Below are 55858 nucleotides of genomic sequence, written 5' to 3' on the forward strand. Positions count from 1 at the left end.
GACGCTCGCCGAGGTCGGGCTCTTTTTCAGCGCATAACGGTCCTGCACCGCGCTGACGAATACCAGCGCCTGGTCGTCGCGCGGCGCACAGGAAATGCGCAGCACCAGCTGCTCGTGTTCGTCTTCGCGCGGCTGGAAGTTCTTGTTGCCTTCCACGGCATCGCTGCCGGCGCGGGCAATGGCATAGCCCTGGCTCAGCAGCGTGCGCCGCGCCGCCTCACAGGCATGCGCCGCATCACCGGGTACGCTGCGCGAATAGGTATCCCCGGAATCGAAGGATTCGCGGAGCAGCGTGCTGTCGGCGGCGCGACCACCGCAGGCGGTCAGGACGGACGCGGCCAGCAGGCCGGCCGGAAGTGCGTGGTACAGCCGCATGGACGCTCCTGCAGGATAAGACCCGCCCAGCATAGTCCTGCCCGCGTAAGCGCCAGGTTTACACGGCACGCATCCCGTTCCCCGCGTTGCGCCCCCATTCACCGGCGCAGCCCGCAGTGGAGCCGACCGTTGGTCGGCTCGCGCGCGGTGTGTCTGTGACGGGACGGAGAGCAGCCGGCCACCGCCGGGCGCTCCCCTTCGTCGTCAATCGGCCCAGCGGCCCACGGCCGTGGACTGCGGCAGCACCTGCGCCGACAGCGGGCGGTCGGCTTCCAGCAGGTTCACCGCGTCGGCGAGGATCGAGGCCGATTCGCGCAGCAGCGGGTCCGGACGCTTCTCGGCAGCCTTCTCGCGCGCGGCATCCTTGACGATGTCGCGCTCGTTGCCGGTCAGACCGTCATCGTTGCTGTCGTCGGCCAGCGGGTCCAGATCCAGGCCCAGTTCCTTGCGGATGGCCTGGCGCTGCTTGCGCTGGGCGTCCTGCTTCTCGCGTTCGGCACGGCGCTCGCCTTCATTGAGCGACACGTACTTCTTGGCCGCCTCGGCGCGGAACTGTGCCACGTCTTCATTCCACCACTGGAATTCCTTGTCGGCGGCGATGCGCGCGGCATGGCGGGTTTCCAGTTTGGGCAGCAGCGGGCCGAAATTGCCGTATTGGGTGTGCGGCACGGCGGCGATGCGGGTCCACGGCAGGGCGTTGTCGTAGGTGCTCTCGCCGTACTCGCTGGCATCCACGCTGGCCGGGAAGGCCAGATCCGGGACCACGCCCTTGTGCTGGGTGCTGCTGCCGCTGACGCGGAAGAACTGCGCGATGGTCAGCTTGACCTGGCCGAAGCGCTGGGTTTCTCCGCTCGGCCAGCGGTCCAGGTCCACGATGTTCTGCACCGTGCCCTTGCCGAAGGTGGTTTCACCGATCACCAGGCCACGCCCATAGTCCTGGATGGCGCCGGCGAAGATCTCCGAGGCCGAGGCCGACCCGCGGTTGATCAGCACCGCCATCGGACCGTCCCAGGCCACCGCTGCGCTGCGGTCGCTGTTGACGGTGACGCGGCCGCCGGATTCGCGCACCTGCACCACCGGGCCCTGTTCGATGAACAGGCCGGTCAGTTCGATCGCCTCGTCCAGCGAACCGCCACCGTTGTTGCGCAGGTCCAGCACCACGCCGTCGAGCTTGTCGGCCTTGAAGCCGGCCAGCAGCTTGGCCACGTCGCGGGTCGCCGAGGCATAGTCGGCCGCGTTGCGGCGACGGCCTTCGAAGTCCTGGTAGAAGGTCGGCAGTTTGATCACGCCGACCTTGCGCGCGGGCTCGCCGTCCTTGCCGGGAATGGTCAGGGTCTCGCCCTTGGCGGCCTGTTCGGCCAGGCGCACCTTCTGGCGGGTCAGGACCAGCGTGTGATGCTTGCCGTCCACACCCTCTTCGGCCGGGATGAATTCCAGGCGTACCTGTGTGTCCTTCTTGCCACGGATCTTGGCCACCACGTCATCGATGCGCCAGCCGATCACATCTTCCAGCGGACCGGACTTGCCCTGGCCGACACCGACGATGCGGTCACCCGGCTTGAGCGTGCCGTTCACCGCAGCCGGACCGCCGGCAATGATCTCGCGGATCACCACCATGTCGTCCTGGCGCTGCAGCTGCGCGCCGATGCCTTCCAGCGACAGCGACATGGCCTGGTTGAAGTTCTCGGCCGTGCGCGGGGTGAAGTAATCGGTGTGCGGATCGACGGCACTGGTGTAGGAATTGAGGAAGAACTGGAACACGTCCTCGCCCTTCAACTCATTGACCGACTTTTCCAGCGTGGCGTAGCGCTTGTCCAGCGTCTTGCGGATCTCGGCGGCGGGCTTGCCGGCCAGCTTCAGGCGCAGCCAGTCGTTCTTGACCGACTTGCGCCACAGCTCGTCCAGTTCGGCATCGCTGGCCGCCCACGGCACGTCCTTGCGGTCGTACTCGAAGCGGTCCTGGGTGCTGAAGTCGAACTCCTGCTTGAGCAGCTTGCGCGCATACGCCACGCGTTCGCCGACGCGCTGCTTGTACACGGCAAACACCTGGAACGCCGGCTCCAGCTCGCCGCCGCGGATCGCCGTGGCGATGTTCGCTTCGAACGGCGCGAAGCGGGTGACGTCGGCCTGGGTGAAGAACTGCTTGCTGCCATCCAGCGCTTCCAGATAGCGCTTGAACACGTCCTTGGAGGTGGCCGTATCCAGTGCCCGCGGCCGATAGGCGTAACGGCTGTCCGACAACAGGCCATAGACCAGCTTGGAGGTGGTCGCCTGGTCGGCGGTGGCCGCCGACGGCAGCGCCGGCGAGTCGGCGTATGCGGCCAGCGCCAGCGGCGCGGTGAGCGCCAGGGCCAACAGGAATGCGGGGGCTTTGAATTTCATGGACGAGCTCGTGGCACCTTGCCAGGGAGAAGACTGCGTGCGGATCAGACCACACGACAGTGCCGAAAGTTGCGAGGTTTGTCATCCACCCGGCGCAACAGGGATTTCCAGCCTAAACCGGGCCCTGTAGCAAATTGTGAATGGCGCGGAGAAGACACATCGGGGCAGGACGCTGACGCGGTCGCGGCCGGTTCGGCCTGCAACGGCGCGCTCTGGACGCCGGGGGCGGCTGCCCCGGATCAGCACCGCTGGCGGCAGCGATGCCGCGATCGAGCCCCCGGGGATGGGGGTCACGGCGTGTCCTGGCCCGGGCCAGCCGTGCCCGGCCGGCCGATGGCCGCGAGGTGCCGTGGCGTCGGCGGTCAGGCGACGCCGGCGCCCTTGGCCTGCACGTCGGCGTGGTAGGACGAACGTACCATCGGGCCGGACGCCACATGGCTGAAGCCCAGCTCGTAGCCGTAGACCTCCAGCGCCTTGTAGTCCTCCGGCGTCCAGTAGCGCAGCACCGGGTGGTGGTGCGCGGTCGGCTGCAGGTACTGGCCGATCGTGATCATGTCCACGTCGTGGGCACGCAGATCGCGCATCGTCGCGCGCACCTGGTCCAGGTCCTCGCCCAGGCCCAGCATGATGCCGGACTTGGTGGCGATCGACGGATGCTGCGCCTTGAAGTTCTTCAGCAGCGTCAGCGACCACTGGTAATCCGCACCCGGGCGCACGTTGCGATACAGGTCCGGCACCGTTTCGATGTTGTGGTTGAACACATCCGGCGGATTGGTGGCCAGGATATCCAGCGCCCGCTCCATGCGGCCCTTGCCGCGGAAGTCCGGGGTCAGCACCTCGATGCGCGTGTTCGGCGACGTCGCCCGGATCGCCCCGATGCAGTCGGCGAAGTGCTGGGCACCGCCGTCGCGCAGGTCGTCGCGGTCCACGCTGGTCACCACCACGTACTTCAGGCCCATGTCGGCCACGGTCTGCGCCAGGCTGGCCGGCTCGTTGGCATCCGGCGGCTTGGGCCGGCCGTGGGCCACGTCGCAGAACGAGCAGCGGCGTGTGCAGACTTCGCCCAGGATCATGAACGTTGCCGTGCCGTGACTGAAGCACTCGTGGATGTTCGGGCAGCTGGCCTCCTCGCAGACCGTCACCAGACGGTTCTCGCGCAGCTTGGCCTTCAGCGTCTGCACGGCGTTGCCCGACGGAATCCGTACACGGATCCACGACGGCTTGCGCAGCACCGGCGCGTCGGCGAACTGCACCGGCGAGCGGCCGATCTTGTCACCGCCCAGCTGTTTGACCCCGGCCTGCAACGGCGCGGCGGACGGCGTGTCGCCCTGCACGACCTGCAGGGGAATGATGCGAGCGGTGGTTTCAGTCATGGCCTTGGTCGGCGGCGTTCAGGCCGCGTCTGTCAGATCGGGCAATTCGGTGGCGGGCTGGAGGTCCAGGCCGAACTGGCGGGCCAGATGGCCCAGCAGTACCGGCGTGACGGCCGCCATGCCGGACGGTCCCCCCAAGTCTAGCACCGAGGTCACCTGCAGCCCTTGATAGCCGCAGGGGTTGATGCGGCGGAACGGCTCCAGGTCCATCGCCACGTTGAAGGACAGCCCGTGGAAGGTGCAGCCACGGCGGACCCGGATGCCCAGCGCGGCCACCTTGGCCCCGCCCACATAGACGCCCGGCGCACCGTCCAGCCGTTCAGCGCCGATATTCCATTCGTCCAGCGTGTCGATGATCGCCTGCTCGATCCGGCAGACGTAGTCACGCACACCGATGCCCAGCCGCCGCAGCTGCAGCAGCGGGTACACCACCAGCTGCCCGGGACCGTGATAGGTCACCTGGCCGCCGCGGTCCACATGCAGCACCGGGATATCGCCGGGGGCCAGCACGTGCTCGTCCTTGCCGGCCTGGCCCAGGGTGAACACCGGGTCGTGCTCGACCACCCAGAGCTCGTCGGGCGTGTCGTCGGTACGGGCATCGGTGAAACGCTGCATTGCATGCCAGACCGGCGCGTAGGGCTGGCGGCCGAGGTCGCGCACCCATGCCGGCTGCGCCGCCCGGGTGCCCGGGGCAGATGCGGTGGAGCAGGCGCCTACAGCGTCCACTTCACTTCCGGGTGATCGCGCAGGGCGGTGTGGGCAGCGTCGTACTGTTCGCGGTTGTCGGCCTTGAACACCAGCCGCACCGACACATACTTGCCGTTGGACGAGTGTTTCCAGCTGACCCGCTCGGTCAGTACTTCAAGACCGGCCAGCTCAAGCAGGCGCGGCAGTTCGCGTTCCAGCTCCTTGCCAGCCGCGCCCATGGCGCTGAGTTCAAACTGGCCGGGGAACTGGAAGCCGTGGTCGGGGTTGTCAGACTTGATCTCCATGCGCCCATTATCGGGTCGCCGGGCACCAAACCCAAGAGGCTGCGTGAAGGTGACGGCCGGTCAGCCGCCACCTCCCTGCCGGATCAACGGGCCAGTTCCATCAGGGTGGAGTTGACCCAGCCCTTGTTGCCCATTTCGTCTTCCACTTCCCACATCGCGCCTTCCTTGACGCCGGTGGGATACAGCAGCATGCCCGGCTCCAGCGAGCGCACGGCCGCACCGGTGCCCTTGGCATTGGCCAGCAGGCGGCCCGGCTTGAGCATGGTCACGGCCTGGCTGACATTGGACGCGGCCCGGTTGCCGGACAGGCCGCCGAGCTCGGCCACCAGATTGGTGTAGGCCTGCAGATAGGCCAGCGTGATCACCTGGCCGATTTCGGTGTTGGCATAGCCGCCCACGCCCATGCCGCCCAAGCCGCCACCGCCGAACAGGCTGCCGCGAGCCCCCCAGGACAGGTCGGTCTTCTTGGAATTGCCCTCCACCACGGCCACCTGTTCGGAGGACCGCACATCGGTCAGGCTCAAGGTCACATCGGCGGTCTTGCTGCGCAGGTTGAGGCCACTGGCCACCGAACCCGCCTTGCTCCCCACCAGGCCACTGATCAGGCCGCCGATGGCACTGCCGCCGGCATCGCTGTTCTGCGAGATCAGGTCCGGAATCAGCACGTAGTCGGCGGCACGCATCTGACCCTTGCCGACATTGGAGCGGCCGCGCAGCTCACCGTCGGCGGCCAGGGCACGCTCGGCCTGGGAGGCAGCCAGACCCACGCCCCGGTCCACCAGCGTGAAGCACTTGGATTTGCTGACGAACACCTTGATCAGGCGCGACGGTGCCGGCAACTGCTGGCCTGTCCACCAGTTCACCACATCCTCCGGCTCGATCACCGCGATGGTGCCCAGCGGCTTGCTGCATACGGGAATCTCGGCCTGGCCGGCCTTGCTCTGCTCCTGCGCGGAGGCGCGGCTGCCAAAGGCGTCGCGCAGGCCGGCCGACGCCGGCGTGCTGACGGTCATCAGGCCCGCGCCCAACGTGGCGCACGCCAGCAGGTGGGCGAACGAATGCGATTTGATCATGTGTGTCATCCAGCGCTGCCATTGAAGGCCAAGCGCGATCCGTGGGTTGAGAAGGGCCTGCCTGCGCAGACTCGAATCCTTTTGCGGCGTCCCCTGACGCCACGGCGGAGGATATGGCAAAGGCCCTCCAACCACAACGGGAGCTGACTCGCCGGCGTCGGCACGGGAGTCCGCGCCGATGGCGGCGGGCCGCAGAAGCGGCCACGGCCGGAAAACCCTGCGTTTCGCAACAGACCGGTGACGATCGCGTAGTCGATCCGGTCCACCGCTGGCTGTACCGTATGTCCGCAAAAGACGACAGAAAAAGCAGCTTGCCCATGCCCGCACACCCCAAGCGCACCGCCGCAGCACGTACCTTGTCCGGCCTTCTGGCCTCCACCCTCTGCGTTGCCGCCCATGCCGCCCCCACGTGCGGCCCCGACGCGATGCGCGAGCATCCGCCCCAGGTCAATTTCCGCGTCGACAACGATCTGTTCGGCGGCAAGGACCAGGACCAGGGCTATACCAACGGCGCCCAGCTGACCCTGGTCTCGCCGAACCTGGTCGACTACACCGACGACCCCTGCCTGCCGCGCATGGCGCGCTGGGTGAACCAGCACCTCGAATCGCTGCATCCCGGTGAGTTCGAGCAGCAGAACATGATCTTCAGCCTCGCCCAGGGCATCTTTACTCCGACCGATTTCACCCGGAAGGATCTGATCGAAGACGACCGTCCCTATGCCGGTGTGCTGATCGCCAGCTTCGGCTACAACGCCCGCCGCGGCGACCGCCTGCAGACCACCCAGCTCTCGCTGGGCGTGGTCGGGCCGTGGGCGCAGGGCGAACAGGTGCAGAACGCGGTTCACGAGCTGCTCGGCGACGAGAAGTTCCAGGGCTGGGACAACCAGCTGCACAACGAACCGGTCTTCATGCTGACCCACGAGCGCATGCGCCGCTGGCCCGGTGATGCGGGCATGAACGCCGGCGGCTGGGGTTGGGATGCCATCAGCCACTACGGCGGCGCGGTGGGCAACCTCGCCACGCACCTCAACGGCGGTGCCGAAGTGCGCTTCGGCTGGAAGCTCCCCGACGACTTCGGCAGCACCCCGCTGCGCCCGGCCGGCGAGAACACCGCCCCCACCCGCGGCGGCAAGCCCGGCGGCTGGTCCTGGCACCTGTTCGGCACCAGCGATGTGGCCTGGGTGATCCGCGACATCACTCTGGACGGCAATACGTTCCGCAACAGCCACAGCGTGGACAAGCGCCACGTCGTGGGCCAGCTCGGCTACGGTCTGGCGGTCATGCGCGGCCGCTGGAAATTCGCCCTCGCCCGCTATCACAGCACCCGCGAGTTCGACGGCCAGAAGGAAGCGCCGGTGTTTGGCAGCTTCACCATCAGCCGCTCGCTCTGAGGCACGCCGCACCAGCCGATGCCGACCGCTGGCCGGCACAAAAAAAAGACCGGCATCGGCCGGTCTTTTTTTGCCTGTCGCCGGCGTTCATGCCGCCGGCACACCGGGCAGCCGACCCACGGTCGGCTCTACCGCGTCATTCCGATTCCCACCACATCCAGAAGCTGTCCCACAGGCGCTTGAAGAAGCCGGCCTCTTCCACTGCCGCCACGGCGACCAGCGGGGCCTGCGCGACCACCTTGCCGTCCAGCATCACCTTCAGCGTGCCGATCTGCTGGCCCGCGGTGAACGGCGCCTCCAGCGTCTTGGGCACGTCAATGCTCGGCTTCAGGTCGTTGTAGCGGCCGCGCGGCACGCTCACCAGCAGCGGCTGCGCCACGCCCAGCTGCACGTTGTCGGCCTTGCCCTTCCACACCTTGTGCTCGGCCACGACCTTGCCGGGCTCGTACATGCGGTGCGTTTCGAAGAAGCGGAAGCCCCAGTTCAACAGCGCCAGGCTGTCGTCGGCGCGCTGCTTCTCCGAGCTGCCGCCCAGCACCACGGCGATCAGACGCTGGTCGCCACGCTGCGCCGAACTCATCAGGCAGTAACCCGCTTCGGAGGTGTGGCCGGTCTTGATCCCGTCCACGCTCTGGTCGCGCCACAGCAGCAGGTTGCGGTTGGGCTGAGTGATGTTGCCGACGGTGAATTCCTTCACCTTGTTGTAGGCGTAGGTCTCCGGGTAGTCGCGCACCATCGCGCGGCCCAGCAGGGCCAGGTCGTAGGCGGTGCTGTGGTGGCCCGGCGCGCTCAGGCCGTGCGCGTTGACGAAGTGCGAGTCCTTCATCCCGATCTTGGCGGCGTAGCTGTTCATCAGCGATGCGAAGGCTTCTTCGCTGCCTGCCACGTGCTCGGCCAGCGCGATCGCGGCATCGTTGCCGGACTGGATCGCCATGCCCTTTTCCATGTCTTCCAGACGCGCGGTCTGGTTGACCGGGAAGCCGCTGTAGCTGCCGTCGGTGCCGGCGCCACCTTCGCGCCAGGCGCGCTCGGTCATCATCACCTGGTCGTCGGGACGGACCTTGCCGTTCTTGACCTCTGCGGCAATGACGTACGAGGTCATCACCTTGGTGATGCTGGCCGGGGCCAACTGCACGTTCGCGTTCTCACCGGCCAGCACCTGCCCGGTGGCGTAATCCATCAGCACCCAGGCCTTGGAAACGCTCGGCACGGGAGCCGGCGGCGTGGCTACCGTCGCCGGGGCGGCCGCAGGTGCGGGCGTCGGCGCCGGGGTCGGCAGGGGAGTCTGGGCGGAAACCAGGCCCACGAACAGGGTCGTGGTCATGGCAACGGCGGCAAAGCGGAATTTCATCGGACAGCAAGCTCCTGGAGGGCGCCAAGGGGAGAGGGAAGGAGAACGGCCATTGTAGGCCCACGGAGCGTTGGCACGCGGTGCAGACCGCATGCCGGCGTGAAGGTCAGTCCTTGACGATCTGCGGCGCCCCGAAGCCCAGACCGGCAATGCGGCCGGCAAGTTCCGAGGCACTGGCATGGTCGGGCGCCGGCACCCGCAGGCGCCACAGCGTGCGACCGCCGCTGACGATGTCGCTGAGGCTGGCCCCGGCGATGCCTGCCGAGGACAGCTGGCCCAGCGCGCGCGTGGCGTTGTCGCGGCTGGCGAAGCTGGCCACCTGCAACAGCACGCTGCCCAGCACCTGCTGTGGCAGGCTGGCGCCGGCGGCCGGACGTGCCGGCGCGGCAGCCACCGGCATCGGTGCCCGGGGCGCGGCGGCGGGCAACGCGGCCACGCTCACCGGCGCACTGTCGGTCGGTGCAGCCTGGGTCGCCGCCGGCTTGCCGGTCGCCACGCGCACGCCGTTGTCGCGCATCCAGGCATCGAAGTTGTCCGCGTTGCCCGGCTTGGCGCTGTCGGCGACGCGGTACCGGTAGGCCTCGGCCCCGGCCTTGGGGGGCGTGCGGGCGGTGGCCGCTGCCGCGGCCGGCAGCTTGCCGACCAGCGCGTCCATCTCGCTCGCCCTGGCCGCCGTGGCGGCCTCGCGGCGCTCACGCCGCGACGGCTTGTCGGCCGACGCCAGCAGCTTGTCCTGGCCCGGACTCAGCGCGCGCACCTCCACATTGCCGGTGCCGCGCTGGGTGATGCCCAGGCGCACGGCGGCGGCATAACTGAGGTCGATCACCCGGCCGTCGTGGAACGGGCCACGGTCGTTGACCCGCACGATCACCGACTCGCCGTTGTCCAGGTTGGTGACCCGCGCGAAGCTCGGCAGCGGCAGCGTCTTGTGCGCGGCGGTGAACGCGTACATGTCGTACACCTCGCGGTTGGAGGTCAGGCGCCCGTGGAACTTGGCACCGTAGTACGACGCGGTCCCCTTCTCGGCATAGCCAGCGGTTCTGTCCATCACCTCGTACTGCTTGCCCAGCACCACGTACGGCGACTTGTTGCCCACCGGCGAGCGCGGCAGGTCGACCACCTCCGGCTCGGGAATGCAGGCCACATTGGGAATATAGGTAGGCGTGCTGTCATTGACGCCGGGCTTGTACAGGCCGCCGGCGCGGTAATCGCCGCGCGTGGACGGGTCCTCGGCGGCGGCCGCGTACGGCGAGCCGTCGGGGCAATGCGCCGGACGCCCGCCCTTGCCCTTGCCCTGCACCACCGTCCCGGCGGGCTTGCTGCCCCCGATGCCGGCGGCCGGTTTCTTCGGCGCACTGCTGCAGGCGGCCAGCGCCAGTATCAACATCCCCGGGATCAGCCATCTGAAGCGTGCGGTTGCGTTCATGCCGGCGGCAGCTCCTGTCCGGCGATGGCCTGGGAAAGCTGGTACACGGCCATCGCATACATTTTCGAGAGGTTGTAACGGGTGATCGCGTAGTAGTTCTGGAAGCCCAGCCAGTACTGCTTGCCAGTGCTGGCTTCCAGCGTGATCGGCGTTGCGGTCAGGCCGGCGGCGACCGGCATGCCGGGCTGGTAGCCACGCTGGGCCAGATCGGACAGGGTCCAGGTGGGGGTCCAGTCGGTGGGATCGAACGGCTCGCGACCGGCCTGCAGGGTGGCCGGTACCGCGACCGGACCGCCGCGCACCCAGCCGCCCTTCCTGACGAAGTAATTGGCGATCGAGGAGAACACGTCGTCGTAGCTGGTGAACAGGTCGCGGCGGCCATCGCCGTTGCCGTCCACCGCGTAGTCCAGGTAGCTGGACGGCATGAACTGGCCCATGCCCATCGCGCCGGCGTAGCTGCCCTTGATCGAGAGAATGTCCAGCTTTTCATCGCGGGTCAGCGCGAACAGACGCGCCAGCTCATCGCGGAAGAACAGCTCGCGGCGCACCTCGCGCTCCAGCTTGGCCGGGTCGCCGCTGCGCGGATACTTGAAGGCCAGCGTGTACAGCGCGTCGAGCACGCGGTAGCTGCCGGTGTTGCGGCCATAGCTGGTTTCCACGCCGATGATCGCCACGATCACCTCGGCCGGCACGCCGGTGCGTTCCTGCACCCGCATCAGTTCGCCGCGGTGTTCGGCAAGGAAGGCCCGGCCGCCGTCGATACGCGCCTGGCTGATGAACATCGGCCGGTACTCGTTCCACGGCTTGACCCGTTCGGCCGGGCGCGACATCGCGGCGATGATCGGATCGCGGATCTGCGCCTGCGCCAGGGTGGCCTCGATGTGCGCGGCAGGAATGCCGTAGCGCGCGGCGGTATCACGGACGAAACGGGCGCGTGCGACCTCGAACGGCACCGGGGTCAGGTCGACCGGTGGCGCCGTGGCAGCCGCCGCTTCCGGCGCGGCTTCGGCCGGTCCCTTGTGCCCGTGGGCGGGCTTGTTCGGGGCATCCGAGGCCTGCGGCGACGGAGCGGGAGAAGGCGGCTGGGTCGCGCAGGCGACCAAACCGAGCGTGAGCATGCAGGCCAGAGTGCGTCGAATCATCGAGGCAGGTTAGCAGGTCATGGATGAATTAAAACCCCTAACACCATGAATCACAACGAATTGCGGCGTCAACTGGATTGCCGGTTCGAGGGTGCCCCATTCATCTGGACCGATGGCGGCCGTAAGGTCTTGCCGGTTGCGTCCCCATCCCCGCAGACGCAACCGGCCAAACCGACCAGGTCGGCACCGGCGCGGCGCGCATCTCCCCAGCGCGCGCCTCGCCCCATGTGCCCATGAGGTCAACTGCTCCCCGCCAAACTCCCCTGCGCATCGCTTGGCTCGACGCGTCGTTGCTGGCGGGCCGCCATTGTGCAGGCCGATTGCGACAAGTCCATTGATCAGGATCAAGTAGCATCGTATCTGTGCGCCACTTCTCACTTTTTGTGGGATTCGTTGACGATGCGTCCACTGGCGTCCCTCGCCATGCGCTGGCCGGTCGCCCGGCATCGCCTGCGCCACGGGTGTCGTCGGCCCGACCAATGCCCAGGTACGCCCGAAAACCGGTGACCTGTCGACAGGCGTGGAACCGCAGGAGAGCGGCCCGGCCAGCGGTGCGGCCGCCAGCAATGCCAGCAGATCGGCGGCGGTGGCGTTGGGGCTGCCGGTTTCGTTGAACCACACTGCGGTGATCGCCTGGTCGCGCAGGCCGCGCGCCCAGGCAACATCGGCTTTCACCCAGCGCACCAGCACGGGCAGGTGGGTGATGCGCAGCGCCGAGACCGCGTACCGGTAGCTGGTGCCCACTTCGAGCTGCAGGTCGGCATCGCTGCGCCCGGCGGTCTCTGCAGGGAAATCGCGCCGGGTTTCTGCCGCCAGCGGCGCCGCGAAGCCGCCCGCGTCGGGCAGGCACAACGCCGCGCACTGCTCAGCGCTCAGCTGCAGCATCGACGGCTTCCTGTGTTCGCTCCAGGTCGGCGCGGCTGACGCGCCAGAACTGGCCCTGCACGGTCACCTGCCATTCCTGTACCGGACCAAGCAGGGTCAGCCGCTGCAGCGTGGTCAGGACATCGCAGTAGCGCAACCACGCGCGGGGATCATAGAAGCGCATCAGGGCCAGGCTGCCATCGGGCAGCGCGATATCCAGCTGCGCCTGCAGATGCTGGAACAGCACCCCGAACGGAACGCTCGCGGTCAGCGTGGTGACGCCGGCCGCACTCTGTCCCAGGCTGTTCATCCAGTGGTGGACAGGACGTTGGATACTCCCTGCCGGCAACACGATCAGCCACGGCGCGGCCGCACTATCCACCAGCGCGAACGCTGCCGGGCTGCTCATGCGCGCGCCAGCAATGGCGAACCGTTGAAGGCGGCCGCCAACAGGCACGGCAGACAGACCGCAGGCTTGTCGAACGGGGCTGCCACTGGCGGTACCGCTGGCGCAGCCGACCTGGACTCGCCCAGGTCGTCCTCCACATACACCAGCGTTTGCCGGGTGGACAGGAGCTGGCATCCGCACGCGATGCGGTGACCGTGCAGCGCCACTGGCTGCCCGTCAATGAGGAGGGTCGGATCGCCTTGAACGATCGGGAAAATCCCATCGTGCAGCGGGCAGGTGGCGCGGTCGCCCACACGTGCGACGGCCAGGCCCTCGATGTCGGTGAACGGGGAACCGGTAATCACCCGTCCGCTGCTGCTGGTCAGGTCACCCATCACCATCCATTGCCTGCGCATCGCCATCCTGGAGGACTTCGTGGTGGCGGAGCCTGCGACAGCCGTTCACCGCGCAGCAACCCGCCACAGGCGTCAGCGCCGGAAAGATTGATACGAGCCGTGGCAACCCGCTGCGTGTGTCCCGGCAACGGCTCATTGCAGGACAGGGCTCTCCAGCCGGATCAGGGCAACAGGGCGTTCGCCAGGCGGACGCGAAAGGTGAAAAACGTCACCACCGTCATTCGTCGTGAAACGTGCACATGACGACCCCCCTGGCCGTGGCGGGCACAGGAAGCGATGGCGCGGACGCCGTCACGCTCAGCCGTAGCCGCCGTGCACCGGGTTGTAGGTGCGCGCGGCCATCACCAGACCAAAGCCGGCCAGCAGCGATACCGCCGAGGTGCCGCCGTAGCTGATCAGCGGCATCGGTACGCCGACCACGGGCAGCAGGCCGGAGATCATCCCGCCGTTGACCAGCACGTAGACAAAGAACGCCAGGCCGGTGGCACCGGCCAGCAGCCGCGAATAGGAGTCGCGTGACTGGCTGGCGATCCACAGGCAGCGCCCGATCACCACCAGGTAGAGCGCCAGCACGACGGCCACGCCGATCCAGCCGAATTCTTCGCTGAGCACGGAGAAGGCGAAGTCGGTCGTCTGCTCGGGAATGAAGTTCAGGTGCGACTGCGACCCCTGCCCCCAGCCTTTGCCATCGAAGCCCCCCGAGCCGATCGCGATCTTGGACTGGATGATGTTCCAGCCCGCGCCGAGCGCGTCCATCTCCGGGTCCAGGAACATCATGATGCGGTCCTTCTGATACGGCCGCAGCAGCCAGATCCAGGCCACCGGCGCGGCAGCGGCAACGCCGCCGACGGCTACGCCCACCCACCACCACGGCAGCCCGGCCAGCAGCAGCACGAACGCGCCGCTGGCGGCGATCAGCACGCCGGTACCGAAGTCCGGCTGCAGCATCACCAGCCCGGTGGGCACGCCGATGATGACCGCGCTGACCATCACCGTGGAGAAACGCGGCGGCAGCGGCATCTTGTGCAGGTACCAGGCCACCATCATCGGCAGGCTGACCTTGAGCAGTTCGGCCGGCTGCAGGTAGAACAGTTTCAGGTCGAGCCACTGGCGACCGTACTTGCCGGTGCCGAGCACGAACACCGCCAGCAGCGGGATCATCGACACGGCATAGATCAGCGGCGTGGCCGAGCGGATGCGCAGGATCGGCACCCGCGAGATCGCCCACATCGCCGCCAGACCCACCACGAAGCGCGCGCCCTGCGCGAACACCAGCCCATCGCCGCCGGCACTCTTGAGCACCGCCAGGCCGATCAGCATCAGCGCGCCCAAGGCCAGGCACAGCACCCAGTCCAGGGTGCTGACAAAGCGCACCGCCATGTCGGTGGCCCAGCGCAGGAACACGTTCATCGGCTGCGCTCCGGCGCGGTGGGCGGGGCGGCCGCAGGCGGAAGCGGTGCACCCGGCAGCGGCGTGGGCAGCGGCGCAGGCTCGGGCGCGGCAGGCACCCCCACCTGCACCGGCAGCAGCGCCAGCGCGGCCGCCGCCGCGTCGCCGGCCTGGCGCACGTTGACATCGCCGCCGTCAACGGCGGTGATGCCGATCGCGGTGGTGCCGCGCTCGCTGTCCAGCGGCTCCAGGCCGTCGGGCATCTTGCCGAGCAGCCAGGCGTCAAACAGCTTGCGGGCGATCGGCGCGGCCGCCGAGCCGCCGTAGCCGCCGCCTTCGACCGCGATCGCCAGCGCGATCACCGGGTTTTCCGCCGGCGCGAAGCCGACGAACAGAGAGCGGTGGCGCAGGTGCAGCGGCAGGCTCTTGGGATTGACGGCGGCGGTACCGCGGCGGCTGATCACCTGCGCGGTACCGGTCTTGCCGGCGATAGTGTACGGCGCGCCGGCCGCCGCGCGCGCACCGCTGCCGCCTGGGCGCATGGTGCCCATCATGCCTTCGCGCACTGCCTGCAGGTTGCTGGCGTTGGGGCTGATCGGCTTGGTCGGACCGGCTTCCACGGCGGTCCACTCGGCGTCGAATCCGGCGCGCTCCTGCATCACCAGGTGCGGCGTGCGCAGCTGGCCGTTGCCGATGCCCCCCACCCCATGCACCAGCTGCAGCGGGGTGACCTTCCAGTCGCCCTGTCCGATGCTGACGTTGACCGTGTCGCCCGGGTACCAGCGCTCCTTGCGCGCCTTGTACTTGTTCTGCGGCGAGGGCAGGATGCCGCCGATCTCGCCGGTCAGGTCGATACCGGTGGGCGCACCGAAGCCGTAGTAGCCCATGTACTGGTCGAAGCGCTCGATGCCCATGTCCAGCGCCAGCCTGTAGTAGTACGTGTTGACCGACTGGGTGATCGACTTGCGCAGGTCGGTCCAGCCATGCCCGCCACGGTTGGCGTCGCCCCAGCCGCGCGAGGTGCCGGGCAGGTAGAACATGCCGGTGGAGAGGATCTTGTCCTCGGGCTTGCGCACGCCGCTGTCCAGGCCGGCCAAACCGATCAGCGGCTTGATGGTCGAACCCGGCGCCACGCCACCCAGCACCAGACGGTTGAACTGCGGCCGCGAGGGGTTGTCGTTGAGCGCTTTGAAGTCGGCATGGGAGATGCCGTTGACGAACAGGTTGGGGTCGTAGGACGGCAGGCTGACCATCGCCAGGACTTCACCGGTCCGCGGGTCCATTGCCACCGCTGCGCCTTCGAAGTCGCCGAAGGCGGCCACCATCGCGCGCTGCAGATCGGCGTCGATCGACAGTCGCAGGTCGCTGCCGGACTGGGCGGCGACCCGGCCGATGGTGCGGATCGCACGACCCTGCACGTTGGTTTCGACCTGCTCGTAGCCCACCTTGCCGCGCAGCTGCGCCTCGTAATAGCGCTCCAGCCCGGACTTGCCGATGTGGGTCAGCGCGGCGTTGCCCTCGCCCAGCATTTCCAGATCCTTGTCGTCCACGCGGCCGACGTAGCCGATGATGTGCGCGAACAGGTCACCGTAGGGATAGCGCCGGGTCAGGTACGGCTCCAGCTCCACCCCCGGGAACCGCCAGCGGTCCACCGCGAAGCGCGCCATCTCCTCGTCGGTGACACGCAGCTTCAGCGTCACCGGCAGGAAGCTGCGGCGCGCCTTGCGCGACTTGTTGAAGGTTTCGATGTCTTCCGGGCTCAGGTCCAGGATCGTCGCCAGCCCGGCCAGGGTGGCGTCCATGTCCTTGACCTTGTCCGGGGTGATGTCGAGCCGGAACGCAGGCACGTTCTCGGCCAGCAGCCGGCCGTTGCGGTCGTAGATCATTCCGCGCCCCGGCACCACCGGTCGTGGCTTGATCCGGTTGGCTTCCGAGCGCGTGGCGTAGATGTCGTGGTCGAGCACCTGCAGCTTGAAGTACCAGGCCCCCAGCCCGATCAGGCACACCAGCACGCCGAGGAAGCCCAGCGCGGCGCGGCGCCGGAACTGCTCGGCCTCGGCATGGGGGTTCTTGGCCTGGCGACGCATGTGCATGTCAGCGCCCGCGACGTCCGAAACGCACGGCGTCCAGCAGCACGAACACCAGCGGCCACAGCCCCATGCCCAGCAGCGGTGCCCACCAGTACGACCACGGCAGGGTCGGCTCGCCCACCACGATGTGCACGACCGCGCTGACGATGCGGTCGTTGAACAGCAGCCCGCCGATGGCCAGCATCTGCTGGGACATCGGGAAGAAACGGATCCGCGCGCGGAAGCGCTGCAGGATGAAGGTCAGCATGACCAGGCGCAGCGACTGCTCGCCCAGCACCCCGCCGTACAGCAGGTCGGCCACCACGCCGCTGGCGAACGCGATACCCAGGCCGACCCGGTCGGGCGCCTCGATCACCCAGTAGGCGAGCACCAGCGCCAGCCAGTAGGGCCGCAGCGGCTGCAGCAGCGCCGGCAGCGGCAGCAGGCCCAGCAGCAGGGCCAGCACCAGGCTGACCGGCAGCACCCAGGGTTTGTCGCGCAGGCGGCTCATCGCTGTTCCTCCGGCGGCGTTGCGTCCGTTTCGCGGGGCGCGACGGCCGGCGATGCCGGGGCCGGGGCCGGGGCTGGGACAGAGGGCTGCGGTTGCCGGCCAGCGGCCGGCACGGCCGGGGTGGCGGCCGGCGGGGCCGAGGCCGGGACGGTGGCCGGTGCGGCCGCCGGGCCGCCGGCGGCTTCGGAGAGCGGCAGGTTCGGCGGAACGTGGATGGCAGCACCGGGCCTGAGCAGCAGCACGTCGCGGCCACGGTCGAGCTGGGCGGCCGGTTTGAGTTCGCCGACCAGGAAGGCATGGGTGTCGTCCGGGCGCAGCGCGGTAATGCTGCCCACCGGGAAACCGGCCGGGAACCGACCGCCGAGGCCCGAGGTGACGATCTCGTCGCCTACTTCGACACCGGCGCTGAGCGGGATGTCGCGCAGTTCCAGCGTATCGCCACGCCCGTAGACGATCAGGCGCACGCCATTGCGCGCGACGGTGACCGGCACGGCGTGGTCAGGATCGGTCAGCAGCAGCACCGTGGCGCTGTTGCCGGTGGTGGCGATCACCTGTCCCATCAGGCCCCCCGCGTCGATCACCGCCTGGCCCACGTGCACCCCGTCGCGGGTGCCTGCGGCCAGCACCAGGCGCTGGCGCACCGGATCCAGGTCGATGTCCAGAATCGGCGCCAGCTGCACGTCCAGGCCGCTTCGCTCGGCCACGTTCAGCAGCTCGCGCAGCTGGGCGTTGTCCAGCGCGGCGGTCTGCAGGCGGGTCAGGCGCGCATTGGCGATCAGCAGCTGGTTGCGCAGTTCGCGGTTCTCGGCCACCAGTTGGCCGTGGCTGGCCGCGTTGTCCTTGACCTGGGTGCCAAGCCTGCCCGGCAATCCGGCCAGGGCCCACACCGGCTGCACCAGCACATTGGCCTGCGCGCGCAGGCGCGCCAGCCAGCCGGCCTGGTCGTCGAGCACGATCAGGACAATGGCCAGGGCCAGGTAGGCAAGCAGCCGCAGGGGGCTGCTGGCATCACCCTGGCGGGAGGCTACGGGAGGACCGGCATAGGGCGGCACGACAGGCTTCGACTGGAAAAGGTGTTGGGGATGCGACAACGCCCCAGCGCTGCGATGCCCGGCGTGGCGCGCACGCCACCGGCATCACGCCGCAGGGGCGCGTCCTTGGAACAGGGCCGGTACGGCTTACTCCGGCGCAAAGAACTCGTTGCCGTGCATGTCCACCAGCTCCAGCGCACGGCCGCCACCCCGGGCCACGCAGGTCAGCGGGTCGTCGGCCACCTGCACGTGCAGGCCAGTTTCCTCGGAGATCAGACGGTCCAGGTCGCGCAGCAGGGCGCCACCACCGGTCAGCACGATGCCGCGCTCGGCGACGTCGGCGCACAGTTCCGGCGGGGTCTGCTCCAGCGCCAGCTTGACCGCGCTGACGATGCCCGAGAGCGGCTCGTGCAGGGCTTCGAGCACCTCGTTGGAGCTGATCTTGATCATCTTCGGCACACCCTCGGCGAGGTTGCGCCCGGAGATCTCCATTTCGATCACTTCGGCCTGCGGGTAGGCGCAGCCCAGCTCGACCTTGATGCGCTCGGCGGTGGCTTCACCGATCAGCATGCCGTGGTTGCGGCGCACGTAGTTGGTGATCGACTCGTCGAAACGGTCGCCGCCGATGCGCACCGACGCCGAATAGACGATGCCGTTCAGCGAGATCACGGCCACCTCGGTGGTGCCGCCGCCGATGTCGATGACCATCGAACCGCGCGCCTCGGTCACCGGCATGCCGGCACCGATCGCGGCGGCCATCGGCTCCTCGATCAGGAACACGTCGCGCGCCCCGGCCTCTTCAGCCGATTCCTTGATCGCGCGGCGCTCGACCTGGGTCGAACCGGCCGGGACACAGACCAGCACGCGCGGGCTCGGGCGCAGGAAGCGCGACTTGTGCACTTTCTTGATGAAGTGCTTGAGCATCGCCTCGGTGTAGGTGAAGTCGGCGATGACGCCGTCCTTCATCGGGCGGATGGTGGTGATATGGCCCGGGGTACGGCCCAGCATCTGCTTGGCCTCGGCGCCGACCGCGGCAACCGAACGGGTGCCACCGATGGCGCGGTCCTGGCGCACGGCCACGACCGACGGCTCGTTCAGCACGATCCCCTGCCCACGTACGTAAATGAGGGTGTTGGCCGTGCCCAGGTCGATGGACAGGTCATTGGAGAACATGCCACGCAGTTTCTTGAACATCTGGGAGTTGATCCTGAGGGGTGTCGCGCCCAACGCGGGATGGCGAAAAAATGGGCAGAATTCGAGGCCGACAAGCCTAGCAATCCCCCTGTGCGCGAGCAAGGACAAATCTGGTGCAAAGCCAGCCTTCACGGCCATTCAGCCCAATCCGGACAGCCCGGGTTCTGGCCCTGTGGCGTCTCACCCGTTAACCTTTGCGCCGCAGGGCGCCCGAGGGCGCCGTTTCGTTGCCCGCCCGACGGGCCTCAACACCCTTTCCGCATAGGCCTTAATCGATGTCCGCTTTGATCTGTGGTTCTCTTGCCTTCGACACCATCATGGTGTTCCCGGACCAGTTCAAGAATCACATCCTGCCGGACAAGGTCCACATCCTGAACGTGTCGTTCCTGGTCCCGCGCATGCGCCGCGAGTTCGGCGGCTGCGCCGGCAACATCGCCTACAACCTGCACCTGCTGGGCGGCGAGCCGATCCCGATGGGCACCGTGGGCTCGGACTTCGGCCCCTACCGCGAATATTTCCAGGGCCTGGGCATCGACCTGAGCCGGGTCAAGGTGATCGACGAGCTGTTCACCCCGCAGGCGTTCATCACCACCGACCACGACAACAACCAGATCACCGCCTTCCACCCGGGCGCGATGATGCGGTCCTACGAGAACCACGTGAAGGACGTGCCGGGCGTGACCCTGGGCCTGGTCGGCCCGGACGGCCGCGAAGGCATGATCCAGAATTCGCAGGAATTCTTCGACGGTGGCGTTCCGTTCATCTTCGACCCGGGCCAGGCCATGCCGCTGTTCAACGGCCCTGAACTGCGCACGTTCATCGAGCAGGCCGACTACGTGGTGGTCAACGACTACGAGTCCAACCTGCTGCAGGAGCGCACCGGCTGGGATGAAAAGCAGATCGTGAGCCGGGTCAAGGCCTACATCACCACCCGCGGCCCGAAGGGTGCGGTCATCCACACCCCGGAGAAGACCTACGACATCCCGCCGGCGCACGAGCGCCGCGTGGTCGACCCGACCGGTTGTGGCGACGCCTTCCGCGCCGGCCTGATCTACGGCATCGAGAAGGGCTACGACTGGCTGACCATCGGCCGCATGGGCAACCTGATGGGCGCGCTGAAGGTCGAACACCCGGGCACGCAGAACCAGCGTTTCACCTTCGATGAGTTCAACGAGCAGTTCAAGCAGCAGTTCGGCTACGCGCTGAACGCGTAACGGCAGACGCCGCATCCGCCCGATGGCCGTGCGCTGCGCGGCACCGGGTGGAGCGGCCATCGCACCGACGGCAGCCGGGTAAACCCCGGCTCTACGGGCGTTGCCAGGTTTCCAGTACCTGGCGGCAATCGGCCAGGTGCCAGCAGGCCATGCCTGGCCACGGGTTGTCGGGGGCATTGACCAGCAGGGTGCGGGTGCCCGCCGCGCGACCGCATTCGAGGTCGAAGCGGTAGTCACCCACCATCACCACCTGCGCGGGGTCCACCTGCCACCGCCGCACGAAGTGCAGCAGTCCGGCCGGCGACGGCTTCGGCTCGGCCTCGTCGCGGCCGATGATGTCGTCCACACCGAACGCGTCGCCCAGCCCGATCGCCTGCAGCGTCACCTCGGCCAGCGCGCGCGCATTGCGGGTCAGGATGCCGAGCCGGCAGCCCTGTGACTGCAGCGCACGCACCAGTGCCACCGCGCCCGGGGCGGGCTGCGCGACCTCGGCCAGCGCCCGCTCGTGCTCCAGCAGCCAGGCATGCCGGGCGGTGGCCTGCTCGGCCGGCAGCCCGGCCAGGTGGACCAGGATGTCCTCCTCGATCGGAATGCCCAGCGCGCGCTTGATCCGGTCGAAGTCGTGCATCGCCACGGTCAGAGTGCCGTCCATATCGAACACCCAATGGCGGATCGCCGACAGGGGCGCCGCTACCGGCCGCGTGGCATCGCCCACGGTCACTCCCACCATTTGGGCATGCGGGCGGTATCCAGCCCGCCGGTTTCGAACACCGCCGTGCGGGTGCCGCCGGCCTTGACCGGGAACTCGATGCTGATCACCTTGGCCTTGCGCGCCAGCTTCCACAGCGCCTTCTGATCGGTGATGAACATCGCAATGGCCTCGTCGGTCCGCGGGCGCCAGGCCGCCATCGCGATCGGCTTGCCGCCGTCCACGCTGACCTGCACCTTGCATTGCGGGCAGCGGAAGTCGCCGGCCTGCAGCACCAGGTAGGCATGCCGTTCCCACTTGGGGTGGTCGCGGAACACCAGCTGCACCGTCTTGGCGCCGCTGCCGTCCACGTCCACGCGCTCCTTGCTGTAGATCTGCGCCGAGAACTGCGTGCCCTTGCCCACCGGAATCTGGTTGTACTGCCACAGGGCCTGCATGCGGCGCAGCTCGCGCGCGGCCTCGGCCTTGGCCTTCACCTCGGCATAGCCCGGTTCGATCCGTGCCGCCACGTCGGTGTCCTTGTACTGGTCCAGCAGCGATCCGCCGTGGATGCGTGCCCGCTCCCAGTCCTGCGCGGCCACCGCCATGTCGTACTGCTTGGCCACGCCTTCGGCCTTCGCTTCCTGCTGCGCCTTGGCAGCGGCAGCGGCGGCGGCCTGTGCCTTGCGCTCTTCTTCGGGATTGCTGCAGGCAGCCAGGGCCAGCGTGCAGGTCGCGATGAGGATCAGTCGTTTCATTGCAGACGTCCGGTTCGGGAGTTTTCCCCGAGTTTACCGAGGTTGCGCCCACCGCTGCCGAACAAACGAAAACGACGGGTTTCCCCGTCGTTTTCAGGCATTGCATCGCGTGACGCCGATGGGCCGACCTCGCCGGCCGGCCATCGGGATTACTTGCCTGCCTTGTCCAGCATGTCCTGCACCGAGGCGGTGGTGATCGGGTGGTAGCCCGGCTTGGCCTTCTCGAAGGCGGCCTTGGCCAGCACCAGGCCTTCGGGGGTCTTCACCAGTTCGGCGTAGATCGGCAGGATCAGCTTGCGACGGCCGACGCGCTCGATGAACGCTGCGGCGGCCTCATTGGCCTCGGCATACCCGCTGCGGATCGCCAGCGGGTACCAGCGCATGGCGATTTCGCCATTGGCCGTGCCGGTGAAGTGGTAGGCCTTGTCCAGCGCGGCCAGCTTTTCCACCGGCAGGGTCTTGCCCAGGCCGTCGATGAAGTGGACCCATTCCTGGGTACCCCACTCGCCGGTGATCTGCTGGGTCGGCAGCGTGCCACTGCCATCCCAGGCAATGCGCGCGGTGTCGACGATGGAGAAGTTGCGCGAGCGGGCCTTGGTCGCGAACGACGGGATGCCCGGCTCGTCCAGCCACGCCTTCAGTTCGGCGTCGGTGACGGCGCCCGGCTTCTTCGGCAGCAGGTTCTTCTTCAGGTACGCAACGAACTGGTCCGTGTTCGCACTCTGGAAGGCATGGTCATCGAACCAGCCACGCAGGAACGGATCGAAGGTTTCGCGGCCGAAGCGCTGCTCCAGGAACTGCAGGAACCACGAGCCCTTGACGTAGGCCACGTTGCTCAGCGCTTCGTCCGGATCGCGTTCGGTCAGCGGCGGCAGCGCCAGCGCCTGGTCGGCCGGACTCATGTCCTTGACCTCGGCGAGCAGGTCGTTCTGGTCGATCTCACGCTCCATTTCGGCCATTTCCTGGCCATACAGCGCTTCGGTGATGCGGCCCTGCACGTAGGTGGTGAAACCTTCATTGAGCCAGATGTCCTTCCAGCTCGCATTGGTCACCAGGTTGCCGGACCAGCTGTGCGCCAGCTCATGGGCCACCAGCGACACCAGCGACTTGTCGCCCACGATCACCGTCGGGGTGGCGAAGGTCAGACGCGGGTTCTCCATGCCGCCGAACGGGAACGACGGCGGCAGCACGAGCATGTCGTAGCGGCCCCAACGGTACTCGCCGTACAGCTTCTCGGCGGCACCGATCATCTTCTCGGTGTCCTCGAACTCCTTGACCGCCTTGCCGACCATCGTCGGTTCGGCCCAGACGCCGGAGCGGCCGGAAATCGGCTCGAACACCAGGTCACCGGCGGCGATGGCCAGCAGGTAGGACGGGATCGGCTGCGGCATCTTGAAGGTGTAGTCACCGTCACGCGCGGCCTTGGGATCGTTGTCGGCGCTCATCAGCACCATCACGTCCGGGCGCGACACCACGTGCGCGGTGTAGGTGAAACGCACGCTCGGGGTGTCCTGCAGCGGCACCCACGAACGCGCGTGGATGGCCTGCGACTGGCTGAACATGAAGGGCAGCTGCTTGCCCTCGGTCATCGACGGCTCCAACCACTGCAGGCCCGAGGCGGTCGGCGCGGTGTGGTAGGTGATCTGCACCTTGGCCGGCTGCTCCGGCGCCTCGATGCTCAGCTTGCTGCCGAACACCTTGTCTGCCGGCGCCAGCACGAAGGCCAGCGGCGACGCCTTGCCGTCGGCACCCAGCGCCTCGACCTTTTCCACGGTCAGCTCGCGGGTATCCAGCACCAGCTGCTTGGCCGCCTTGTCTTTCCACTCCAGGGTGTAGGTGGCGGTGCCGCCAATCTGCCTGCTGTCGAAATCCAGCGTCAGATCCAGCGCCAGGTCCTTGATGACGACCTTGTCCGGCTCGGCGTAGGAGCTTTCGTCGTGGCTGCGGTTGTCGGCTTTCACGGCGGTGGCGCTCGGCGTCTGGGCGGCGGGGTCGGCGGTGGGCGCGGCAGGCTCTTTGGAACAGCCGGCGGCGAGCGCGACGGCCAGGGGAATCAGCAGGAACGGAGATCGCATGTACGGGACCGATCGGGGTGAAACCACCAGTTTACCCCCCACCTCCCCTATTCAGTCGCCCTCGCAGAGCAGCCGTGCTCCGCCTGCGTACTTGGCCCGGTACATTGCTGCATCGGCGCGCCGGTACAGCTCGCGCAGATCCTCGCCCGGCCGGTAGGCCGCTCCGCCCGCGCTGGCCCGCAGCGGCATCGCCGCGCCCTCGGCCGCCAGCCCGGCCAGCCACTGCCGCAGCCGTCCGCATGCCGCCTCGTGCTGGCCCTGCACCGCCAGCAGGAACTCGTCGCCGCCCCAGCGGCCGATACCTCGCCGGGCTGCAACCAGGCCCGCGCCGAGTCCACCAGCCGCACCAGCACCTGGTCGCCGGCCAGGTGGCCGTGCGCATCGTTGATCGGCTTGAGGTTGTCCAGATCGACCACGAACAGCGTCAACGGCTGCCTCCGCGACTGCGCCAACCGCGCCGCATCGGCCAGCGCCTGCTCGCAGCCGCGGCGGTTGAAGGCAAGGGTCAGCGGGTCCAGCAGCACGTTGCGGCGAAGATCGCGCAGGCCGGCATCGACGCCGTGCAGGTTGCGGTTGATGCTGCGCAGGAGGCGACCGATCTCATCGTGGCCCAGGTCGGGCAGGTGCGGCAGGCGCTGCTCGTCGTAGTAGGCCTCCAGCGCGTCCGCTGCCTGGCGCAGCGGCGCCATCAGCCGGTACAGCGCCAGCATCGCCATCGCCGTACCGACCACGGTGGCGCCCAGCACCACCCCCACCACCGGCCACAGGGTGGCGTGCGCGTCGTGGCCGCTGACGGCCATCCACAGCAGCAGCACCAGCAATGGCACGTGTACGCCAACGAACACCACCGCCATCAGCTTGGCGCTGAACGAACGGCGGAACACGCGGGTCAGCCCGCGGTAAAGACGCATGGCAGGCCCTCTCCGACAGCCTGCCCGCAGTGTCGCCGAGCTCCCTCAGCGGGAACCGGAACTGGGTCTCAAACCTTGTAGCCGGAGTGGATCGAGACGATGCCGCCGGTCAGGTTCTTGTAGTGGCAGCGTGCGAAACCCGCCTCGCCCATCATGGTCTTGAGCTGTTCCTGCGGCGGGTGCTTGCGGATGCTCTCGGCCAGGTACTGGTAGCTGTCGCCGTCGCGCGCGAACAGCTGGCCCAGCTTGGGCAGGATCTTGAACGAGTGGAAGTCGTAGATCGGCTTGAACCAGTCGGCAGTGACCTCGGAGAACTCCAGCACCCGCGCCTGACCGCCGACCTTGAGCACGCGGTACATCTCGCGCAGGCCGGCGTCCTTGTCGGTCACGTTGCGCAGCCCGAAGGCGATGGTGACCAGATCGAAGCTGGCATCCGGGAACGGCAGCGCCTCGGCGTTGCACTGGACGTACTGCAGGCCCGACACCAGGCCCCGGTTGGTCAGCCGGTCGCGGCCCACCGAGAGCATGCCGGCGTTGATGTCGCCGAGCACCACTTCACCGTCCTCACCCACGCGCTCCTTGATCAGCGCGGCGATGTCGCCGGTGCCCCCGGCCAGGTCGAGCACCCGGTCGCCCGGTTTCACCTGCGCGGTGGCCACGTAGTAGCGCTTCCAGGCCCGGTGGATGCCCAGGCTCATCAGGTCGTTCATCAGGTCGTAGCTGCGCGCGACCGAGGTGAACACTTCGCCCACCAGCTTCTGCTTGTCCTTGGCGGCGACATCGCGGAAGCCGAAATGGGTGGTACCGGTCTTGTAGGGGGATTCGCTCATGGCCCCGATTATCGCACCGCTGGCCACGCTGCGGCACCCACCGCCTATCATGGCCACTCCTGTTTACCGGACCGACCATGATCACCACCCCCGACTACGCCGCCCTGCTCGAAACCGCCATCGCCGAAGCCCGCCAGGGCCTGGCCGAAGGCGGCATCCCGATCGGCGCGGCCCTGTACCACAACGACGGCCGCCTGCTCGGCTGCGGCCACAACCGACGGGTGCAGGAAGGCGACCCCTCGGTTCACGGCGAAACCGACGCGTTCCGCAAGGCCGGCCGCCAGCGCCGCTACCAGGACACCATCATGGTTACCACCCTGGCCCCCTGCTGGTACTGCAGCGGCCTGGTGCGCCAGTTCAACATCGGCACCGTGGTGGTGGGCGAATCGGTCACCTTCCAGGGCGGCATCGAGTGGCTGCGCGAGAATGGCGTGAAGGTGATCGACATGCAGAGCCAGACCTGCATCGACCTGCTCGGCGGATTCATCTCGGCCCATCCCGAGGTCTGGAACGAAGACATCGGCGAGTAACAGCGTCCGATCCACGGCGCGCTGCGGCATTCGGGCGCGCCCGTGCTCCGTCGGCGCCCCGCCGCGGAACGGCGTTATGAACGCTTCAGTTGCCGGCGGCGGGGCAAACGCGTTGTGCCAGCAGCGTCTGCGCGGCAGAACGCGACACGGTGCGCACATGTGCCGCACCCCCTGAACACGCGGCAGTAACAAATGGGCATCGTTGACCGCCTATGGTGGATGCACAGGGGGCTGCATCGTCGAGGAGACGCCATGAACGCCCGAGTATCCCGCACCGCCGCCGTCGAACCGGACATGACACTCGCCTGGGAACAACTGCAGGCGTCCTACACCCGCCACCGCAACTCCGCGCCCTTCTGGAGTGCCTACCAGGCCATCCAGAACGAGCTGATGCTTTCCCACCCCAAGCGCTGCATCGACGTATGCAACCAGCTCGCCACGCTGGCCGAGCGCCTTGGCGTCGTTGCCCACGCGCAACTGCTCGGCAGCGCGTGCCCTGAATCTTTCAGCGATGGCCGCCACACCGGCTCGACATCGCCATGACGTCGCATGCACCCGGTATTACGCACTCTTGACTCCCTCCTTCCATATCGACGCAACCATGTCATCCGCCTCGCTTTCCATCCCCGCCGTGATCGACGTCGACGCCGAAGTCGGCCATTGGCGTCAGCGCCACGCCGACGGCACGCTGGGCTCCGGTTCCTTCGGGCACTACGTACCGTGGATCAAATTCGCCTGCGATTCGTTGATCACCCAGCCCCGGGCCAGCGACGAACAGCGCGACGAATCCTTCCAGACCCACTACGCACTGCAGATCATGCCGCGCCTTAGCGAAGACCAGGCCCGCGACTTCGTCGAGCAGTGCTGGGAACACGTCTACCGTGCAGGTCGCCAGGACCTGGCCTCGCGACCGCGCCTGGGCGCGCGCGCCTGATCCACGTCGCGCGAACACGTCGCGTGCGCTGCACGCCGCCTGCACAGCGCGCCTGGCCATGATGGGGCACCGCAACCACCCTGCCGTGCCGCATGACACTCCGACGCGTGTTCAACCTGGTCGCCAAAAAGGCGGCCTATGCCGCAGGAACGCCGTGGACGTTCCTCGGCGCGCTGGCCATTGTGGTGATCTGGGGCGCCAGCGGCCCGATCTTCAAGTTCAACGACACCTGGCAGCTGGTGATCAACACCGGCACCACGATCATCACCTTCCTGATGGTGTTCCTGATCCAGCACAGCCAGAACGCGGACACCGCCGCGATCCAGATCAAGCTCGATGAGCTGATCCGCGCCAACGCCGAGGCGAACAACGAACTTCTCGATCTGGAAGAACTGGACGAGGAACGGCTGGAAGAGATCCGCCGCGAATACGAGCGCATGGCGCGCGAAGCCGGCGATGCGCTGGAGCGCGTGCGCGCATCCGGCCATCCGATGCGGCGGGACGACGAGGCGGTGTAACCGCCCCGTCGTACCGGCGTGCTCAGCCGCGCTCGTGCCAGCCGCCGCCCAGCACCTTGTACAGCGCCACCTGATTGGACTGCTGCGCCAGCTGCGTGGTGACCAGCGACTGGCGCGCACTGTAGGCGGTGCGGCGCGCATCGAGCAGGGTCAGGAAGCTGTCCAGGCCGGCATCGTAGCGGGCCTGCGACAGCTGCTGCGCCTGATCGGCCGCTGCCACCAGTGCCTGCTGGGACTGCAGCTGCTCGGCCAGGCTGCGGTTCAACGCCAGTCCGTCGGCTGCCTCGCGGAAGCCGGACTGGATGGCCTTTTCATACTGCGCCAACGCGATATCGCGATCGGCAGTGGCCATGCCCAGGTTCGCGCGCAGCTTGCCCCCCTGGAAGATCGGCAGGTTCAGCTTCGGAATGAAGCTCCACACACGCGTACCACTGTCGAACAGGCCGGACAGTTCCGACGAGGCCGAACCGACACTGCCGGTCAGGCTGATCGACGGGAAGAACGCCGCGCGCGCCGCGCCGATGTTGGCATTGGCCGACATCAACGTGTGCTCGGCGGCCATCACATCCGGGCGCCGCAGCAGCACATCACCCGGTACGCCGGCCGGCAGCGGCTGCACGGCCGCGACCTCGGTGATTTCACCCTGCGGCAGCAGTGCCTCGTCGATCGGACCGCCTGCGAGCAGCACCAGCGCATTGCGGTCCTGCGCGACCTGTCCTCCGAAGCGCGCGACATCGGTGCGGGCGGTTTCCACCAGCGTGCGGGTCTGGCTCAGCTCCAGCGCCGAGGCACCGCCCAGACGGTGCCGCGCTTCGGTCAGGCGCAGCGAGTCTTCATAGGTGGCCAGCGTGGCCTGGGCGATGCGCAGCTGCTCGGCATCGGCGCCGAGTGTCAGCCAGGCATTGGCAACCTCGGCCACCAGCGACAACTGCGCGCTGCGGCGGTTGGCCGCCTCGGCGAAATACTGCTGCAGCGCCGCTTGGCTGAGATTGCGCACGCGGCCGAACAGATCCAGCTCGAACTCGACCACGCCCAGATTGGCGCTGAACTGCTCGGTCACCGGCGCGTCGCCGCCGCTGCGGGTCATCTGGCCCTGGGCGGCGATCGCCGGCACGCGGTCGGCGCGCTGGATGCGGTACTGCGCACGGGCGCGCTCGACGTTGAGCACGGCCACGCGCAGGTCGCGGTTGTTGTCCAGCGACTGGCCGATCACCGCCTGCAGGCGCGGGTCGACGAAGAAGTCGCGCCAGCCGATATCGGCGACCGGGGTGGCCGACGCATCGGCCACCGTGCTGACGGGCCACTGCGCGGGAATCGCAGGGGCGACCTCGGTGCTCCGTGGTTCAAGGGTGGCACAGCCGGCAAGCGAGAGCGCAACTGCGACGGAGAGAATCAAAGAAGCGTGTTTCATAACGATTTCCCGGGTAGTGCCGGCCGACGGCCGGCGCCAAGCAGAGCATGGATCGAGCGCATCAGGCATCGCCGGTCCTGCGCGTTTTGCGGTTGAACACGCGCTGCACCACCACGAAGAACAGCGGGATGAAGAACACGCCCAGCAGCGTGCCTACCACCATGCCGCCGAGCACGCCGGTACCGATCGCACGCTGCGCGCCGGAACCGGCACCGGAGGCGATCGCCAGCGGCAGCACGCCCAGGCCGAAGGCCAGCGAGGTCATGATGATCGGGCGCAGACGGTCGCGCACGGCATGCATGGTGGCTTCGATCAACCCGGCGCCCTTCTCAAGGTTCTCCTTGGCGAACTCCACGATCAGGATCGCGTTCTTGCTGGTCAGGCCAACGGTGGTCAGCATCGCGACCTGGAAGTAGATGTCGCGTTCCATGCCGCGCATGGTATTGGCCAGCACGGCACCGAGAATGCCCAGCGGCGCCACCAGCAGCACCGAGGTCGGCACGCTCCAGCTCTCGTACAGCGCGGCCAGGCACAGGAACACGATCAGCAGCGACAGCGTGTACAGCAGCGGCGTCTGCGAACCGGCCTGGCGTTCCTGGTAGGACAACGCGGTCCACTCGATCTCGAAGCCCGGCGGCAGGTCCTTGGCGATGCGCTCGATCTCGGCCATTGCATCGCCCGAGGCCACGCCCGGGGCGGGTTCGCCCTGGATCTCCATCGCCGATACGCCGTTGTAGCGTTCCAGGCGCGGCGAACCGTAGTCCCAGCGCTTGGTTGCGAAGGCACTGAACGGCACCATCTCGCCCTTGGCGTTCTTCACCGACCAGACGTTGAAGTCGTCCGGATTCATGCGGAAGTCCGCATCGGACTGCACGTACACGCGCTTGACCCGGCCACGGTCGATGAAGTCGTCGATGTAGCTGCTGCCCCACGCGGTGGCCAGCGTGTTGTTGATCGAGGCCACCGACAGGCCCAGCGCGTTGGCCTTCTCCACATCCACGTCGATGCGCAGCTGCGGGGTGTCTTCCTGCCCGTTCGGGCGCACGTTGGCCAGCAGCTTGCTCTCACCGGCACCGCCCAGCAGCTGGTTGCGCGCGTTGAGCAGGGCCTCGTGGCCCTGGCCGCTGTTGTCCTTCAGGAAGAAGGTGTAGCCCGAGCCGATGCCCAGCTCCGGCATCGCCGGCGGCGGGAAGGCGAAGATGAAGGCGTCCTTGATCTGGCCCAGCGCGCCCATCGCGCGGCCGGTGATCGGGCCGACGCCCTGGTCGGCATTCCGGTCCTTCCAGTCCTTGAGCTTGATGAAGGCCATGCCCGCGTTCTGGCCCATGCCGGCGAAGCTGAAGCCCTGCACCATGAACACCGATTCGACCGCCTCGGACTCGTTCTTCAGGAAGTGGTCTTCCAGCTTGTACATCGCCTCCAGGGTGCGCTCCTGGGTGGCGCCGACCGGGGTCTGCACCAGCGCCATCAAGATGCCCTGGTCTTCGTTGGGCAGGAACGAGCTGGGCAGGCGCGCGAACAGCAGGCCCATCACCACCGCCAGCGCGGCGAAGATGGACATGAAGCGCCACGGCCGCGCCAGGATGCCCTTGACGCCACGCTGGTAGGTTTCGCTGGAACGGTCGAAGCCACGGTTGAAGCCGTTGAAGAACCGACCGGCCAGGCCACGGTGCGCCACGTGGTGCTCGCCCTTCTTCAGCGGCTTGAGCATGGTGGCGCACAGCGCCGGGGTCAGCACGATGGCGACCAGCACCGACAGCGCCATCGCCGAGACGATCGTCGCCGAGAACTGCCGGTAGATCACGCCCGTGGAGCCGCTCATGAAGGCCATCGGCACGAACACCGCCGACAGCACCAGGCCGATGCCGACCAGCGCGCCGGTGATCTGGCCCATCGACTTGCGGGTGGCCTCCAGCGGTGACAGGCCCTCTTCGGACATGATGCGCTCGACGTTCTCCACCACCACGATGGCGTCATCGACCAGCAGGCCGATCGCCAGCACCATCGCGAACATGGTGAGCATGTTGATCGAGAAGCCCAGCGCGGCCAGGATGCCGAACGTACCCAGCAGCACCACCGGCACGGCGATGGTGGGGATCAGGGTGGCACGGAAGTTCTGCAGGAACAGATACATCACCACGAATACCAGCACGATCGCTTCGATAAGGGTCTTGATCACGCCCTTGATCGAGACCTGTACGAACGGCGTGGTGTCGTAGGGCACCACCGATTCCAGGCCCGCCGGGAAGTTGGCCTTCATGTCCTCCAGCGCCGCGCGGACGCCGTTGGCGGTGTCCAGCGCGTTGGCGCCGGTGGCCAGGGTGATGGCGATACCGGTAGAGGGCTTTCCGTTGTAGCGGGTGACGAAGTCGTAGCTTTCCGCACCGAGTTCGACCCGGGCCACATCGCCCAGGCGCAGCTCGCTGCCGTCGGTGCCACCGCGGACCAGGATGTTGCGGAACTGCTCCGGGGTCTGCAGGCGGTCCTGCGCGTTGATGGTGGCGTTGAGCTGCTGGCCCTTCACCGAGGGCGCACCGCCAAGCTGGCCGATGGCCACCTGTGCGTTCTGCGCGGTGATCGCCGCAGTGACTTCATCCACCGACAGCTTGTAGGTGTGCAGCTTGTTGGGGTCCAGCCAGATGCGCATGGCGTACTTGCCGCCGAACACCTGGATGTTGCCCACGCCCGGCACGCGGCTGAGCGGATCGACGACATTGGAGCCGACGTAGTCGGAGATGTCGTTGGCATCCATGCTGCCGTCGTTGGACACAAAGCCGATCACCTGCAGGAAGCCGCTGCTCGACTTGGCCACGTTGATGCCCTGCCGCTGCACTTCCTGCGGCAGCAGCGGCATGGCCAGCTGCAGCTTGTTCTGCACCTGCACCTGCGCGATGTCCGGGTTGGTCCCGCTCTCGAAGGTCAGGGTGATGGTCGCCTGGCCGTTGGCCGAGCTGTTGGACGAGAAGTAGATCAGGCCATCGATGCCTTTCATGTTCTGTTCGATGATCTGGGTCACCGAGTCCTCGACCACCTTGGCCGATGCACCCGGGTAGGTGGCGCTGATCTCGACGGCCGGCGGTGCCACTTCCGGGTACATCGAGACCGGCAGCTTCACCACGGCCAGCGCACCGGCAAGCATGATGATGATCGCGATCACCCATGCAAAGATGGGGCGATCAATGAAATAACGTGCCATTGGATTCTCCGCTTACTGCTTGTCGGCCGGAGCCGCCGGCGCAGCGGCCGGCTTGGCCGGCGCAGCGCCCATCTCGGTGGCCTGCACGGGCATGCCCGGCTGGATCTTCTGCAGCCCTTCGACAATGACCTTGTCGCCGGCCTTCAGGCCGTCCTCGACCAGCCACTTGCTGCCGACCGCACGGCTGACCTTGACCGGCCGCACTTCGACCTTGTTGTCCTTGCCGACCACCATCGCGGTGGTATCGCCCTTGGGATCGCGCGCCACGCCCTGCATCGGCACCAGCAGGCCGTTCTCGCGCACGCCGCTGCCGACCTGCGCACGCACGTACATGCCCGGCATCAGGATCTGGTCGGGGTTGTCGACCTTGACCCGCATCGCGTAGCTGCCGGTGGTGGGATCGACGCTGACTTCGGAGAATTCCAGCGTGCCCTTGTGGGCGAACTCGGTGCCGTCATCGAGCAGGATGGTCACCGGCAGGCTCTGGTTGTCCTGCAGGCGGCCGGTGGCCAGTTCGCGACGCATCTGAAGCAGTTCGCTGGCCGACTGGGTCAGGTCGACGTAGATCGGGTCGAGCTGCTGCACGGTGGCCAGCGCCTCGGCCTGGCCGGCGCTGACCAGCGCGCCTTGGGTGACCGAGGACTTGCCGATGCGGCCGCTGATCGGCGCGGTGATGCGCGCATAGCCGAGGGTGACATTGGCCGCATCCAGCGCGGCGCGGGCGGCGCCGACGTCGGCCTCGGCCTGCTTCAGCGCCGCGATCGCATTTTCGTTGTCCTGGGTGCTGACCGCATCGACCTTGGCCAGCTCGGCAATGCGCCGCGCGCTCAGGCGGGCCGCATTGGCGGTGGCTTCGGCGCGGGCCAGCTGGGCGCGGGCGCTGTTGGCCTGGGCGCGGTAGCTGGCGTCGTCGATCTGGTACAGCGCCTGCCCGGCGTTGACCAGCCCACCTTCGGTGAACAGGCGCTTGGCCACGATGCCGCTGACCTGCGGGCGCACTTCGGCCACCAGGAAGGCAGTGGTGCGGCCCGGCAGTTCACGGGTCAGCCCGACCTGCTCGGCCTTCAGGGTGGCCACGGTGACCTGGCCGGGACCGCCCTGCGGCCCCTCCGGGGCACCGCCGCCGCAGGCGGACACGGTCAGGGCGATCGCGAGGGACAGCGCGAGGAAGCGATAGGGGGATCGGGACATGGCAGCGTGGGCTCACAGGTACGAATAAGGGGCACCCCGCCACGAACTCCACCAATAAAGCAGCGAATCACGGCCAACAGGGCGACAAATGCAGACAAAACCTGGCTGAGTGCCTGCCGGCGCAAGGCAGGCGGTGCTTGGCGAGGATCAGTGGGGCGCAAATATACATACATGCAGGTTTGTTTGTAAAGCGGTACAATTCAGGCCGGTTTCATCCAGCACCTGCGTAGCGCAATGGCCAGAAAAACCAAAGAAGAGGCGCAGGCCACCCGCGAAGGCATCCTTGATGCCGCCCAGGCCTGTTTCCATGAATACGGGGTCGCCGGCACCAGCCTGGCGATGATCGGCGCGCGGGCGGGCTTTACCCGCGGTGCGGTGTACTGGCACTTCAAGAACAAGACCGAAGTACTGACGGCCATGATCGACCGCGAGCGCATCCCGTTCATCGAACGCCTGCGCCGCACGACCTCCTCCAAGCGCTCCACACCCGTACTGGACCTGCGCTCGGCGCTGCTGGTGTCCTTCCAGGAACTGGCCGACGACGAACGCCTGCGCAACATGATGGAGATCATGCTGCGCAACGATCTGTCGGTGGAGAGCCAGGCAATGCAGCAGCTGCAGCTGGAGGCCTCGCGCGAGGAGCTGGCCATCTTCGCGGCCGCCTTCCAGCGCGCACGCGACCTCGGGCAGCTGCGTGACGGCGTGGACGTGGACACGGTGGCCCGCATCGTCAGCACCAGCCTGACCGGCGTGCTGTACAGCGCGATGCTGGAACCGGAGCTGTTCGAGATCAAACGCGACGGGGCGGAGACCCTGGACGCGATCCTCAGCGCGTTCGTGAAGCCGGGTGTGTTCACCCCGGGTGCCGCGCCGACGGCGCTGCCGACCGACGACGAGGCGTAGTGCCGGCCGCTGGCCGGCTCCTCGGATTGCATGGGTTCCCTGGGTGCCGGCTCCGCCGGGCGGCCTCATGCAGTCAGGCGGACAGCCGGTGGGCATCGGTTCCGTGGGTTTGGCCGTCCGGGGCGGGTTTGCGGGACACCCCGTGAATCCGTCCCTGGAGGCTCGTCAAACACACCCCTGATCTAGACGGTCCCACAAACCCGCCCCGGCCGGCCTTCGGCAGGTGGCCGATGACCACCGAAGATCAAAGGCACCGCATTGCAGCGGTAGCGGATGCTGGCGTAGTTGTGCCAAACAGCGTTCTCAGTCTGCTGCACATCGGTTTGCTGCTACTGAGCTTCATGTTCCAGGCGAGCTTGGAGGAAGTCATCTTCCGCGGCTGGATGCTGTCGGCGGTGGCGCGCAAGACCAATGTCGCGGTGGCCGTGCTGCTGGTGTCGCTCGTTTTCTGCTTCCTGCATTTCAGTCCGCACCAGCCGCCCCTGGTCATACTCAGCACGTTCCTGTTCTCGCTGCTCGCCTGCGCCTGGACGTTGCGGACCGGTAGTATCTGGGGCGTGATGGGCTGGCACACGGGGTGGAACTGGTTGCTCGCGACCGGCTTCGAACTGCCCGTCACCGGCATCGATGCGCACTTGCCGGCGCTGCTGGTGGCGCTGCGCCCGCAAGGCCTCGACACCCTGACCGGTGGCGCGCAAGGGCCGGAAGGCAGTTACCTGTGCAGCGTCTTCTTCGCTGCCGCGATCGCGTGCATCCAGTGGCGAAAGACGCGCGGGGCTCAGAACTTCTCGCCGACCAACAGGTAACGTCACTGCCCGGGCGGCATGTGTCCACTCTGGGCGCTCGTCTCCAGGCCTGCGCCGGATGGGTTCAACATCCGCACCCCGTCATCGCTGGACATTGTGTCGATCCATGCTCACTGGGAGCATAGAACCCGGGGAGAGATTGCCAGTGCGTTGGGCCTGGATTTGAACGCTGTGCGCTCCCCACCGTTCTCCGACATGCGCCGTATGCGAAACAGTCTTCTACACGCGTGTGGCTGGGCGGAGAGCTCCAAGCACTTTGACGTCCTGCAATGGTTCAACAAAGGCGATGTGGTCGTGCTGAACCCTGACCGCTTCCGCGAAAGCATGGATCGCCCAAGGGGCTTTCCAGATGCTTTCCATACTCCCGGATTCGATCCGCTCCCGGGCCTCAAGCGGTAACACTCGGAAGTACCGCGCTGTAGTTGTGAAGGCCTCTCACGACACTTCCCTCTACTGCACAGGACAGGTCGAGCGCGCACGTGCCTCGATTATGCTTGTGCATTCAGATGGTGATCCTCCACAGCTGTCAGCGTGCAACAGCTTTCCATCTTCGCGCAAAAGTACGTAGTAGACACGCGTGCGCACACGCTCTCCAGTGCCGATGTCATATCCACTTACGGCCGAAACAACTCGAGCGCTGCAGTTCAGCTTTGAAAGCGGCGAAAGGCGGCCCTCGGCCACTCCAGCTATCGCCGACATGTATTCAGCAGCTAAAGAACTGTCTGGTTGATCGTTGATGGATTTCTCCGAAACGGCCTCCCCGCTTCCGCATCCCTGCATCAAGCCGCCAATCAACGTGAGCGCCAACGCGCGGTATGCCACTACGTTCATTTTACATGGCACGCGGCGCGTGCTGCATCAATCATCATCTTGCTGCATTCCTGCAGGCCAAGTGCGCAAGTCCCAGACGACAAATAGCGCCCCCCAGAATCGGTCAGCGCGTAGAATACTCTCCACGCTCTTGTGCTCGGCTTCGGAAACTCTACCTGTACAGTTATCAGCTGTAGTTCAATGGCTGGTCCTTCAGGGACGCTATCCTTTGCCAATGCACCTTGCACATTAACTTCGTAGTGCTGTGCGAGACTGCTATGGGATTCGTGGTTGATCACGGAATAGTTGCAGCCTTGCGGGCTGCTGCATGACGTTGCGCTCAAAGCTGCAACGACAACCACAGTGATGCCTGAAATTCGTAGCGAGTTGTGCGCGGTCACGTTTGGTGCTCCTGCCATCACTTTCAGGAGAATTGTCGATCCAATCGTTTTGCGTCCAGCCTTCCTTCCGCTCGGAACACGCCCTTGAAGTCGCTGAGCTTAAGCTTCTGTGTAGTGTCGTTGCGAGTGATTCCATTTTCACCGGAAGCTCGAAGCCTAGTGCCCGAGCGATTCGCCATGACGTGATCGTCAGTGTAGCCGTCCTTGTAGGTTGCTGCCCTGAGAAGTGGCCGGGGGCGGCAGTGCCACATTGACCGTGGCAAACCCCGACCAAGCCCCACAATTGACGAAGTTGCAAGCCTGCACCCGGTAGGCATAGCTGCCATTGCCTCGGCTGACCCCGACCGACGTGCGGCCATCAGACAACAGCGTGACCCAGCCCGCACCGTTGGCGCTTTCCTGCAGGGTGTAGCGGGTCGCGCCGGCGACGGGGTTCCAGCCAATGCCGATGCTGCCCGGACCCACACGGGTGGGGGCACTTGGACTGGGGGCGGCCGTCAGCGGGTATGTCACGGCGGTGGTGGCGGTGGCGCTGTAGCCGGTGCAGCCGGCCGAACTGCTGACCGGCGCGCGGTAGTCGAGCTACGGGTACGTTGTTGGCTCGTGCTCCCCGAGCGAATATTGGAGTACTGGATCAGAGTCGCGTGGCTGCCGTTTGTGCCCGGTCTGCAATCGACCCCGATCAAGACACCTACCTCGAGGCCGCGGATTCGTCAGTTCCAAATCCTCGCCCATCTACAGACCAGTACACCTCGGAGATAGGCTGGTTGATGAACCTGAACATCACGAGCCCACGTTCAGGGCTGTAGAAGTACTCGGTCCCATGACGTGAAATCACGAAGGTGTGGATCTCGTCGCCGAGTATGCGCAACGTGCGCTCGCCCTCTAGCTTGAAAATGAGATCCCCATCTCCACATTCCCATTCCTTCGCGCGCATCTCCGGATCGGTCGGTGCGCAGAAGCTCATCCGCGTTGTCTTGAAGCACCGGCTGCGATTGGCAGGGCACGCTTCAATTTCGGTCACTGTTGCAGGGTAAACAAGCGTCTTCTTGTCCAGATCAATTGTGATCGCGGAGGTTTCGAAGGATAGATCTGAGACGCTTTCATAGCGATACTGTCCTGCGTCCCCACCATACTGTGGAAGAGCGGACTGGGCGTTAGCCACCGCGAAGAGGGTTGCGAGCACTGTAGGAAATGTCATCTTTCAATCCTGGGCTTGACCAGCAGTTCTTTGCCTTTGGAAAGTATCTCTACGGCACGATCACTTGCCATGTTCTCGGCACCTGCGGCGGAGTCCATCCTAAGGTCTTCTGCGTTTCCATGACCAGCGAATTCATGGACGCCAAATGCGGCCTTGGCAGTGTCTCCGCCCTGGGCAACCAAGCCACCGTTCATTTTCAGTTCGCCCGGTGACTCTAGAGCCTGAATCATATTGCTTAGCGTAGTCTGAACTTGATCCACTTTACCGTCTACGAGTCTAGCTGTCGTTTCACCTGCGGCACCCGTGGATGGAGCTGCGGCGGCCGTAGTGTCTATTTTTACCTTCCAGTTCTTCAGATTTGCAATTTCAGCGGGGCTTCCGCCTGCTCTTACGCCTCGCGCTGTGAGATTGCTGGGCTAGTTTGGGCGCGCAGCGGCTGGGCGGTGTTGCCGTCGAACTCGGTACGCGACTGCTCGATGCCGTTGACGATGCCGCGGGCGGTCTGCCCGCGCACCCACAGCTGCGCATTGTCGTAGTACTCCGTGCTGCTGCTGCGGCTGAAGCCGGCGTTGTTGGATTCCACCACGGCGACTTCGCGGATGGACGCATCAAACGTCTGCACCTGACGGGTGAACAACACGCCGTCCTGCTGCACGGTGGTGCTCTGTACCGGGCGATTGAGGTGCTCGCCCAGTTCGGTGGCTCCATACTTCAGGTTGCGGCCGGCGGCCTGCGGGAACGGCGCGCTGGGCAACTGCGCGTTGGGGTAGTAGCTGTTCCGGTCCACGCGAACCACGTTGCCGCCGCTGGTGGTGGTAGTGCCCAGCAGCAGGCCGTCGTTGTAGGCGACTTCCTTGCCGAACTCGTAGGTCTTGATCACGCCATCGGGTAAGGGTTCGATCGTTATCTTGGGTTCCGACTGACCTGCAGGAATCATGGGCCACCCTTGCTGAGTCAGGTTCCGGTCGTATTCCCACCCCAGGTTGGTGTACTGGTATGTCCATTGCGCGGTGGGCATGCCCGGGCCACTGATGGTCTTGGTGACCAGCGACATGGCATCCCGGTAGATGGGCGTCATGTTCCAGCCGTCGGCGATCAGCTGCTCATCGCCGGAGGTAATGAAACGTGAGAGGCGCGCCAATGGGTTGGAGTTGCCAAATTTGGCAAAATGGCAAACCGGGAGCGCGACGCGCGGTTTCCCTGCACCGATGTCAGAGTTTTCTGATCGCCGTGGCGCATGGTGCGCAGCGCATGGATCCGCCGAGACGGGTCGCATGAAGGGCACGGGGCGATTCCGTGGATGCCGGACGAACGTAGGTAGCGTCGGTCGCGCGACGACTGCCGATTACCCCAATCGCCCGTTCAACGCATGGCCCCCAATCGAATACGCCGTTGACCTTGCCCCCGCAAACCCGCACCGTCCCGCCAAAGCCGAGCCAACGAAAAAAAGGCGGCACCGAAGTGCCGCCCTTTCAATTCATGCCACCCTCCCCTTACAGGATGTAGCGGCTCAGATCCGGATCCTGCACCAGCTCGCCAAGATGGGCGTCCACGTAGGCGTGGTCGATGCTGATCGTCTCGCCGTCGCGGTCCGGGGCCTCGTAGCTGAGCGAATCGAGCAGTCGCTCGAGCACCGTGTGGAGGCGGCGGGCACCGATGTTTTCCTGCCGCTCGTTGACCTGGAACGCGATCTCGGCCAAGCGGTCGACCGCATCGGCGGTGAACGCCACCGACACGCCCTCGGTGAGCAGCAGCGCTTCGTACTGCTTGGTCAGCGCGGCCTTCGGCTCGGTGAGGATGCGCACGAAATCATTCTTGCTGAGCGCGCCCAGTTCCACCCGGATCGGGAAGCGGCCCTGCAGCTCGGGGATCAGGTCGCTGGGCTTGGCCAGGTGGAACGCACCGGAGGCGATGAACAGGATGTGGTCGGTCTTGACCGTGCCGTACTTGGTGGACACGTTGGAGCCTTCCACCAGCGGCAGCAGGTCGCGCTGCACGCCTTCGCGCGACACGTCGCCACCGGACGCACCGGCTTCGCCGCGCTTGGCGACTTTGTCGATCTCGTCGATGAACACGATGCCGTGCTGCTCGCACGCTTCGATCGCCGCGCTGCGGATGTCGTCTTCGTTGACCAGCTTGCCGGCCTCTTCCTCGATCAGCAGCGGGCGCGCGGCCTTGATGCTCAGCGTGCGCTTCTGCGCCTTGGCGCCGCCCATGCTGGAGAACATCTGGCGCAGCTGCTGGCCCATTTCCTCCATGCCCGGCGGGGTCATGATGTCCACGCCAACATTGGCCGAGACTTCCAGCTCGATCTCGCGCTCGTCCAGTTCGCCATTGCGCAGCATGCGGCGGAACTTGATCCGCGTTTCATTGTCCTGCGCGGACGGCTCATTGCGTGCGGCCTCGGCATCGAAGCCGATACCGGTGCTGCGGCGCGGCAGCAGCGCATCGAGGATGCGGTCCTCGGCGCGCTCTTCGGCCTGATTGCGCACGCGCACCTTGGCCTGCTCGCGATACAGCTTGACCGCCGTGTCGGCGAGGTCGCGGATGATCTGCTCCACATCCTTGCCGACGTAGCCGACCTCGGTGAAGCGGGTCGCTTCGACCTTTACGAACGGCGCATTGGCCAGCGTGGCCAGGCGGCGCGCGATTTCGGTCTTGCCGACGCCGGTCGGGCCGATCATCAGGATGTTCTTGGGCATGACTTCGTTGCGCAGCTCGGCCGGCAACTGCATCCGGCGCCAGCGGTTGCGCAGCGCGATGGCGACCGCGCGCTTGGCATCATGCTGGCCGACGATGTGCCGATCCAGTTCCTGCACGATCTCGCGCGGGGTCATGGTGGCGGAAGAAACTTCAATCTTGTGCGGCATGGGTGTGCTCACGAGTGAATGTGGTTGATCGAGATTGCCGGCCAGCGGCCGGCACTACGCCATGTATCGGGTCGGCGCCGTGGCAGTGCCGGCCGCTGGCCGGCGCTCCGTTACAGCTCTTCAACCACCACATTGCGATTGGTGTAGATACAGATGTCGCCGGCGATGTTGATCGATTCGGTGGCGATGGTGCGGGCGTCCAGTTCGGTGTGCGCCAGCAGCGCGCGCGCGGCCGACAACGCGTAGGAGCCGCCCGAGCCGATGGCGATGATGCCGTCCTCCGGCTCGATCACGTCACCGGTGCCGCTGATGATCAGCGAGGTGTCCTTGTCGGCTACCGCGAGCAGGGCCTCCAGCTTGCCAAGGCGGCGCTCGGTGCGCCAATCCTTGGCCAGCTCGACGGCGGCGCGCTGCAGCTGCCCGTGTTTTTCCAGCTTGGCTTCGAACAGCTCGAACAGGGTGAAGGCATCGGCGGCGGCACCGGCGAAACCGGCCAGTACCTGGCCCTCACGGCCCAGACGGCGCACCTTGCGGGCGTTGCCCTTCATCACCGTGTGGCCGAGCGTGACCTGGCCATCGCCGGCGACGGCGACGTGACCGTTGCGGCGCACCGAAATGATGGTGGTGGCGTGAAAAACGTTGGGGTTCTGACTGGGGTCCATGTGGCCTCCGGGGTGACAGAGACTGAGGTGGGGTCGTTGCCCCGGGCTTCAAGCCACCCTGCCCTGCGCCCCGCTGACGCACCGGATCGATTCAGCTTTCGTTGCTGCTTCGCCGCCGTTTCGCGCGCGGGTGGGCCGCGTCATAGACCTTGGCCAGGTGCTGGAAATCCAGATGGGTGTAGATCTGCGTCGTGGCGATATCGGCATGGCCAAGCAGCTCCTGCACGCCGCGCAGGTCACCGGACGATTCCAGAATGTGGCTGGCAAAGCTGTGCCGCAGCATGTGCGGATGCACGTGCTTGAACAGGCCTTGGCGCTGGGCGAGCTGGCGGATGCGGATCTGCACCGCACGCTGGGTGATCGGACCGCCGTTGCGCCCCGGAAACACCGGTGCGTCGGCAGCGCCACCACATTCGGCGTGCCACGCCTGCAGGGCAGCGCGTGCGTGCGAACCGAACGGGACGCGTCGCTGGCGGTTGCCCTTGCCCAGCACGTTGACCAGGCCGGTCGCGAAATCCAGGTCGCGCCAGATCAGCGCGCACAGCTCGCTCAGGCGCAGGCCCGAGGAATAGAACAATTCCAGCAGTGCGCGATCGCGCATGCCGAGGGGCGCATCGGTCGGCAGTTCGACCAGACGCACCGCTTCGTCGGCGTCCAGCACCTGTGGCAGTTTGCGTGGCGCCTTGGGCGCCTTCAGGGTGGCGGCAGGGCTGACCTCGATGCGACGGTGCCGCAGCAGCCAGCCATAGAAACTGCGGCAAGCCGACAGCCGGCGCTGCAGTGAGGTCGGCGACAGGCCGCGACGGTGCTCGGCAGCGATGAACTGGCGCAGCTGCTCGCTGTCCAGGGTCTCGATCGCCGCGCCCTGCGCCTGCGCCCATGCCGATACCGCCTCCAGGTCACGGCGGTAGGCATCCAGCGTGTGCGCCGACATGCGGCGCTCCACCTGCAGGTGGGCGAGAAACGCGGCGACGGCGGTCATGGGCACGGCGCCGTGGCGGGTCAGGCCGGGTCGAAGCGCGCCAGCGCGACCACCAGCGCTTCCCCCATCATGCGCAGGAACAGCGTGCCCATGCCGGGATAGAAGCGGTTGCCGTCGCGGCTGCCGACCGCGATCAGGCCCACGCCCGGCAGCGGCAGCAGCGCGCTGGACTGCACATCATCCACGCGGTCGCCGTACAGCAGCGCGTTCTTTTCCGGCTGCAGCCGCCCGCAGATGGGCTCGCCGTCGCCAAGGCAATCGCGGAACGACGACAGCGCCGGGCTGTCGGCGGCCACCACCTGCAACCACGGCGCCTGTTCCAGTCCGGCGACCGGCTTCAGCAGCACCAGGCGGACCAGGTCGCCGGCGAAATCCTCTTCCAGCGAGGCCGCCATCGCGCGCAGCGTGTCACCGGCGCTGGACTGCTTCATCAGCGCCAAGGTGAGCTGGTGCGTGCGCACGGCCAGGCGCTCGTTGATCTGCGCGTTGGCGGCCAGGTCGGCCAGCCGACGCTGCAGCTCGCGGTTCTTGTCGCGCAGCACCTCCAGCTGGTAGCTGGCCAGCGACGCGGTCGGGCCGTCATCGCGCGGCACCACCAGGGTCAGGGCCAGGTCCGGGAACTGCTTCAGGAAGGTCGGGTGACGCCGCAGCCAGGCGGCGACTTCGTGCGCTCCGATTTTCTCGACGGTCTCGCTCATGCGTTCCATTCCCCCTCGAAGACGAAGGCAGCCGGCCCGGACATCACGATCTGGGCGGTCGGGTCCGGCCAGCGGATGCGCAGGTCGCCACCGGGCAGCGACATGATGGCGTCACGTTCCAGCCGGCCGCGGTGCATCATCACCACCGCCGCCGCACAGGCACCGCTACCGCACGCCAGGGTCTCGCCAACGCCGCGCTCGTAGACGCGCAGGCGGGCGTGGCGTGGGTCCATGACCTGCACGAAGCCGACGTTCACCGACTGCGGGAAGGTGGCGTGCTGCTGCAGCAGCGGGCCGAGGCGCTCGACCGGTGCTGCATCCACCAGCCCGACTTCAATCACGGCGTGCGGATTGCCCATCGAGACCGCGCCGAAGCGCACGGTGTCCCCCTGCAGCGGCAGCAGATACTCCTCGCGGGCGTGTGCGAAACCGATCAACGGGACCTGGTCGGGCTCGAAGCGCGGCACGCCCATTGCCACGGCGTACTCATGCTCGCCCAGGCGCTCCACCGCGTGGGTGGTGACCGGGCTGTCGATCGCAAAGGCATCGCCGCTGGCGGCACCGTCGCGGACCAGCCAGGCCGCCACGCAGCGCGCGCCGTTGCCGCACTGCTGTGAACTGGAGCCGTCGGCGTTCCAGATCCGGTACGAGGCGACCGATCCGTCGGCCCTGGGCGGCTCGATGGTCAGGATCTGGTCGCAACCGACGCCGGTATGGCGATCGGCCAGGCGGGCCGCCAGCGCCGGATCCGGCGGCGGGCTGCCGTCGCGCAGATCCAGCACGATGAAGTCGTTGCCGGCACCGTGCATCTTGCTGAAGCGCAGTGCCCGGGGTGCCGCCTTATTCATTCCCGTCATCGGCCTTGAGTGCCGGCGCGTCGACCGGATCGGGCGCGACCGGGGTGGCACCGACGTCGGCATCGGACGCCGGCGGGGTGGCGGCCGGTTCGGCGGCCGGCTCGACCACTTCTTCGACCGGAACAGGCTTCTGCGGCATGACCAGAGGGCCCTTGTTGCCACAGGCCGACAGCACCAGCAGCGCCGAGGCGGCCAGCGTCAGGGAGATGAGGGTACGGGGGGATGTCTTCATGCCCCAAGTATAGCCATGCCCTCCACGGTAGTGCCGACCGCTGGCCGGCCACCTCAGCAACGCCTCAGGATGACCGCGGCGGCAGCGGCCGGCTCCACAGCCACAGCGCGACGGCGGTCATGCAGCCGATCGACAGCCATTTGACCCAGGCGATGGGCACGCACCACAGCATGATCCCGGCGCAGACCGTCATGGTCAGCGTGGCCATCCACTTCGCGTAACGGCTGACCGCGCCGTGCGCCTGCCAGTTGCGTATGGCCGGACCGAACCGCGGATGCTGCATCAACCGGTTGTGCAGGCGCTCGGAGCCGCGCGAGGCGGCCCAGGCCGAAATGAGGATGAACACGGTGGTCGGCAGGCCCGGCACGAAGATGCCGACGATGCCGGTACCCAGGCTGACATACGCCAGCAGCCACCACGCCCAGCGGAAACGTACCGGCCGCCGCACGGGTGCGGGTGCGGCATCGGCAACGTCAGGGCGTTCTGGCAGGCTCATGCAGCCAGCATAACGAGCCGGGAAGGCGACCGCGATGGTCGCCTTCCGCCTGGCCGTGGATCAGTTCGTTGCGGGCGTGACGCCGAGCTGATCCAGCACGAAGGCGTAGGACTCGGCCAGCTCGTGGTAGCGCTGGAAGCGCCCGGACTTGCCACCGTGGCCGGCTTCCATGTTGGTACGGAACACGATCGGATGGGTGCCGGTGTTGTCGTCGCGCAGCTTGGCCACCCACTTGGCCGGCTCCCAGTACTGCACCTGCGAATCCCACAGCCCGGTGCCGACAAACAACGCCGGGTACGCCTGCCGGCGCACGTTGTCATACGGCGAGTAGGTGAGCATGTAGTCGTAGTACTCGCGCTGCTCGGGATTGCCCCACTCGTCGTACTCGTTGGTGGTCAATGGGATGCTGGCATCGAGCATGGTGGTGACCACGTCCACGAACGGCACCTGCGCCACCATCACGCGGTAGTCCTGCGGTGCCTGGTTGGCCACCGCCCCCATCAGCAGACCACCGGCGCTGCCGCCGGACGCGGCCACGCGGTCCTTGGCGGCGTAGCCCTGGCGGACCAGCTCGCGGGTGACATCGACGAAGTCGTTGAAGGTGTTCTGCTTGTGCAGCAGCTTGCCGTTCTCGTACCAGGCCCGGCCCATTTCCTGGCCACCGCGGATGTGCGCGATGGCATAGACCACGCCGCGGTCGAGCAGGCTGACCACGGTCTGATTGAAGCCCGGGTCCATCGACATGCCGTAGCTGCCGTACGCGTACTGGTACAGCGCACCGGTGCCGTCCTTCCTGAAGCCATTGCGGTACACCAGCGAGACCGGCACCTTGACGCCATCGCGGGCGGTGACCCACACCCGCTCGGTGGTGTAGTTGGCCGGGTCGTAGCCGATCACCGGCTGCTGCTTGAGCTGGCGGCGTTCGCCGGTGACGGTGTTCAGTTCATAGGTGGTGGTGGGCGTGGTCAGCGAGGTGTAGGCGTAGCGCAGCCACGGGGTGTCGTGTTCCGGATTGGCGGCCAGACCCATTGAGTAGGCCGGTTCATCGGCCTTGACGTACTCCTGGCGACCGTCGGCGAACAGCAGGCGGATGCGCTCCAGCCCGTTGGAGCGCTCGGCGATGGCGCTGTATCCGTCGAACAGCTCGACGCCTTCGATCAGCACCGCCTCGTCGTGCGCCACCCAGTCCTTCCACTGGCTGCGTGTGGTGGCATCCGAGGGCGCGGTGACGATCTTGAAGTTGGTCGCACCGGCGTCATTGGTACGGATCACCCAGCGGCCATTGAAGTGGTCGGCGTCGTACTCGACGTCGCGCGCCCGCGGGGCGAGCACGGTGAAGGCCTGCGGATCGGCGGCCGGCGCGTAGCGCGTTTCCGAACTGACCGTGCTGTGCAGGTCGATGGTCAGGAACCGGTCGTCGCGGCTGCGGCCGACGCCCATGTAGAAGCTGTCGTCCTTCTCTTCGTAGACCAGCACGTCGCTGGCGACCGGCGTGCCCAGCACGTGCTTCTTCACCCGCACCGTGAGCAGCGTTTCCGGATCGTTCTCGACGTAGAACAGGGTGCGGTTGTCATCGGCCCAGACCACGTTCGGCGACACGTTCTCGATCCGGTCCGGCAGCACCTCACCGGTGCGCAGGTCCTTGAAGCGGATCACGTACTGGCGGCGGCCGACGTCGTCCTCGGCCCAGGCCAGCAGGTGGTTGTCCTGGCTGACATCCATATCGCCGACGCTGAAGTAGCCCTTGCCGGCAGCCATCGCGTTGATGTCCAGCAGGATCTCTTCGGGCGATTCCATGCTGCCCTTGCGCCGGGCCTGGATCGGGTAATCCTTGCCGGTCTCGAAGCGGGTGTAGTACCAGTAGCCGCGCTCGCGCGCGGGCACGCTGGCATCGTCCTGCTTGATGCGCGCCACGATCTCCTTGTAGAGGGTGTCCTCCAGCGGCTTGAGCGGCGCCATCACCGTATCGGTGTACGCATTTTCCGCGTTCAGGTACGCCAGCATCGCCGGGTTCTCGCGCTTGTCGTCGCGCAGCCAGTAGTAATCGTCGCTGCGGGTGGCGCCGAACGGGGCCTTGACCGTATGCGGGTGCTTTTCGGCATCAGGCGCGGTGGGCGCGGGAGCGGCATGCGCGGAAGTGGTCATCAGGCTGGCAACCAGTAAACAAAGGACGGGTTTCACGAGATAAGGCTCCTGGCGGGGGAATGCAATGGCGTCCGTGTCCATGCAGTCTGCGGCGGTCGTTGGGCCGGCGGCAAGCGTGTCGTTGGTCACTGCGCCTATCATCGGGACATGATCACGCCCCCCACTCCCTCCGCGGCCGGCTACAGCCGCCGCAGCCAGGACATCGCCCCCTTCCACGTCATGTCGCTGCTGGCCCGCGCGCAGGCGCTGGAACAGGCCGGCCACGACGTCATCCACCTGGAGATCGGCGAGCCGGACTTCACTACCGCCGCCCCGATCGTGCAGGCCGGCCAGGCGGCCCTGGCGGCCGGGCATACCCGGTACACCGCCGCGCGCGGCCTGCCGGCCCTGCGCCAGGCCATCGCCGGTTTCTACCGGGACCGCTACCAGGTGCAGGTCGATCCCGAGCGGATCCTGATCACCCCCGGCGGTTCCGGCGCGCTGCTGCTGGCCAGCAGCCTGCTGGTCGATCCAGGCCGGCATTGGCTGCTGGCCGACCCGGGCTATCCGTGCAACCGGCATTTCCTGCGCCTGGTCGAAGGGGCCGCGCAGCTGGTGCCGGTCGGGCCGGAGACCGCCTACCAGCTGACGCCGTCCCTGGTGGAACAGCACTGGAACGCGGACAGCGTCGGCGCGCTGGTGGCCTCGCCGGCCAATCCCACCGGCACGGTGCTGTCGGCCGCGGACCTGGCGGCGCTGTCGCAGGCGCTGAAGGCGCGTGGCGGTCACCTGGTGGTCGATGAGATCTACCACGGCCTGACCTACGGCATGGACGCGCAGAGCGTGCTGCAGGTGGACGACGATGCGTTCGTGCTGAACAGCTTCTCCAAGTATTTCGGCATGACCGGCTGGCGTCTCGGCTGGCTGGTGGCCCCCCCGAAGGCCGTACCCGACCTGGAAAAGCTGGCGCAGAACCTGTACATCAGCGCGTCCAGCATCGCCCAGCACGCCGCGCTGGCCTGCTTCGAACCGGAGGCCCTGGCCATCTTCGAACAGCGCCGCGCCGCCTTCCGCGAACGCCGCGACTACCTGCTGCCGGCGCTGCGCGCGCTCGGCTTCCGCATCGACGTCGAGCCGGAAGGCGCGTTCTACCTGTACTGCGATGTGAGCGCCTTCACCGATGACGCGCAGGCGTTCTGCGCGCATTTCCTGGAGACCCAGCACGTAGCGTTCACCCCGGGTCTGGATTTCGGTCACCACCGGGCCAGCCAGCACGTGCGGCTGGCGTACACCCAGCAGGTGCCGCGGCTGGAAGAAGCCGTGGCGCGTATCCGCCGCGGCCTGGAAACGTGGGTGCGTTGACCCCGCCGCGCGGCGCGGAACGACTCCAAAAAAAACGCCACGCATCGCTGCGTGGCGCTGAAGCTGGGGTGGAGCCAACCTGACGCCCCACCACCCGGAGTTCACGGGGCGATGGGTCCGCATCGGGCCGATGCCCCGCGGGATGCTCGACCGCCCCTGGCCGTCGAGCATACCCGACCTTACTTGCTCAGCTGCTCCCAGAGGAAGCTGTAGGCCAGTGCCGACATGTGCGCGGCCTGCGCGTTGTTGGCCGCACCGCCGTGTCCGCCCTCGATGTTCTCGTAGTAGGTCACGTCCTTGCCGGCCTCGATCATCTTGGCCGCCATCTTGCGGGCATGGGCCGGATGGACGCGGTCGTCGCGGGTGGAGGTGGTGAACAGCACCGGCGGGTAGGTCTTGCTGGCGTCGAACAGGTGGTACGGCGAGAAGGTCTTGATGAACGACCAGTCGGCCGTGTCCGGGTTGCCGTATTCAGCCATCCAGGACGCACCGGCCAGCAGGTGGTTGTAGCGCTTCATGTCCAGCAGCGGAACCTGCACGACCACGGCACCGAACAGCTCGGGGTACTGGGTCAGCATGTTGCCGGTGAGCAGGCCACCGTTGCTGCCGCCCTGCACGCCCAGGTGCTTGGCCGAGGTGATCTTGCGGCTGACCAGGTCGCGGGCGACCGCGGCCATGTCTTCGTATGCCTTGTGACGGTTCTGCTTGAGCGCCGCCTGGTGCCAGCGCGGGCCATACTCGCCACCGCCGCGGATGTTGGCGACCACGTACACGCCGCCCTTGTCCAGCCATGCACGGCCCATCGCACCGGAGTACGACGGGGTCAGCGAGATTTCAAAGCCGCCGTAGCCGTACAGCAGCGTCGGGTTGGACCCGTCCAGCTTCATGTCCTTGCCATGCACGACGAAGTACGGCACACGGGTACCGTCCTTGCTGGTGGCGAAGTGCTGCTCGATCACCTTGCCGTCGGCATTGAAGAACGCCGGCATGGTCTTGAGCACTTCCGGCTGCTTGCCGATCTCGGCCAGGGCCAGCGTGGTCGGGGTCAGGTAGTCGGTGACGGTCATCCACACCGCGTCGCTTTCGTCGGCATCGACCGCACTCACGGCCACGGTGCCGAATGAAGGCGCCCCGGTGAACGCGCTCTTCTTCCAGCCGCTGTCGGTCGGGGTCAGCACGCTCAGGCGGCTCTTCACGTCGTCGAGCACGTTGAGGACCAGGTGCGAGCGGGTCCAGCTGGCGCCTGCCAGCGAGGTGGTCTCGGTCGGCGCGAACAGCACCTCGAACTCACGCTTGCCGGCCAGGTAATCGTCCAGCTTGGTGGCCAGCAGCGAACCGGCTGCGTAGGTCTTGCCGCCTACGGTCCACGGCTCGCGCAGTTCCAGGGTCAGCCACTGCTTGCGCAGGCCCTTCTCGGCCGAGTTGGGCGCGTCGATCCGGGTCAGCGTGCCGTCGTTGGCGCGCAGGTAGAGCTCGTTGTTGTAGAAGGCCAGCGTACGGCTGACCAGGTTGCGCTCGTATCCCGGGGTGTCGTCGTGCATCGCCGAAATGTACATGTCATCCGGCTTGCCTTCGTACACCACGCTGGCCGAGGTCATCGGCGTACCGCGCTTCCACAGCTTGGCCACGCGCGGATAACCCGAGGTGGTCATCGTGCCGGCGCCGAAGTCGGTGTAGACGAACACGGTGTCACGATCGATCCAGTTCAGGCCGCCCTTGGACTCGGGACGGAAGAAACCGTCCTTGATCCAGGTCTTGTTGGCTAGGTCGAACTCACGGGTGACGTCGGCATCGGCGCCACCGCGCGAGAGCGCGACAAGGCAGCGGGCGTAGTCCGGGCGCAGGCAGTCGGCGCCGTGCCAGACCCAGTTCTCGCCTTCGGCCTTGTTCAGTGCATCCAGATCCAACACGGTTTCCCAGCGCGGCGAGGCCTTGCGGTACTCCTCCAGCGTAGTGCGGCGCCACACGCCGCGCTCGTGCTGCTTGTCCTTCCAGAAGTTGTAGTAGTAGTCGCCGATCTTCTGCACGCCGGGAATCTTGGCGTCCGAATCGAGCACCTCGCGGATGCTCGCTTCCATCGCCTTGAAGGCCGGGGTCTGCGCCAGGCGTCCCTCGGACTTGGCGTTCTGTTCCTTGACCCAGGACAGCGGCTTGTCGCCGGTCACGTCCTCCAGCCACGCGTACGGATCGGCCGGCGTTTCAGCGGCCACGGCGGTGGCGGCCGTGGCGGCGGACATCAAGCCTGCCATCAGGCAGGCGGAAGCGATTCGGGACATTGCAGCTCCAGGCAGTCATAGACCCCGGACGCTACCACAGGCGACCGCTGCCCCTCCCGTGTCGAAGGTCAGGCCGCGCGCAGGCGCCGCGCCGGCCGACGCCGGCGGGCCTGCGGTGCGCGCCGGCGGGCGCCGGCCCGGCGCTGGGCCCACCAGCGCAACGGCAGCCGGAAGCGGTACAGCGCCCACCAGGCCAGCCAGGGCATCCCGACCAGCCACAACGGCCCCCATCCCAACCAGCTGCTGTAACCGCGTGCCGCCGGCCAGACCAGCACCAGCGCCAGCCCGGCAAGGGCCGCCTGCCTGACGCAACGCAACACCCGCGGGTCGGGTAGCTCGGCGGAACGGGACGAACGATGCGAAGAAGACAGGGACATGACACCGCTCCATGCGAAAGTGAGGCGTCACCTTGCCGTGCCACCATCTCACCGGCTGCGACCTCGTGCCGCAGCGTGAACCGGTCACGCCGCCGGTGCGCCACCATTGACGTTCTTCGCCGTCCCACCCACCATGCCCCTGCCAGCCCCTGGAGCCACCCGCCGCATGTCTGTGAACCGCCCGCTTCGCGCTGTCCTGTTGCTGTCCACGCTGTCGCTGTTGCCGGCCTGCGCCTTCCGCCATGAGGCCAAGCCGTCGCCGGCGCCGACGACGGCCGAGCGTGCAGGTCCGGCGATCGATCTGCAGCGTTTCATGGGCACCTGGTATGTGATCGGACGCGTTCCGAATCCGGTCGAGCGCGGCCATGTGGCCAGCGTCAACGAGTACCGCCTGCGCGGCGACCAGAAGGTCGCCATCACCTATCGCTACCGCAACGGTTTCTCCGAACCGCAGGAAGAACTCACGGTGCGCGCGTCGGTGGACGAGGACAGCGGCAACCACAATTGGCGTACCTGGTTCTACAAGATCGTGCCCACCCACACCCGCGTGCTGGAAGTGGCACCGGACTATTCGTGGGCGCTGGTGGGCTATCCAGGCCGTGAAATGGCGTGGATCTTCGCGCGCCAGCCGGACATGGACAAGGACCTGTACAAAGAGCTGGCCACGCGCCTGCGTGACGAGTACGGCGTCAACACCGACAAGCTTAAGCGCGTGCCGCAGCACCGCGAACAGGTGGACCGCCTGGGCTACGAAGTCCCGAACGTCCGCTGAGCGTGAACCCGTATCGCCGACCGCTGGTCGGCTGTCGCGCGCAACGCGGGGTATCGGCATCGCACCCGTAGAGCCGACCTCTGGTCGGCTGTAGCGCACAGCGCGGGGTATCGGCATCGCACCGTAGAGCCGACCTCTGGTCGGCTGTAGCGCACAGCGCGGGGTATCGGCATCGCACCCGTAGAGCCGACCTCTGGTCGGCTATCGCGCGCAGCGCGGGGGTATCGGCATCGGATCGGAGAGCAGCCGACCAGAGGGCGGCTCTACGTCGGCTGTCGCGCACAGCGCGGGGGTATCGGCATCGGATCGGAAAGCAGCCGACCAGAGGGCGGCTCTACATCGGCTGTCGCGCGCAGCGCGGGGATATCTGCACCGCACCCGTAGAGCCGACCTCTGGTCGGCTATCGCGCGCAGCGCGGGGTATCGGCATCGGAACGGAGAGCAGCCGACCAGGGGGCGGCTCTACATCGGCTGTCGCGCGCAGCGCGGGAGTATCGGCACCGGATCGGAGAGCAGCCGACCAGAGGGCGGCTCTACGTCGGCTGTCGCGCACAGCGCGGGAGTATCGGCATCGGATCGGAGAGCAGCCGACCAGAGGGCGGCTCTACGTCGGCTGTCGCGCGCAGCGCGGGGATATCGGCACCGGATCGGAGAGCAGCCGACCAGAGGGCGGCTCTACGTACGCATGACCGCGACGGGTCTATGGCGCCGGGATGGCGTTATCGGCGGCTGTAATGCGCGACGAGGCGATCGCCGAGCATCTGCAGCACCTGGACCAGGATCAGCAGCAGCACCACGGTGACCAGGGCCACATCGGTGTGCGAGCGCTGGTAGCCGTCGCGGAAGGCGAGGTCGCCCAGGCCGCCGGAACCGATCGCACCGCCCATCGCGGTGAAGCCGATCAGGGCGATGACGGTGACCGTCGCACCGGCAATCAGACCGGGCCGTGCTTCGGGCAACAACACCCGCGTCACCAGCTGCCACGTGGTCGCACCCATCGCCTGGGTGGCTTCGATCACGCCGCGATCCACTTCACGCAGCGCGGTTTCGACCAGACGCGCGTAGAACGGCGCCGCGCCGATCACCAGCGGCACGATGGCACCGCGCACCCCCAGCGATGTGCCCATCATCCACAGCGTGAGCGGAATCAGCACGATCATCAGGATGATGAAGGGCACCGAGCGCAGCAGGTTCACCAGCAGCGCCAGCGCGCCATACACCACCGGCTTGCGGTGCAGCTGCGGCGAGCCGGTCAGGAACAGGAGGACACCCAGAGGCAGGCCGATCGCCAGCGTCAGCGGCAGCGAGCCGCCCAGCATCAGCAGGGTATCGACGGTCGCCTGGCCGATGTCGGCCCACTTTCCGGCATCGAGATGGCGGAAGAATCCGCCGGCGGTGGCGAACATCATCGGCGCAGCTCCTCAAGGTGGACACCGGCAGCGACAAAGCCCGCCTGCGCGGCCTGTACGTCGCCTCCGACCAGCGACACCGTCAGCTGGCCATAAGGGGTGTCCTTGATCCGGTCGATGCGGCCGGACAGGATGTTGTAGTCCACGCCGGTGTCGCGCGCGATGCGCCCGAGCAATGGCTCGTAAGTGTCCGCGCCGAGGAAGGTCAGGCGGACGATGCGCCCGGCGACCGCGTCGAAATCCTTGTGCAGCTCGCCCTCGTCCACCTGCTCCGATTCGGTCACGAAGCGGCGTGTGGTCGGGTGCTGCGGGTGCAGGAAGACCTCGGTGACCGGCCCGGTTTCAACCAGTGCGCCGGCATCGAGCACGGCCACGCGGTCGCAGACGCGGCGGATCACATCCATCTCGTGCGTGATCAGTACGATGGTCAGGCCCAGTTCGCGGTTGATCCTGCCCAGCAGCTTCAGCACGGACGCGGTGGTCTGCGGGTCCAGCGCACTGGTGGCCTCGTCGCACAGCAGGATCTGCGGGCGCGTGGCGAGCGCGCGGGCGATGCCGACGCGCTGCTTCTGGCCGCCGGACAACTGCGCCGGGTACTTGGTGGCGTGCGCCTCCAGGCCCACCGTGTGCAGCAGCTCATCAACCCGCGCATCGATCTCCGCCCGCGGCGTGCCGGCCAGCTCCAGCGGGAAGGCGACATTGGCCGCCACCGTGCGCGAGGACAGCAGGTTGAAGTGCTGGAAGATCATGCCGATGCGCCGGCGCAGCGTGCGCAGGCCATCGGCGTCCAGCGCGGTGACGTCTTCACCATTGATCAGCAGGCGCCCACCGGTGGGCTCCTCCAGGCGGTTGATCAGCCGGATCAGGGTCGATTTGCCCGCACCGGAGTGCCCGATGATGCCGAACACCTCGCCGGCCTCGATGGTCAGGTCCAGCGGCTGCAGCGCGGCGATCGCGCGGCCGCCGACGGCATAGGATTTGTGCAGGCGCTGGAACTCGATCACGTTCGCGGTCAACCGGGGCATCGACGGGAGGGGGCGTGCAGCCTACCAGCGCGGGACGGCCCTCGCCCGTGCGGATGCGCGGAATGATATTCCGTTTGGTTCTAAGCCGGCGTGATCGGGCGCCACAGGCGCCCGGGCCGGTCAGGGGTGGTCCAGCGGCGCCGGCGGCTGGACCTGGCGGACCCGCTCGCGGTGCAGCAGGTACAGGCCCGAGGCGACGATGATCGCCGCGCCCAGCCAGGTCACCTGGTCGGGCAGCACGCTCCAGAACAGCAGATCCCAGCCGATCACCCAGACCAGTCCGGTGTACTCCAGCGGGGCGATCAGCGACGCTTCGCCGAGCTGGAAAGCGCGGGTCAGCGCAACCTGCCCGGCGGCCCCGGCCAGGCCCATGCCGCCGATCAGGGCCGCATGCCCCCACTGCAGCGGCTGCCAGTCCGGCAGCGCCAGCAGGCCGGCGCCCACCGCCATGATCACCAGGAACCAGACCACCATCGATTGCGGGGTGTCGGTGCGGGTCAGCATGCTGACCGTGATCGCGGCCACGGCGTAGGCGGTCGCTGCCAGCAGCACCATCAACCCGGGGATCGAGATGAAGCCATCCCCGCCCGGCCGCAGTACCACCAGCACGCCGACCAGGCCGATGCCGATGGCGATCCAGCGGCGCGGGCCAACGTGCTCGCCCAACAGCGGCACCGACAGCGCGGCAATCAGCAGCGGCGCGACGAAATAGATGGTGTAGGCGGTGGACAGCGGCAGGCTGCGCAGGGCGAACACGAAGCAGCCGATCATGGCCATGCCCAGCAGGCCGCGCAGCAGGTGCAGGCCCCAGCGCACCGGCACCAGAGAGCGCGGACCGGCCGTGACCAGCACCCAGACCAGCACGAACGGCAGCGAGGCGGCACCGCGCAGGAAAGTCACCTGCAGGGTCGGATAGCTGGCCGAGAGCTGCTTCATGCCCGCATCCATCAGCGAGAAACAGGCGACCGCCAGGAGCATCCAGGCGACCGCGCGGGAGGGAGAGCGTTGCATGTTCATGGCCCATTATCGCCGCCACGGCCGGGCCGTCCACGTCCGGTTGGTTAGAATGGGGGCTTCACCTGCTGGAGTATTCCCATGCCCTCCTTCGACGTTGTGTCCGAAGTCAACACCCACGAGCTGACCAACGCGGTCGACCAGGCCAACCGCGAGCTGTCCACCCGCTTCGATTTCAAGGGCGTGGACGCGAAGTTCGTGCTCGAAGACAGCGTGATCAGCCAGTCGGCTCCCAGCGACTTCCAGCTCCAGCAGATGACCGACATCCTGCGCGCACGCCTGATCGCCCGCAGCATCGACACCCGCTGCCTGGAGTTCGGCGACATCGAAACCAACCTGGCCGGCGCGCGCCAGAAGATCACCGTCAAGCAGGGCATCGAGCAGAAGGTGGCCAAGCAGATCGCGGCCAAGCTCAAGGAAGCCAAGCTCAAGGTCGACAGCCAGATCAATGGCGACAAGCTGCGCGTCAACGGCAAGAAGCGCGACGACCTGCAGGACGCCATCGCGCTGCTGAAGAAGGAAACCTTCGAAGTGCCGCTGCAGTTCGACAACTTCCGCGACTGATCCCCGGCCGCCGGGCGCGCCCCTGACACCCGCCCGGCAGAGCCCGGCGCTGCCAGGCTGCAACGCCCATGCGCGCCGGGCGCCCCGTAGAGCCGGGTTCTACCCGGCTGCCGTTCGCCCGGATGCATGCACCCTGACACCCGCCCGGGCAGAGGCCGGCGCTGCCAAGCTGCAACGCCCGTGCGCGCCGGCAGACCCGTAGAGCCGGGTTCTACCCGGCTGCCGTTCGCCCGGATGCATGCACCCTGACACCCGCCCGGGCAGAGGCCGGCGCTGCCAAGCTGCAACGCCCGTGCGCGCCGGGAGCCTCGTAGAGCCGGGTTCTACCCGGCTGCCGTTCGCCCGGATGCATGCGCCCTGCCCCCCGCCCGGGCAGACCCCGGCGCTGCCAAGC

At 67.2% G+C, this 55858-nt stretch carries 52 protein-coding genes and 1 pseudogene (1 of these 53 running past the window's edge); 12 read left to right on the plus strand and 41 right to left on the minus strand.

The window, feature by feature from the left end:
- The 6 genes from GDJ08_RS09800 to GDJ08_RS09825 form a co-directional block, all read right to left on the minus strand.
- A protein-coding gene (locus tag GDJ08_RS09800) for a DUF2242 domain-containing protein (RefSeq protein WP_136005120.1) crosses the window boundary here: on the minus strand, positions 1-375 show its 5' portion. It extends 264 nt beyond the left edge of the window; the window shows 375 of its 639 coding nt (coding positions 1-375); the start codon lies at positions 373-375; the stop codon falls past the left edge of the window.
- 204 nt (positions 376-579) lie between these two features.
- Complete coding sequence (locus GDJ08_RS09805; RefSeq protein WP_136005123.1) at positions 580-2757, minus strand: carboxy terminal-processing peptidase; 2178 nt, start codon at positions 2755-2757, stop codon at positions 580-582.
- Positions 2758-3119: 362 nt separating this feature from the next.
- On the minus strand, positions 3120-4130 hold the full coding sequence (lipA, locus tag GDJ08_RS09810; protein ID WP_136005127.1) for a lipoyl synthase: 1011 nt from the start codon (positions 4128-4130) through the stop codon (positions 3120-3122).
- An 18-nt stretch (positions 4131-4148) separates the two neighbouring features.
- The gene (gene lipB / locus GDJ08_RS09815; RefSeq protein WP_017354323.1) at positions 4149-4856 is read right to left on the minus strand and encodes a lipoyl(octanoyl) transferase LipB; all 708 of its coding nucleotides are present in this window, start codon (positions 4854-4856) and stop codon (positions 4149-4151) included.
- Positions 4844-5122, minus strand: a complete 279-nt coding sequence (locus tag GDJ08_RS09820; RefSeq protein WP_017354322.1) for a DUF493 family protein — start codon at positions 5120-5122, stop codon at positions 4844-4846. Before GDJ08_RS09820 ends, lipB begins: the two co-directional genes overlap by 13 nt.
- 83 nt (positions 5123-5205) lie before the next feature.
- The gene (locus tag GDJ08_RS09825) at positions 5206-6195 is read right to left on the minus strand and encodes a CsgG/HfaB family protein (protein ID WP_153164786.1); all 990 of its coding nucleotides are present in this window, start codon (positions 6193-6195) and stop codon (positions 5206-5208) included.
- Positions 6196-6512: 317 nt separating this feature from the next.
- On the opposite strand from GDJ08_RS09825, the gene GDJ08_RS09830 reads away from it, so the two are divergent.
- Complete coding sequence (locus GDJ08_RS09830; RefSeq protein WP_017354320.1) at positions 6513-7586, plus strand: lipid A deacylase LpxR family protein; 1074 nt, start codon at positions 6513-6515, stop codon at positions 7584-7586.
- Positions 7587-7722: 136 nt separating this feature from the next.
- Here the strand turns inward: GDJ08_RS09830 and GDJ08_RS09835 are convergent, their stop codons facing one another.
- From GDJ08_RS09835 to GDJ08_RS09885, 11 genes are all read right to left on the minus strand, one after another.
- On the minus strand, positions 7723-8937 hold the full coding sequence (locus GDJ08_RS09835) for a D-alanyl-D-alanine carboxypeptidase family protein (RefSeq protein WP_017354319.1): 1215 nt from the start codon (positions 8935-8937) through the stop codon (positions 7723-7725).
- Between the two features lie 106 nt (positions 8938-9043).
- The gene (locus GDJ08_RS09840) at positions 9044-10363 is read right to left on the minus strand and encodes a septal ring lytic transglycosylase RlpA family protein (RefSeq protein ID WP_153164787.1); all 1320 of its coding nucleotides are present in this window, start codon (positions 10361-10363) and stop codon (positions 9044-9046) included.
- The gene (gene mltB / locus GDJ08_RS09845) at positions 10360-11505 is read right to left on the minus strand and encodes a lytic murein transglycosylase B (RefSeq protein ID WP_136005134.1); all 1146 of its coding nucleotides are present in this window, start codon (positions 11503-11505) and stop codon (positions 10360-10362) included. Before mltB ends, GDJ08_RS09840 begins: the two co-directional genes overlap by 4 nt.
- Positions 11506-11514: 9 nt before the next feature.
- On the minus strand, positions 11515-12390 hold the full coding sequence (locus tag GDJ08_RS20210) for a hypothetical protein (protein WP_229296485.1): 876 nt from the start codon (positions 12388-12390) through the stop codon (positions 11515-11517).
- Entirely contained in the window at positions 12371-12778 is a 408-nt protein-coding gene (locus tag GDJ08_RS09855; protein ID WP_136005142.1) for a DUF4123 domain-containing protein, read from the minus strand. The genes GDJ08_RS20210 and GDJ08_RS09855 overlap by 20 nt, the downstream gene beginning before the upstream one ends.
- On the minus strand, positions 12775-13179 hold the full coding sequence (locus tag GDJ08_RS09860) for a PAAR domain-containing protein (RefSeq protein WP_153164788.1): 405 nt from the start codon (positions 13177-13179) through the stop codon (positions 12775-12777). Before GDJ08_RS09860 ends, GDJ08_RS09855 begins: the two co-directional genes overlap by 4 nt.
- A gap of 291 nt (positions 13180-13470) precedes the next feature.
- A complete protein-coding gene (rodA, locus tag GDJ08_RS09865; RefSeq protein WP_136005145.1) occupies positions 13471-14583 on the minus strand; it encodes a rod shape-determining protein RodA in 1113 nt (370 codons plus the stop codon).
- Positions 14580-16655: a penicillin-binding protein 2 gene (gene mrdA / locus GDJ08_RS09870; RefSeq protein ID WP_153164789.1), complete on the minus strand. Its 2076-nt coding sequence runs from the start codon at positions 16653-16655 to the stop codon at positions 14580-14582. The genes rodA and mrdA overlap by 4 nt, the downstream gene beginning before the upstream one ends.
- A gap of 1 nt (position 16656) precedes the next feature.
- On the minus strand, positions 16657-17142 hold the full coding sequence (gene mreD, locus GDJ08_RS09875) for a rod shape-determining protein MreD (RefSeq protein WP_136005149.1): 486 nt from the start codon (positions 17140-17142) through the stop codon (positions 16657-16659).
- Positions 17139-18194, minus strand: coding sequence for a rod shape-determining protein MreC (gene mreC / locus GDJ08_RS09880; protein ID WP_153164790.1), 1056 nt, complete (start codon positions 18192-18194; stop codon positions 17139-17141). Before mreC ends, mreD begins: the two co-directional genes overlap by 4 nt.
- A gap of 126 nt (positions 18195-18320) precedes the next feature.
- A complete protein-coding gene (locus GDJ08_RS09885; protein ID WP_017355500.1) occupies positions 18321-19367 on the minus strand; it encodes a rod shape-determining protein in 1047 nt (348 codons plus the stop codon).
- A gap of 275 nt (positions 19368-19642) precedes the next feature.
- Between GDJ08_RS09885 and GDJ08_RS09890 the strand changes: the two genes are divergently transcribed.
- A complete protein-coding gene (locus tag GDJ08_RS09890) occupies positions 19643-20581 on the plus strand; it encodes a carbohydrate kinase family protein (protein WP_017355499.1) in 939 nt (312 codons plus the stop codon).
- A gap of 91 nt (positions 20582-20672) precedes the next feature.
- On the opposite strand, the gene GDJ08_RS09895 is transcribed toward GDJ08_RS09890, so the two are convergent.
- The 5 genes and pseudogenes from GDJ08_RS09895 to ubiE form a co-directional block, all read right to left on the minus strand.
- The gene (locus tag GDJ08_RS09895; RefSeq protein ID WP_136005154.1) at positions 20673-21311 is read right to left on the minus strand and encodes an HAD family hydrolase; all 639 of its coding nucleotides are present in this window, start codon (positions 21309-21311) and stop codon (positions 20673-20675) included.
- On the minus strand, positions 21299-22027 hold the full coding sequence (locus GDJ08_RS09900) for a hypothetical protein (protein ID WP_153164791.1): 729 nt from the start codon (positions 22025-22027) through the stop codon (positions 21299-21301). The genes GDJ08_RS09895 and GDJ08_RS09900 overlap by 13 nt, the downstream gene beginning before the upstream one ends.
- A gap of 149 nt (positions 22028-22176) precedes the next feature.
- The gene (locus GDJ08_RS09905; protein ID WP_165699787.1) at positions 22177-24102 is read right to left on the minus strand and encodes a M1 family metallopeptidase; all 1926 of its coding nucleotides are present in this window, start codon (positions 24100-24102) and stop codon (positions 22177-22179) included.
- Positions 24103-24153: 51 nt separating this feature from the next.
- Positions 24154-25013 (minus strand): annotated as a pseudogene (locus GDJ08_RS09910) (GGDEF domain-containing protein).
- A gap of 68 nt (positions 25014-25081) precedes the next feature.
- Positions 25082-25843 (minus strand): bifunctional demethylmenaquinone methyltransferase/2-methoxy-6-polyprenyl-1,4-benzoquinol methylase UbiE, encoded by a 762-nt coding sequence (ubiE, locus tag GDJ08_RS09915; protein ID WP_017356645.1) that lies wholly within the window; start codon positions 25841-25843, stop codon positions 25082-25084.
- A gap of 77 nt (positions 25844-25920) precedes the next feature.
- Here ubiE and GDJ08_RS09920 point away from each other — a divergent pair, with 77 nt between their 5' ends.
- The 4 genes from GDJ08_RS09920 to GDJ08_RS09935 all read left to right on the plus strand — a co-directional run bounded on the left by GDJ08_RS09920 (position 25921) and on the right by GDJ08_RS09935 (position 27825).
- Positions 25921-26373: a nucleoside deaminase gene (locus GDJ08_RS09920; RefSeq protein WP_017356646.1), complete on the plus strand. Its 453-nt coding sequence runs from the start codon at positions 25921-25923 to the stop codon at positions 26371-26373.
- Positions 26374-26625: 252 nt separating this feature from the next.
- Entirely contained in the window at positions 26626-26916 is a 291-nt protein-coding gene (locus tag GDJ08_RS09925; protein WP_153164793.1) for a hypothetical protein, read from the plus strand.
- A 58-nt stretch (positions 26917-26974) separates the two neighbouring features.
- A complete protein-coding gene (locus GDJ08_RS09930) occupies positions 26975-27307 on the plus strand; it encodes a hypothetical protein (RefSeq protein ID WP_017356648.1) in 333 nt (110 codons plus the stop codon).
- A gap of 92 nt (positions 27308-27399) precedes the next feature.
- The gene (locus tag GDJ08_RS09935; protein ID WP_017356649.1) at positions 27400-27825 is read left to right on the plus strand and encodes a low affinity iron permease family protein; all 426 of its coding nucleotides are present in this window, start codon (positions 27400-27402) and stop codon (positions 27823-27825) included.
- Positions 27826-27847: 22 nt separating this feature from the next.
- Here GDJ08_RS09935 and GDJ08_RS09940 read toward each other — a convergent pair whose 3' ends face one another.
- From GDJ08_RS09940 to smeD, 3 genes are all read right to left on the minus strand, one after another.
- Positions 27848-29236: an efflux transporter outer membrane subunit gene (locus tag GDJ08_RS09940; RefSeq protein ID WP_153164794.1), complete on the minus strand. Its 1389-nt coding sequence runs from the start codon at positions 29234-29236 to the stop codon at positions 27848-27850.
- 61 nt (positions 29237-29297) lie between these two features.
- The gene (gene smeE, locus GDJ08_RS09945; protein ID WP_017356651.1) at positions 29298-32432 is read right to left on the minus strand and encodes a multidrug efflux RND transporter permease subunit SmeE; all 3135 of its coding nucleotides are present in this window, start codon (positions 32430-32432) and stop codon (positions 29298-29300) included.
- 12 nt (positions 32433-32444) lie between these two features.
- Positions 32445-33623 carry a multidrug efflux RND transporter periplasmic adaptor subunit SmeD gene (gene smeD / locus GDJ08_RS09950; protein WP_017356652.1) on the minus strand — a complete coding sequence of 393 codons (1179 nt, stop codon included), beginning with the start codon at positions 33621-33623 and terminating at the stop codon, positions 32445-32447.
- Positions 33624-33857: 234 nt separating this feature from the next.
- Here smeD and GDJ08_RS09955 point away from each other — a divergent pair, with 234 nt between their 5' ends.
- Positions 33858-34526 (plus strand): TetR family transcriptional regulator, encoded by a 669-nt coding sequence (locus GDJ08_RS09955; protein ID WP_017356653.1) that lies wholly within the window; start codon positions 33858-33860, stop codon positions 34524-34526.
- Positions 34527-34756: 230 nt separating this feature from the next.
- Positions 34757-35332 (plus strand): CPBP family intramembrane glutamic endopeptidase, encoded by a 576-nt coding sequence (locus tag GDJ08_RS09960; protein WP_229296486.1) that lies wholly within the window; start codon positions 34757-34759, stop codon positions 35330-35332.
- Positions 35333-36159: 827 nt separating this feature from the next.
- Here the strand turns inward: GDJ08_RS09960 and GDJ08_RS09965 are convergent.
- Positions 36160-36543: a hypothetical protein gene (locus tag GDJ08_RS09965; RefSeq protein WP_153164795.1), complete on the minus strand. Its 384-nt coding sequence runs from the start codon at positions 36541-36543 to the stop codon at positions 36160-36162.
- 691 nt (positions 36544-37234) lie between these two features.
- Complete coding sequence (locus GDJ08_RS09970) at positions 37235-37744, minus strand: hypothetical protein (protein WP_153164796.1); 510 nt, start codon at positions 37742-37744, stop codon at positions 37235-37237.
- On the opposite strand from GDJ08_RS09970, the gene GDJ08_RS09975 reads away from it, so the two are divergent.
- Positions 37738-37956: a hypothetical protein gene (locus tag GDJ08_RS09975; RefSeq protein WP_017356656.1), complete on the plus strand. Its 219-nt coding sequence runs from the start codon at positions 37738-37740 to the stop codon at positions 37954-37956. The genes GDJ08_RS09970 and GDJ08_RS09975 overlap by 7 nt on opposite strands.
- A 176-nt stretch (positions 37957-38132) precedes the next feature.
- Here the strand turns inward: GDJ08_RS09975 and GDJ08_RS09980 are convergent, their stop codons facing one another.
- The 9 genes from GDJ08_RS09980 to GDJ08_RS10020 form a co-directional block, all read right to left on the minus strand.
- Complete coding sequence (locus tag GDJ08_RS09980) at positions 38133-38885, minus strand: hypothetical protein (RefSeq protein WP_229296487.1); 753 nt, start codon at positions 38883-38885, stop codon at positions 38133-38135.
- Between the two features lie 352 nt (positions 38886-39237).
- Complete coding sequence (gene hslU / locus GDJ08_RS09985) at positions 39238-40614, minus strand: ATP-dependent protease ATPase subunit HslU (protein WP_136005180.1); 1377 nt, start codon at positions 40612-40614, stop codon at positions 39238-39240.
- Between the two features lie 110 nt (positions 40615-40724).
- A complete protein-coding gene (gene hslV / locus GDJ08_RS09990) occupies positions 40725-41276 on the minus strand; it encodes an ATP-dependent protease subunit HslV (protein WP_017356659.1) in 552 nt (183 codons plus the stop codon).
- 91 nt (positions 41277-41367) lie between these two features.
- Entirely contained in the window at positions 41368-42258 is an 891-nt protein-coding gene (xerC, locus tag GDJ08_RS09995) for a tyrosine recombinase XerC (RefSeq protein WP_136005182.1), read from the minus strand.
- 20 nt (positions 42259-42278) lie between these two features.
- Positions 42279-42956, minus strand: a complete 678-nt coding sequence (locus GDJ08_RS10000) for a DUF484 family protein (protein WP_136005186.1) — start codon at positions 42954-42956, stop codon at positions 42279-42281.
- On the minus strand, positions 42953-43804 hold the full coding sequence (gene dapF, locus GDJ08_RS10005) for a diaminopimelate epimerase (RefSeq protein WP_153164797.1): 852 nt from the start codon (positions 43802-43804) through the stop codon (positions 42953-42955). The genes GDJ08_RS10000 and dapF overlap by 4 nt, the downstream gene beginning before the upstream one ends.
- Positions 43797-44045, minus strand: coding sequence for an LPS translocon maturation chaperone LptM (gene lptM, locus GDJ08_RS10010; protein WP_153164798.1), 249 nt, complete (start codon positions 44043-44045; stop codon positions 43797-43799). Before lptM ends, dapF begins: the two co-directional genes overlap by 8 nt.
- Positions 44046-44109: 64 nt before the next feature.
- Positions 44110-44541, minus strand: a complete 432-nt coding sequence (locus GDJ08_RS10015; RefSeq protein ID WP_017356664.1) for a YbaN family protein — start codon at positions 44539-44541, stop codon at positions 44110-44112.
- Positions 44542-44601: 60 nt separating this feature from the next.
- Positions 44602-46722, minus strand: a complete 2121-nt coding sequence (locus GDJ08_RS10020) for a S9 family peptidase (RefSeq protein ID WP_153164799.1) — start codon at positions 46720-46722, stop codon at positions 44602-44604.
- Positions 46723-46833: 111 nt separating this feature from the next.
- On the opposite strand from GDJ08_RS10020, the gene GDJ08_RS10025 reads away from it, so the two are divergent.
- Entirely contained in the window at positions 46834-48027 is a 1194-nt protein-coding gene (locus GDJ08_RS10025) for a pyridoxal phosphate-dependent aminotransferase (RefSeq protein ID WP_153164800.1), read from the plus strand.
- 179 nt (positions 48028-48206) lie between these two features.
- On the opposite strand, the gene GDJ08_RS10030 is transcribed toward GDJ08_RS10025, so the two are convergent.
- Both GDJ08_RS10030 and GDJ08_RS10035 read right to left on the minus strand, forming a co-directional pair.
- A complete protein-coding gene (locus GDJ08_RS10030) occupies positions 48207-50303 on the minus strand; it encodes a prolyl oligopeptidase family serine peptidase (protein WP_017356667.1) in 2097 nt (698 codons plus the stop codon).
- 68 nt (positions 50304-50371) lie between these two features.
- On the minus strand, positions 50372-50680 hold the full coding sequence (locus GDJ08_RS10035) for a hypothetical protein (RefSeq protein ID WP_136005203.1): 309 nt from the start codon (positions 50678-50680) through the stop codon (positions 50372-50374).
- 166 nt (positions 50681-50846) lie between these two features.
- Between GDJ08_RS10035 and GDJ08_RS10040 the strand changes: the two genes are divergently transcribed.
- Positions 50847-51452, plus strand: a complete 606-nt coding sequence (locus tag GDJ08_RS10040; RefSeq protein WP_136005205.1) for a lipocalin family protein — start codon at positions 50847-50849, stop codon at positions 51450-51452.
- Positions 51453-52171: 719 nt separating this feature from the next.
- Here GDJ08_RS10040 and GDJ08_RS10045 read toward each other — a convergent pair.
- The 3 genes from GDJ08_RS10045 to GDJ08_RS10055 form a co-directional block, all read right to left on the minus strand.
- On the minus strand, positions 52172-52861 hold the full coding sequence (locus GDJ08_RS10045; protein WP_017356419.1) for a methionine ABC transporter permease: 690 nt from the start codon (positions 52859-52861) through the stop codon (positions 52172-52174).
- Positions 52858-53865 carry a methionine ABC transporter ATP-binding protein gene (locus tag GDJ08_RS10050; protein ID WP_026070826.1) on the minus strand — a complete coding sequence of 336 codons (1008 nt, stop codon included), beginning with the start codon at positions 53863-53865 and terminating at the stop codon, positions 52858-52860. Before GDJ08_RS10050 ends, GDJ08_RS10045 begins: the two co-directional genes overlap by 4 nt.
- Before the next feature lie 141 nt (positions 53866-54006).
- Positions 54007-54903 carry a DMT family transporter gene (locus tag GDJ08_RS10055; protein WP_017356421.1) on the minus strand — a complete coding sequence of 299 codons (897 nt, stop codon included), beginning with the start codon at positions 54901-54903 and terminating at the stop codon, positions 54007-54009.
- A 78-nt stretch (positions 54904-54981) separates the two neighbouring features.
- On the opposite strand from GDJ08_RS10055, the gene GDJ08_RS10060 reads away from it, so the two are divergent.
- Positions 54982-55464, plus strand: a complete 483-nt coding sequence (locus GDJ08_RS10060; protein ID WP_017356422.1) for a YajQ family cyclic di-GMP-binding protein — start codon at positions 54982-54984, stop codon at positions 55462-55464.
- Positions 55465-55858: the final 394 nt, after the last annotated feature.

The organism is Stenotrophomonas nematodicola (genome assembly GCF_009467805.1).
In the GTDB taxonomy this organism is placed as follows: domain Bacteria; phylum Pseudomonadota; class Gammaproteobacteria; order Xanthomonadales; family Xanthomonadaceae; genus Stenotrophomonas; species Stenotrophomonas nematodicola.

What these genes read in the sequence shown, in the direction of transcription:
- GDJ08_RS09805 (WP_136005123.1), bottom strand. Translation starts at nt 2,757, where the DNA reads ATGAAATTCAAAGCCCCCGCATTCCTGTTGGCCCTGGCGCTCACCGCG.
- lipA (WP_136005127.1), bottom strand. Translation starts at nt 4,130, where the DNA reads ATGACTGAAACCACCGCTCGCATCATTCCCCTGCAGGTCGTGCAGGGC.
- GDJ08_RS09820 (WP_017354322.1), bottom strand. Translation starts at nt 5,122, where the DNA reads ATGGAGATCAAGTCTGACAACCCCGACCACGGCTTCCAGTTCCCCGGC.
- GDJ08_RS09825 (WP_153164786.1), bottom strand. Translation starts at nt 6,195, where the DNA reads ATGATCAAATCGCATTCGTTCGCCCACCTGCTGGCGTGCGCCACGTTG.
- GDJ08_RS09830 (WP_017354320.1), top strand. Translation starts at nt 6,513, where the DNA reads ATGCCCGCACACCCCAAGCGCACCGCCGCAGCACGTACCTTGTCCGGC.
- GDJ08_RS09835 (WP_017354319.1), bottom strand. Translation starts at nt 8,937, where the DNA reads ATGAAATTCCGCTTTGCCGCCGTTGCCATGACCACGACCCTGTTCGTG.
- GDJ08_RS09840 (WP_153164787.1), bottom strand. Translation starts at nt 10,363, where the DNA reads ATGAACGCAACCGCACGCTTCAGATGGCTGATCCCGGGGATGTTGATA.
- mltB (WP_136005134.1), bottom strand. Translation starts at nt 11,505, where the DNA reads ATGATTCGACGCACTCTGGCCTGCATGCTCACGCTCGGTTTGGTCGCC.
- GDJ08_RS20210 (WP_229296485.1), bottom strand. Translation starts at nt 12,390, where the DNA reads ATGCTGCAGCTGAGCGCTGAGCAGTGCGCGGCGTTGTGCCTGCCCGAC.
- GDJ08_RS09855 (WP_136005142.1), bottom strand. Translation starts at nt 12,778, where the DNA reads ATGAGCAGCCCGGCAGCGTTCGCGCTGGTGGATAGTGCGGCCGCGCCG.
- GDJ08_RS09860 (WP_153164788.1), bottom strand. Translation starts at nt 13,179, where the DNA reads ATGGCGATGCGCAGGCAATGGATGGTGATGGGTGACCTGACCAGCAGC.
- rodA (WP_136005145.1), bottom strand. Translation starts at nt 14,583, where the DNA reads ATGAACGTGTTCCTGCGCTGGGCCACCGACATGGCGGTGCGCTTTGTC.
- mrdA (WP_153164789.1), bottom strand. Translation starts at nt 16,655, where the DNA reads ATGCACATGCGTCGCCAGGCCAAGAACCCCCATGCCGAGGCCGAGCAG.
- mreD (WP_136005149.1), bottom strand. Translation starts at nt 17,142, where the DNA reads ATGAGCCGCCTGCGCGACAAACCCTGGGTGCTGCCGGTCAGCCTGGTG.
- GDJ08_RS09885 (WP_017355500.1), bottom strand. Translation starts at nt 19,367, where the DNA reads ATGTTCAAGAAACTGCGTGGCATGTTCTCCAATGACCTGTCCATCGAC.
- GDJ08_RS09890 (WP_017355499.1), top strand. Translation starts at nt 19,643, where the DNA reads ATGTCCGCTTTGATCTGTGGTTCTCTTGCCTTCGACACCATCATGGTG.
- GDJ08_RS09895 (WP_136005154.1), bottom strand. Translation starts at nt 21,311, where the DNA reads ATGGTGGGAGTGACCGTGGGCGATGCCACGCGGCCGGTAGCGGCGCCC.
- GDJ08_RS09900 (WP_153164791.1), bottom strand. Translation starts at nt 22,027, where the DNA reads ATGAAACGACTGATCCTCATCGCGACCTGCACGCTGGCCCTGGCTGCC.
- GDJ08_RS09905 (WP_165699787.1), bottom strand. Translation starts at nt 24,102, where the DNA reads ATGCGATCTCCGTTCCTGCTGATTCCCCTGGCCGTCGCGCTCGCCGCC.
- ubiE (WP_017356645.1), bottom strand. Translation starts at nt 25,843, where the DNA reads ATGAGCGAATCCCCCTACAAGACCGGTACCACCCATTTCGGCTTCCGC.
- GDJ08_RS09920 (WP_017356646.1), top strand. Translation starts at nt 25,921, where the DNA reads ATGATCACCACCCCCGACTACGCCGCCCTGCTCGAAACCGCCATCGCC.
- GDJ08_RS09925 (WP_153164793.1), top strand. Translation starts at nt 26,626, where the DNA reads ATGAACGCCCGAGTATCCCGCACCGCCGCCGTCGAACCGGACATGACA.
- GDJ08_RS09930 (WP_017356648.1), top strand. Translation starts at nt 26,975, where the DNA reads ATGTCATCCGCCTCGCTTTCCATCCCCGCCGTGATCGACGTCGACGCC.
- GDJ08_RS09935 (WP_017356649.1), top strand. Translation starts at nt 27,400, where the DNA reads ATGACACTCCGACGCGTGTTCAACCTGGTCGCCAAAAAGGCGGCCTAT.
- GDJ08_RS09940 (WP_153164794.1), bottom strand. Translation starts at nt 29,236, where the DNA reads ATGAAACACGCTTCTTTGATTCTCTCCGTCGCAGTTGCGCTCTCGCTT.
- smeE (WP_017356651.1), bottom strand. Translation starts at nt 32,432, where the DNA reads ATGGCACGTTATTTCATTGATCGCCCCATCTTTGCATGGGTGATCGCG.
- smeD (WP_017356652.1), bottom strand. Translation starts at nt 33,623, where the DNA reads ATGTCCCGATCCCCCTATCGCTTCCTCGCGCTGTCCCTCGCGATCGCC.
- GDJ08_RS09955 (WP_017356653.1), top strand. Translation starts at nt 33,858, where the DNA reads ATGGCCAGAAAAACCAAAGAAGAGGCGCAGGCCACCCGCGAAGGCATC.
- GDJ08_RS09960 (WP_229296486.1), top strand. Translation starts at nt 34,757, where the DNA reads ATGACCACCGAAGATCAAAGGCACCGCATTGCAGCGGTAGCGGATGCT.
- GDJ08_RS09975 (WP_017356656.1), top strand. Translation starts at nt 37,738, where the DNA reads ATGTCATCTTTCAATCCTGGGCTTGACCAGCAGTTCTTTGCCTTTGGA.
- GDJ08_RS09970 (WP_153164796.1), bottom strand. Translation starts at nt 37,744, where the DNA reads ATGACATTTCCTACAGTGCTCGCAACCCTCTTCGCGGTGGCTAACGCC.
- hslU (WP_136005180.1), bottom strand. Translation starts at nt 40,614, where the DNA reads ATGCCGCACAAGATTGAAGTTTCTTCCGCCACCATGACCCCGCGCGAG.
- hslV (WP_017356659.1), bottom strand. Translation starts at nt 41,276, where the DNA reads ATGGACCCCAGTCAGAACCCCAACGTTTTTCACGCCACCACCATCATT.
- xerC (WP_136005182.1), bottom strand. Translation starts at nt 42,258, where the DNA reads ATGACCGCCGTCGCCGCGTTTCTCGCCCACCTGCAGGTGGAGCGCCGC.
- GDJ08_RS10000 (WP_136005186.1), bottom strand. Translation starts at nt 42,956, where the DNA reads ATGAGCGAGACCGTCGAGAAAATCGGAGCGCACGAAGTCGCCGCCTGG.
- dapF (WP_153164797.1), bottom strand. Translation starts at nt 43,804, where the DNA reads ATGAATAAGGCGGCACCCCGGGCACTGCGCTTCAGCAAGATGCACGGT.
- lptM (WP_153164798.1), bottom strand. Translation starts at nt 44,045, where the DNA reads ATGAAGACATCCCCCCGTACCCTCATCTCCCTGACGCTGGCCGCCTCG.
- GDJ08_RS10015 (WP_017356664.1), bottom strand. Translation starts at nt 44,541, where the DNA reads ATGAGCCTGCCAGAACGCCCTGACGTTGCCGATGCCGCACCCGCACCC.
- GDJ08_RS10025 (WP_153164800.1), top strand. Translation starts at nt 46,834, where the DNA reads ATGATCACGCCCCCCACTCCCTCCGCGGCCGGCTACAGCCGCCGCAGC.
- GDJ08_RS10030 (WP_017356667.1), bottom strand. Translation starts at nt 50,303, where the DNA reads ATGTCCCGAATCGCTTCCGCCTGCCTGATGGCAGGCTTGATGTCCGCC.
- GDJ08_RS10035 (WP_136005203.1), bottom strand. Translation starts at nt 50,680, where the DNA reads ATGTCCCTGTCTTCTTCGCATCGTTCGTCCCGTTCCGCCGAGCTACCC.
- GDJ08_RS10040 (WP_136005205.1), top strand. Translation starts at nt 50,847, where the DNA reads ATGTCTGTGAACCGCCCGCTTCGCGCTGTCCTGTTGCTGTCCACGCTG.
- GDJ08_RS10045 (WP_017356419.1), bottom strand. Translation starts at nt 52,861, where the DNA reads ATGATGTTCGCCACCGCCGGCGGATTCTTCCGCCATCTCGATGCCGGA.
- GDJ08_RS10055 (WP_017356421.1), bottom strand. Translation starts at nt 54,903, where the DNA reads ATGAACATGCAACGCTCTCCCTCCCGCGCGGTCGCCTGGATGCTCCTG.
- GDJ08_RS10060 (WP_017356422.1), top strand. Translation starts at nt 54,982, where the DNA reads ATGCCCTCCTTCGACGTTGTGTCCGAAGTCAACACCCACGAGCTGACC.